The 57,671-nt window shown below is 61.5% G+C and carries 45 protein-coding genes, 2 pseudogenes and 1 riboswitch (2 of these 48 cut by a window edge); of the genes and pseudogenes, 18 read left to right on the top strand and 29 right to left on the bottom strand.

Annotation, left to right across the window (positions count from 1 at the left end):
• A protein-coding gene (locus tag MOP87_RS10825; protein ID WP_027914907.1) for a sigma-54 dependent transcriptional regulator crosses the window boundary here: on the top strand, positions 1-836 show its 3' portion. The gene continues 487 nt to the left of window position 1, outside the view; 836 of the gene's 1,323 nt are visible here — the last part of the coding sequence; its start codon lies off the left edge, out of view; the stop codon is at positions 834-836.
• Positions 837-861: 25 nt separating this feature from the next.
• Here the strand turns inward: MOP87_RS10825 and MOP87_RS10820 are convergent, their stop codons facing one another.
• The gene (locus tag MOP87_RS10820; protein ID WP_028687481.1) at positions 862-2,862 is read right to left on the bottom strand and encodes a U32 family peptidase; all 2,001 of its coding nucleotides are present in this window, start codon (positions 2,860-2,862) and stop codon (positions 862-864) included.
• Positions 2,863-3,070: 208 nt separating this feature from the next.
• Between MOP87_RS10820 and MOP87_RS10815 the strand changes: the two are divergent.
• Positions 3,071-3,304 (top strand): annotated as a pseudogene (locus MOP87_RS10815) (hypothetical protein); the annotation flags it as partial.
• Positions 3,305-3,409: 105 nt separating this feature from the next.
• A complete protein-coding gene (locus tag MOP87_RS10810; protein ID WP_028687480.1) occupies positions 3,410-3,847 on the top strand; it encodes a hypothetical protein in 438 nt (145 codons plus the stop codon).
• 145 nt (positions 3,848-3,992) lie between these two features.
• Here the strand turns inward: MOP87_RS10810 and MOP87_RS10805 are convergent, their stop codons facing one another.
• Positions 3,993-4,373, bottom strand: a complete 381-nt coding sequence (locus tag MOP87_RS10805) for a RidA family protein (RefSeq protein ID WP_027914909.1) — start codon at positions 4,371-4,373, stop codon at positions 3,993-3,995.
• A gap of 126 nt (positions 4,374-4,499) precedes the next feature.
• Here MOP87_RS10805 and MOP87_RS10800 point away from each other — a divergent pair, with 126 nt between their 5' ends.
• Positions 4,500-5,213 carry a class I SAM-dependent methyltransferase gene (locus MOP87_RS10800; RefSeq protein ID WP_028687479.1) on the top strand — a complete coding sequence of 238 codons (714 nt, stop codon included), beginning with the start codon at positions 4,500-4,502 and terminating at the stop codon, positions 5,211-5,213.
• A 5-nt stretch (positions 5,214-5,218) separates the two neighbouring features.
• A complete protein-coding gene (locus MOP87_RS10795; protein WP_242810521.1) occupies positions 5,219-6,151 on the top strand; it encodes a LysR family transcriptional regulator in 933 nt (310 codons plus the stop codon).
• Between the two features lie 49 nt (positions 6,152-6,200).
• Here MOP87_RS10795 and MOP87_RS10790 read toward each other — a convergent pair whose 3' ends face one another.
• Positions 6,201-7,352, bottom strand: a complete 1,152-nt coding sequence (locus MOP87_RS10790) for an acyl-CoA dehydrogenase family protein (protein ID WP_242810520.1) — start codon at positions 7,350-7,352, stop codon at positions 6,201-6,203.
• A 16-nt stretch (positions 7,353-7,368) separates the two neighbouring features.
• Positions 7,369-8,439, bottom strand: a complete 1,071-nt coding sequence (locus MOP87_RS10785) for an enoyl-CoA hydratase/isomerase family protein (protein WP_242810519.1) — start codon at positions 8,437-8,439, stop codon at positions 7,369-7,371.
• 1,034 nt (positions 8,440-9,473) lie between these two features.
• Here MOP87_RS10785 and MOP87_RS10780 point away from each other — a divergent pair.
• A complete protein-coding gene (locus MOP87_RS10780) occupies positions 9,474-9,779 on the top strand; it encodes a DUF3077 domain-containing protein (RefSeq protein ID WP_080992850.1) in 306 nt (101 codons plus the stop codon).
• A 171-nt stretch (positions 9,780-9,950) separates the two neighbouring features.
• Here the strand turns inward: MOP87_RS10780 and mobA are convergent, their stop codons facing one another.
• The 3 genes from mobA to MOP87_RS10765 all read right to left on the bottom strand — a co-directional run bounded on the left by mobA (position 9,951) and on the right by MOP87_RS10765 (position 14,903).
• Positions 9,951-10,526 (bottom strand): molybdenum cofactor guanylyltransferase MobA, encoded by a 576-nt coding sequence (mobA, locus tag MOP87_RS10775; protein ID WP_027914915.1) that lies wholly within the window; start codon positions 10,524-10,526, stop codon positions 9,951-9,953.
• 61 nt (positions 10,527-10,587) lie between these two features.
• Complete coding sequence (locus tag MOP87_RS10770; RefSeq protein ID WP_110606434.1) at positions 10,588-13,716, bottom strand: efflux RND transporter permease subunit; 3,129 nt, start codon at positions 13,714-13,716, stop codon at positions 10,588-10,590.
• A gap of 11 nt (positions 13,717-13,727) precedes the next feature.
• Complete coding sequence (locus MOP87_RS10765; protein WP_242810518.1) at positions 13,728-14,903, bottom strand: efflux RND transporter periplasmic adaptor subunit; 1,176 nt, start codon at positions 14,901-14,903, stop codon at positions 13,728-13,730.
• Positions 14,904-15,111: 208 nt separating this feature from the next.
• Between MOP87_RS10765 and MOP87_RS10760 the strand changes: the two genes are divergently transcribed.
• The 4 genes from MOP87_RS10760 (at position 15,112) to ilvA (ending at position 19,372) form a co-directional block, all read left to right on the top strand.
• Positions 15,112-15,807 carry a response regulator transcription factor gene (locus MOP87_RS10760; RefSeq protein WP_049696125.1) on the top strand — a complete coding sequence of 232 codons (696 nt, stop codon included), beginning with the start codon at positions 15,112-15,114 and terminating at the stop codon, positions 15,805-15,807.
• A gap of 6 nt (positions 15,808-15,813) precedes the next feature.
• Entirely contained in the window at positions 15,814-17,172 is a 1,359-nt protein-coding gene (locus MOP87_RS10755) for an ATP-binding protein (protein ID WP_242810517.1), read from the top strand.
• A gap of 30 nt (positions 17,173-17,202) precedes the next feature.
• Positions 17,203-17,634 (top strand): PACE efflux transporter, encoded by a 432-nt coding sequence (locus MOP87_RS10750; protein ID WP_023535716.1) that lies wholly within the window; start codon positions 17,203-17,205, stop codon positions 17,632-17,634.
• 178 nt (positions 17,635-17,812) lie between these two features.
• Complete coding sequence (ilvA, locus tag MOP87_RS10745) at positions 17,813-19,372, top strand: threonine ammonia-lyase, biosynthetic (RefSeq protein WP_242810516.1); 1,560 nt, start codon at positions 17,813-17,815, stop codon at positions 19,370-19,372.
• 9 nt (positions 19,373-19,381) lie between these two features.
• Here ilvA and MOP87_RS10740 read toward each other — a convergent pair whose 3' ends face one another.
• The 3 genes from MOP87_RS10740 to MOP87_RS10730 form a co-directional block, all read right to left on the bottom strand.
• Positions 19,382-20,563, bottom strand: a complete 1,182-nt coding sequence (locus tag MOP87_RS10740; protein WP_242810515.1) for a hypothetical protein — start codon at positions 20,561-20,563, stop codon at positions 19,382-19,384.
• Positions 20,564-20,621: 58 nt separating this feature from the next.
• A complete protein-coding gene (locus MOP87_RS10735; RefSeq protein WP_028687470.1) occupies positions 20,622-22,241 on the bottom strand; it encodes an NADP-dependent glyceraldehyde-3-phosphate dehydrogenase in 1,620 nt (539 codons plus the stop codon).
• Positions 22,242-22,382: 141 nt separating this feature from the next.
• The gene (locus tag MOP87_RS10730) at positions 22,383-26,192 is read right to left on the bottom strand and encodes a DUF6543 domain-containing protein (RefSeq protein ID WP_236167228.1); all 3,810 of its coding nucleotides are present in this window, start codon (positions 26,190-26,192) and stop codon (positions 22,383-22,385) included.
• Positions 26,193-26,506: 314 nt separating this feature from the next.
• Here MOP87_RS10730 and MOP87_RS10725 point away from each other — a divergent pair, with 314 nt between their 5' ends.
• The 3 genes from MOP87_RS10725 to MOP87_RS10715 all read left to right on the top strand — a co-directional run bounded on the left by MOP87_RS10725 (position 26,507) and on the right by MOP87_RS10715 (position 29,680).
• Positions 26,507-27,658: a hypothetical protein gene (locus MOP87_RS10725; RefSeq protein ID WP_028687468.1), complete on the top strand. Its 1,152-nt coding sequence runs from the start codon at positions 26,507-26,509 to the stop codon at positions 27,656-27,658.
• Between the two features lie 66 nt (positions 27,659-27,724).
• The gene (locus MOP87_RS10720; protein WP_028687467.1) at positions 27,725-28,855 is read left to right on the top strand and encodes a glycosyltransferase family 61 protein; all 1,131 of its coding nucleotides are present in this window, start codon (positions 27,725-27,727) and stop codon (positions 28,853-28,855) included.
• Positions 28,856-28,891: 36 nt separating this feature from the next.
• Positions 28,892-29,680 (top strand): AraC family transcriptional regulator, encoded by a 789-nt coding sequence (locus MOP87_RS10715; protein ID WP_028687466.1) that lies wholly within the window; start codon positions 28,892-28,894, stop codon positions 29,678-29,680.
• Here the strand turns inward: MOP87_RS10715 and MOP87_RS10710 are convergent.
• The gene (locus MOP87_RS10710) at positions 29,673-30,254 is read right to left on the bottom strand and encodes a LysE family translocator (RefSeq protein WP_027914926.1); all 582 of its coding nucleotides are present in this window, start codon (positions 30,252-30,254) and stop codon (positions 29,673-29,675) included. The two genes, MOP87_RS10715 and MOP87_RS10710, sit on opposite strands and share 8 nt — an antisense overlap.
• A 285-nt stretch (positions 30,255-30,539) precedes the next feature.
• Here MOP87_RS10710 and MOP87_RS10705 point away from each other — a divergent pair, with 285 nt between their 5' ends.
• The gene (locus MOP87_RS10705) at positions 30,540-32,111 is read left to right on the top strand and encodes a TerC family protein (RefSeq protein WP_028687465.1); all 1,572 of its coding nucleotides are present in this window, start codon (positions 30,540-30,542) and stop codon (positions 32,109-32,111) included.
• Here the strand turns inward: MOP87_RS10705 and rarD are convergent.
• A complete protein-coding gene (rarD, locus tag MOP87_RS10700) occupies positions 32,074-32,961 on the bottom strand; it encodes an EamA family transporter RarD (protein ID WP_027914928.1) in 888 nt (295 codons plus the stop codon). The two genes, MOP87_RS10705 and rarD, sit on opposite strands and share 38 nt — an antisense overlap.
• 33 nt (positions 32,962-32,994) lie before the next feature.
• Complete coding sequence (locus MOP87_RS10695) at positions 32,995-34,581, bottom strand: EAL domain-containing protein (RefSeq protein ID WP_145280005.1); 1,587 nt, start codon at positions 34,579-34,581, stop codon at positions 32,995-32,997.
• A gap of 295 nt (positions 34,582-34,876) precedes the next feature.
• Between MOP87_RS10695 and hppD the strand changes: the two genes are divergently transcribed.
• A complete protein-coding gene (gene hppD, locus MOP87_RS10690) occupies positions 34,877-35,953 on the top strand; it encodes a 4-hydroxyphenylpyruvate dioxygenase (protein WP_027914930.1) in 1,077 nt (358 codons plus the stop codon).
• 15 nt (positions 35,954-35,968) lie between these two features.
• Here the strand turns inward: hppD and MOP87_RS10685 are convergent, their stop codons facing one another.
• Positions 35,969-36,781: a CSS-motif domain-containing protein gene (locus MOP87_RS10685; RefSeq protein WP_197873829.1), complete on the bottom strand. Its 813-nt coding sequence runs from the start codon at positions 36,779-36,781 to the stop codon at positions 35,969-35,971.
• A 473-nt stretch (positions 36,782-37,254) separates the two neighbouring features.
• On the opposite strand from MOP87_RS10685, the gene MOP87_RS10680 reads away from it, so the two are divergent.
• Entirely contained in the window at positions 37,255-39,147 is a 1,893-nt protein-coding gene (locus MOP87_RS10680) for a response regulator (protein WP_080992871.1), read from the top strand.
• 18 nt (positions 39,148-39,165) lie between these two features.
• Here MOP87_RS10680 and MOP87_RS10675 read toward each other — a convergent pair whose 3' ends face one another.
• From MOP87_RS10675 to MOP87_RS10645, 7 genes and pseudogenes are all read right to left on the bottom strand, one after another.
• Positions 39,166-40,221, bottom strand: coding sequence for a tetratricopeptide repeat protein (locus MOP87_RS10675; RefSeq protein ID WP_197873827.1), 1,056 nt, complete (start codon positions 40,219-40,221; stop codon positions 39,166-39,168).
• Between the two features lie 188 nt (positions 40,222-40,409).
• Positions 40,410-41,825 carry a TolC family protein gene (locus MOP87_RS10670; protein WP_236165913.1) on the bottom strand — a complete coding sequence of 472 codons (1,416 nt, stop codon included), beginning with the start codon at positions 41,823-41,825 and terminating at the stop codon, positions 40,410-40,412.
• Positions 41,822-45,001, bottom strand: coding sequence for an efflux RND transporter permease subunit (locus tag MOP87_RS10665; protein WP_059183975.1), 3,180 nt, complete (start codon positions 44,999-45,001; stop codon positions 41,822-41,824). Before MOP87_RS10665 ends, MOP87_RS10670 begins: the two co-directional genes overlap by 4 nt.
• Before the next feature lie 78 nt (positions 45,002-45,079).
• Positions 45,080-46,255, bottom strand: a pseudogene (mexE, locus tag MOP87_RS10660) (multidrug efflux RND transporter periplasmic adaptor subunit MexE); the annotation flags it as partial.
• A 175-nt stretch (positions 46,256-46,430) separates the two neighbouring features.
• Positions 46,431-46,718, bottom strand: a complete 288-nt coding sequence (locus MOP87_RS10655) for a hypothetical protein (protein ID WP_027914936.1) — start codon at positions 46,716-46,718, stop codon at positions 46,431-46,433.
• Positions 46,719-46,803: 85 nt separating this feature from the next.
• Positions 46,804-48,156, bottom strand: coding sequence for a GntP family permease (locus tag MOP87_RS10650; RefSeq protein ID WP_027914937.1), 1,353 nt, complete (start codon positions 48,154-48,156; stop codon positions 46,804-46,806).
• Positions 48,157-48,265: 109 nt separating this feature from the next.
• Positions 48,266-48,805, bottom strand: a complete 540-nt coding sequence (locus MOP87_RS10645) for a gluconokinase (protein ID WP_028687460.1) — start codon at positions 48,803-48,805, stop codon at positions 48,266-48,268.
• Positions 48,806-49,010: 205 nt separating this feature from the next.
• Between MOP87_RS10645 and MOP87_RS10640 the strand changes: the two genes are divergently transcribed.
• Positions 49,011-50,030 carry a LacI family DNA-binding transcriptional regulator gene (locus MOP87_RS10640; RefSeq protein WP_242810514.1) on the top strand — a complete coding sequence of 340 codons (1,020 nt, stop codon included), beginning with the start codon at positions 49,011-49,013 and terminating at the stop codon, positions 50,028-50,030.
• 28 nt (positions 50,031-50,058) lie between these two features.
• Here the strand turns inward: MOP87_RS10640 and MOP87_RS10635 are convergent, their stop codons facing one another.
• The 8 genes from MOP87_RS10635 to MOP87_RS10600 form a co-directional block, all read right to left on the bottom strand.
• The gene (locus MOP87_RS10635; RefSeq protein ID WP_028687459.1) at positions 50,059-53,340 is read right to left on the bottom strand and encodes a transporter substrate-binding domain-containing protein; all 3,282 of its coding nucleotides are present in this window, start codon (positions 53,338-53,340) and stop codon (positions 50,059-50,061) included.
• Positions 53,341-53,356: 16 nt separating this feature from the next.
• The gene (locus MOP87_RS10630) at positions 53,357-53,971 is read right to left on the bottom strand and encodes a response regulator transcription factor (protein WP_027914941.1); all 615 of its coding nucleotides are present in this window, start codon (positions 53,969-53,971) and stop codon (positions 53,357-53,359) included.
• A gap of 220 nt (positions 53,972-54,191) precedes the next feature.
• A complete protein-coding gene (locus MOP87_RS10625) occupies positions 54,192-54,434 on the bottom strand; it encodes a DUF1272 domain-containing protein (RefSeq protein ID WP_110606443.1) in 243 nt (80 codons plus the stop codon).
• Between the two features lie 63 nt (positions 54,435-54,497).
• The gene (gene cobM / locus MOP87_RS10620) at positions 54,498-55,244 is read right to left on the bottom strand and encodes a precorrin-4 C(11)-methyltransferase (protein ID WP_028687458.1); all 747 of its coding nucleotides are present in this window, start codon (positions 55,242-55,244) and stop codon (positions 54,498-54,500) included.
• Positions 55,245-55,278: 34 nt separating this feature from the next.
• Positions 55,279-55,665, bottom strand: a complete 387-nt coding sequence (locus tag MOP87_RS10615) for a cobalamin biosynthesis protein (protein ID WP_104926243.1) — start codon at positions 55,663-55,665, stop codon at positions 55,279-55,281.
• Entirely contained in the window at positions 55,662-56,348 is a 687-nt protein-coding gene (locus MOP87_RS10610) for a CbtA family protein (protein ID WP_110606444.1), read from the bottom strand. The genes MOP87_RS10615 and MOP87_RS10610 overlap by 4 nt, the downstream gene beginning before the upstream one ends.
• Before the next feature lie 10 nt (positions 56,349-56,358).
• Positions 56,359-56,550 carry a CbtB domain-containing protein gene (locus tag MOP87_RS10605; protein WP_242810513.1) on the bottom strand — a complete coding sequence of 64 codons (192 nt, stop codon included), beginning with the start codon at positions 56,548-56,550 and terminating at the stop codon, positions 56,359-56,361.
• Between the two features lie 87 nt (positions 56,551-56,637).
• A riboswitch (cobalamin riboswitch) is annotated at positions 56,638-56,861 on the bottom strand.
• A 44-nt stretch (positions 56,862-56,905) separates the two neighbouring features.
• On the bottom strand, positions 56,906-57,385 hold the full coding sequence (locus MOP87_RS10600) for a GNAT family N-acetyltransferase (protein WP_128610466.1): 480 nt from the start codon (positions 57,383-57,385) through the stop codon (positions 56,906-56,908).
• A gap of 134 nt (positions 57,386-57,519) precedes the next feature.
• On the opposite strand from MOP87_RS10600, the gene MOP87_RS10595 reads away from it, so the two are divergent.
• Positions 57,520-57,671 carry the beginning of a LysE family translocator gene (locus tag MOP87_RS10595; RefSeq protein WP_033695049.1) on the top strand. It continues 472 nt past the right edge of the window, so the window shows 152 of its 624 coding nt (coding positions 1-152); its start codon is at positions 57,520-57,522; the stop codon falls past the right edge of the window.

Below are 57,671 nucleotides of genomic sequence, written 5' to 3'. Positions count from 1 at the left end.
TGATCCGCGGCGAAAGCGGCACGGGGAAGGAGCTGGTGGCGCGTACGCTACACCGCCAATCGCAGCGTAGTGGCCAGCCGTTCGTGGCGATCAACTGTGGGGCCATCCCCGAGCACTTGATTCAGTCCGAACTGTTCGGGCACGAAAAGGGCGCATTTACAGGTGCCCATCAACGCAAGATCGGTCGCATCGAAGCGGCTAACGGCGGCACGCTGTTTCTCGATGAAATAGGCGACCTGCCGCTGGAGTTGCAGGCCAACCTGCTGCGCTTTCTCCAGGAAAAGCACATTGAGCGGGTGGGGGGCAGTCAGCCAGTACCGGTGGATGTGCGGGTGTTAGCCGCCACCCACGTGGATTTGGAGAGGGCCATCGAGCAGGGCCGCTTCCGGGAAGACCTGTACTACCGCCTGAACGTGCTGCAGGTGGTGACCGCTCCGTTACGCGACCGCCATGGCGATTTGCCGATGCTGGCCAACCATTTTGCCCATTTCTACAGCCTGGAAACCGGCAGGCGGCCTCGCTCCTTCAGTGAGCATGCGCTAACGGCAATGGGGCAGCACGATTGGCCCGGTAACGTGCGTGAATTGGCCAACCGGGTGCGCCGCGGGCTGGTGCTTGCCGAAGGGCGTCAGATCGAGGCCAAGGACCTGGGTTTGCAGCCATTTGCGCAACAGCCGCCGCTGGGCACCCTGGAAGAGTACAAGCACAAGGCCGAGCGCCAGGCGTTGTGCGATGTGCTGGACCGTCACAGCGACAACCTCAGCGTTGCAGCCAAGGTGCTGGGCATCTCACGGCCGACCTTCTACCGTTTGTTGCACAAGCACCAGATTCGCTGAAGACGCAGGCGGCGTACGACGCGCCTCAGTGAGGCGCGCGGACGATGGTCTTGAGCAGATCTTCCGGGCTGATGTGGCCGACGACCTGGGCCACGGCGCTGCCAGGGGTCGGCAAGTCGATGATGTGGTTCTTCATCTTGCCGATCACATGCATCTCGCAGGGTTTACAGTCGAACTTCAGGGTCAGTACTTCATCCCCTTGAACCAGCTGCATCGGCGCCACCTTGGTGCGCACTCCGGTCACCCCTTTGGCCTGTTTGGGGCACAGGTTGAAGGAGAAGCGTAGGCAGTGCTTGGTGATCATCACCGGCACCTCACCATGCTCCTCATGAGCTTCATACGCCGCGTCGATCAACTGCACCCCATGGCGGTGATAGAAATCCCGGGCTTTCTGGTTGTAGACGTTGGCCAGGAACGATAGGTGCGACTCGGGATACACCGGCGGCGGCGAGGTTTCCGGCTTGCGCCGGCCATGGGGGTGCGCCTGGATGCGTTGCTCGGTCAGCGTCTCGATGGCCTGCCGGCGCAGGGCCTTGAGCTGCGAGTTGGGAATGAAGAACGCCTGGGGGGCATCCAACTCGATGCTGTCGGCGTGGTAGAGCGTGGTGCCGAGTTGGCCAAGCAGGTCATGCAGCTGGTCCAGTGCTTGCTCTGGCTTGTTCGCCGGGCCGAATGGGCCATCCAGGGCGACTTGCACATGCACGCCTTCCTCGCTGGTCACGTTCAGGGTCAAGCGCTCCTCGCGTAATACCGCCTGCCAACGTACGCCGATGCGGCGCTCGGCCGAGGTCCGTTGCAGGGCCTGCTGCCAGTTGTGGTCCAGATTGCGCGAAAGCGGATGGTTTGGCCTTAGCTTGTGCAGCCCGGCAGGCATCTCGTTCGGTTCCACTCGGTAGCGCCAGCGTTTTTGACCGTCTTCTTCGAACTCGCCGCGTGCCTCGGCGATGTTGGCCCTGAACCCCATCACTTCGCGCTTGACCAGCACATTGAGGCCATCGCCGTTGGTCAAGGGTACGTCGGTGACGACCTGCAGGTCGCGCTTGCCCACTTTCTCCACCACACCCACCGGCAGGCCGGTGAAAGTAGGGGAGTCGAAGGCGCCGATATCGACCTTGCGGTCAGTCACGAAGTAGTCGGTGCTGCCGCGGTGGAAGGTTTTGTCCGGGTCCGGTACGAAGAAGTGCGCGGTACGACCGCTGGAAGCGCGGGCCAGGGCAGGGCGGTCTTCCAGGATGGCGTCGAGCTCCTTGCGGTAATGGGCCGTGATGTTCTTCACATAGCCCATGTCCTTGTAGCGCCCCTCGATCTTGAACGAGCGCACGCCGGCATCGACCAGGTCGCGCAGGTTGGCGGTCTGGTTGTTGTCCTTCATCGACAGCAGGTGCTTTTCGAACGCCACTACCCGACCTTGGTCGTCCTTGAGCGTGTAGGGCAGTCGGCACGCCTGGGAGCAGTCGCCCCGGTTGGCGCTGCGACCGGTCTGGGCGTGGGAAATGTTGCATTGCCCGGAGAATGCCACGCACAGCGCACCATGGATGAAGAACTCGATGGCGGCGTCGGTTTCGGCGGCGATCGCACGGATTTGCTGCAGGTTCAGCTCGCGTGCAAGTACCAGCTGAGAAAAGCCGGCCTGGTCGAGAAACTTGGCCCGCTCCAGGGTACGAATGTCGGTCTGGGTACTGGCATGCAGCTCGATGGGTGGAATGTCGAGCTCCATGACCCCCAGGTCCTGCACGATCAGCGCATCGACGCCGGCGTCGTACAGCTGGTGAATCAGCGCGCGCGCCGGCTCCAGCTCGTTGTCATGCAAGATGGTATTGATGGTGGTGAACACGCGCGCATGGTAGCGATGGGCGAATTCGACCAACTCGGCGATATCGCCCACCTCGTTGCAGGCGTTATGACGGGCGCCAAAGCTAGGGCCGCCGATATAGATGGCATCGGCGCCATGCAGGATGGCCTCGCGGGCGATGGCCACGTCGCGGGCAGGGCTGAGCAGTTCCAGGTGATGCTTGGGAAGGGACATGTCGTTATGGTTTCGGCTGTCACGGTATAGCCGGGCATTGTACCGACGATTCGGCCGGGCGACACCATCGGGCTGCGCTGGTCGGATGAATGCCTCTTGTCAGGCTGCGCCTGTGTTTCAACGACCTGGTATTTATGGCAGTTGCCTACAGTAGGCTCTCTGGACAGAGTAGGGCTGACAAGTCCATTGATGCAGGGAGGTGTATAACATGCTCAGGCCGGCATCCGCTTCAGGGCGTTGTCGCTTAACCCTTGTCACGCCTACGGCCTATACCCCGTATGGCTATAGCGCCATCGCACGCCTTTCCCAAACGGGTTACGTTGGGGCGGTACAGGAGGGGCTGCGGGGCTGTTATGGGTTTGGCCAGGGCTATAGATACCTCAACAGTGTCATGATGAGATTTGAAACACCCGATTCGTTGAGTCCGTTCGACCAAGGCGGCCTCAACGCCTATGCGTATTGCGCAGGCGATCCAGTCAATCACGTCGACCCAACTGGACACCTATTGGAAAGATTGAAGTTTTGGAAGCGGCCCAGATCTGCTCCCATGACGCCGTTAAAGCCGGAGATCGATTTTGGATTGGCGCAGGCCAGAGCACAACTCAAGCACACGCTCGGTATTTTACTGCGCCCAGAGAAAAGCAATGATTTGCGCAGTAATTTCATGGCTACATTGCGCGATAAACGCTTTAGAGAGCCCGCAGCGCAAGCGCTTGGTACCGACTGGCTCAATCGTCTTGAATCCAATCAGAAGGTTTGGGAATTTTTTGCTTCCGGAGAGTACCTGGACAGGCACTTCACCCGAATTCTGAAGCCTGATGCTGCCATCATCACCCGCTACATTGCAACAGAAGCTACCCTTGCGGCCTCTGGAATCGGACCAGAATCTTTTGCCAAACAGCTGAAATCTTTTCGAGTCGCTTCAATGGCACAGCTCGACCGTTCCGTTTTGCTTGAACTCAAAAAAATCAGACAGCAGCTTTAGCTCATGGTCCTGCACTGATTCTATCGGCCCAGACAAGGGCCGGCGGCGGCGTGGCATGGCTACCCTAGGGCGAGGGTTGAGCACGACCACTGCGAGCCGCCGCCAACGTGCGGCATTGAGACACCTGCCAGCAGGCGGCTAAGCGTCACTTCTTGGCCGCCATTGCCGTTACTTCCACGCGCATGCCCTCGAACGCGAGCGCCGCCACGCCTACGGCAGCGCGCACCGGCCAGGGTTTAGTGAAGAAACGTTGATAGACCCGGTTGAAGGCGGCGCGGTCGGCCATATCGGTCAGGTAGATGGTCAGGTGCAGCACCCGGTCCATGCCGCTGCCGGCTTTCTCCAGGGCATCCTTCAAAGCCTGCAACGTGCATTCGCTCTGCTCGACGATATCTCCCAACGCCAGGCTACCGTCAGGGTGTACCGGGACTTGAGTGGTCACCAGCATCCCGTTGTATTCGGCGACATCGGAGGAAATGGATTCTGGGTCGCTGTCCGGGGTGTAGACGATATCTGCATGTGCCATGAGGTCTGCCTTGCGGGGTAGAAAAGCCTCAAGCCTACGCGAGCGGCCTGCGCCGGTCGAGAGGCCGGTTTTTTGCAAAGCGCGGCATTCGCGGTCAGAATCGCCGCCATTGCAGAGAGGCTTACCGTGAACGAACACACCTTGTCCATGCGCCTGGAGCGCGTGGCCACCCATGTGCCTGAAGGCGCTCGTCTGGCTGATATTGGCTCTGATCATGGCTACCTGCCCGTGGCGTTGATGCTTCGCGAGCGCATTGAGTACGCAGTGGCCGGGGAGGTCGCCAACACCCCCTTCGCGGCCGCTCAACGCAATGTGCGCAAGCAGGGGCTGGAGCGGCGCATTGCCGTGCGCTTAGCCGATGGGCTGACAGTCATCGCGCCTGATGACCGCATCACGGTCGTCAGCCTGTGCGGCATGGGCGGCGAAACCATCTGCGAGATTCTCGAAGCGGGCAGGGCACACCTGGCGGGTGTCGAGCGCCTGGTACTGCAACCCAATGGCGCCGAGCCGCAGGTGCGTCAGTGGCTGATGAGCAATGGCTACCGTATCGTCGCCGAAGATGTTCTGCGCGAGCATCGCTTCGACTACGAAATCATCGTGGCCGAACCCGGTTATGTGGCCTACAACCCTCAGCAGTTGTATTTCGGCCCCCTGTTGATGCAGGACCATGGCCAGGCATTTCACGTAAAGTGGCAACGCATGCTTGGGCAAAAGAAGCAGACCCTTGCCAACTTCGCCCAGGCCCGCGTTGCCGTACCGCCGGCCAAGGTCGCAGACTTCGAACAACAGGTGGACTGGATCACCCGGCTGCTGGCCGAACGCCCCCACACCGAGGACTAGCCTTCATGGACATGTTGCAGGCCATGCGTACCTTCGTGCGGGTGGTGGAGTGCGGTAGCTTTGCCGCGGCGGCCAACGCGCTGGACATCTCCGCTGCTCAAGTCTCGCGCATCGTGGCGGAGCTGGAGAATCAGCTGCAAACCCGATTGCTGCACCGCACCACCCGACGCTTGCGCATGAGCGAGGCCGGGGAGCGGTTTCTTGAGCGCGCACGGCAGATACTGCTATTGACCGACGAGGCAGTGGGAGAGGCGCGGGGTGCTCACCTCACGCCCCGTGGCCGGCTACGCGTGCATTGTCCGCATGGGCTTGGAATGCTGTTGATGCCGCTGGTGGCGGGCTACAACGCGCTTTGTCCCGACGTGGTCATCGAGCTTACGCTTTCCCAGCGCAACCCTGACCCGCTCGCTGAAGGGCACGATGTGGTCATCACCGTGGACCAGGCATTGCCGGACTCACAGTTGATTGCCGTCCCCTTGGGCACGATTTTCAGTATTGCCTGTGCCGCTCCCGGCTACTTGGATGAAAAAGGCGTACCTGCCCGCCCGGACGATCTACACCAGCATCGCTGCCTGCGCATGGCCTACCCGCTGTACGAGGGTGACTGGGTGTTTCCGCAGGCAGGTGGGGATTGCGTCATTGCACCGCAGGACAGCTTCATGACCAACGTGGCGGACGCCATGCTGGTCGCCAGCGAGCTGGGCATGGGTATTGGTCTGCTGCCGTTCTACACTGCCAGCCAAGCCATGGAGCAAGGGCGCCTGTACCGGGTGCTGGCCGACTACCGGCTGCGGGAAAACGCCTTGTATGCGATTTATCCCTCGCGGCATTACCTGGACGCCAAGGTCCGAACCTGGATCGACTACCTCAAGGAGCGACTGCCGCCCATTTTCGCCGCCCACGCCCGCCTGGTCGAAGAGCCCCGTTATTGCCGCTGACGGCAGCGGGGCACAAGCTCACGCCGCCGCAGGCCAGGTAGGCCGGGCCTTACAGCGCGTAGTGTTTCAGCTCACGTGCGATCAACATCCGCTGAATTTCGCTCGACCCTTCATAGATCTGGGTGATTCGCGCATCACGGTAGTGCCGCTCGACCGGATAATCCTCAAGGTAGCCGTAGCCACCGTGGACCTGGATGGCCATCGAACACACCCGCTCAGCCATTTCCGAGGCAAACAGCTTGGCCTGTGACGCCTCGGACAGGCAGGGCCTGCCGGCGCTGCGCAGGCGCGCGGCATGCAGGATCAGCAAGCGAGCCGCATTGATCTGCACCTGCATGTCAGCCAGCAAGTTCGCAATGCTCTGGTGTTCGTGGATCGGCTTGCCGAACTGGACACGTTCCCGGGCATAGCCCAGCGCCGCTTCGAAGGCAGCCCGGGCGATGCCCAGAGCCTGGGCGGCGATGCCGATTCGGCCGCCTTCGAGATTGGACAAAGCGATCGCCAGGCCTTTACCGCGCTCGCCCAGCAAGTTGCCAGCCGGGATACGGCATTGGTCGAGTGTGACGGCGCAGGTATCGGACGCGCGAATCCCCATTTTGTGTTCGGTACGATCGACCTTGAAGCCGGGGTTGTCTGTCGGTACCAGAAACGCCGACAGCCCTTTCTTGCCAAGGTCAGGATCGGTCACGGCGAACACGACGGCCAGCCCGGCGCGACGGGCATTGCTGACGAACTGCTTGCTGCCGTTGATCACCCACTGCCCGTCGATCAACTCGGCGCGGGTGCGCAGGTTATGGGCCTCGGATCCTGCCTGGGGCTCGGTCAGGCAGAAGCAGCCAATCACCTCGCCACTGGCCAGCCGCGGCAGCCAGTATTGCTGCTGTTCGGAGCTTCCATAGGCCAGCAACGGGCCACACCCTACCGAGTTGTGGATGCTCATCAAGGCCCCGGTGGCGCCACACCCGACTGAAATCTCTTCCACCGCCAGCGCATAGGCCACGTAGTCGGTATAGCTGCCGCCGAAGGCCTCGGGGACCACCATGCCCAGCAAGCCAAGCTCACCCATGCTGCGCACGACGGCGTCATCGATCCAGCCGGCCTTTTCCCACGCCTGGGCATGGGGGGCGATCTCGCCGCGGGCGAAGTCGCGGGCCATGTCACGGATCATGATCTGCTCTTCGCTCAGTTCCACGTCTTGCATCTGCTTGCTCCCGGGCTCACAGGCCTTCGAAGAATTGATCGACCCGCTGGCGGTCCAGCCCCTGCAATGTAGGGGGGTTCCAGCGCGGCTGCTTGTCCTTGTCGATGATCAGGGCGCGCACCCCCTCGATGATGTCGCCGTGCTGGAACCACTGGCGATCCAGGTGCAACTCCATGGCGAAGCAGTCTTCCAGGCTCAACTGTCGGCCGCGTCGTAACATCTGCAACGTCACGGCCATGGCCAGTGGGGATCGGGTTTCCAACAGCTCTGCAGTGGCAACGGCCCAGGCATGGCTGTCGCCGATGCTGACGGCACGCAACTGCTCGACGATAGCTGCCATATCGGGCAGGGCGAAGAAGTGATCGATCGCTGGGCGCAGCGCAGCCAGTGGTGGCGCTTCCAGCGCCTGTGTGCCCAGGCGCGCCAACAGGTTCTGCAAATCCTTGAGCGGATTGTCATTGAGGGATAACTGGTCCAGCTCGCGATCAAGGGTTTCGATCTTGTCGCTCGTCACATACCAGTTGGCCAGGCCGCAATACAGGGCATCGGCCGCCTGGACCTGTGTGCCGGTGACGCCGAGGTAGGTCCCCAGCTCGCCCGGCAGGCGGGACAGGAAGTAGCTGCCCCCCACGTCGGGGAAATAGCCGATGCCCACCTCTGGCATGCCCAAGCGGCTGCGCTCGGTGACCACCCGCAGCTCGCAGCCCTGCGCCAAGCCCATGCCCCCGCCGAGGGTAAAGCCGTCCATGAGCACCAGGATAGGCTTGCGGTAGCGGTGTATCAGCAAGTCCAGGGCATACTCTTCGGCGAAGAAAACCGCGTGCAGGTCGTCACCGGCTTTGTAGCTGTCATGCAGCGAGCGGATGTCACCACCGGCGCAGAAGCCCTTCGGCCCTTCGCCGCGCAGTACGACGGCGCGGATGTTCGGATCACCGGCCCACGCGTCCAGGTGCTTGCGCAAGCTGCGCACCATGTCCAAGGTCAGGGCGTTCAACCCAGCGGGGCGGTTGAGACGCAGGTGGCCGATCTGGTTGCGAACCTCGCTCAGAATGTGTTCGGTAACCGGCGTCTGAATAAGCGCTGTCATTGCGGTCTCCCTGCTTGTTATTGATTTTCCATGTGAAATCTGGAGTTCGCTGGAGGATCGCTGGATCCTGGCATGCGAATTTGCCTAGTACAATCGACAATTGTGCAGGGGCATCGTGCATTTTTGCGCCGATGCCCGTTGCGTTGCCAGTCAGCGTGAATGGGAACTGCACGCTGATGGGTCACAGGCGTTCACTGTAGCGCGAACCAGGCGCCAGTAGGCGTTATCGGCGCCCTGCTAAGACACTTACAAGTGTTTCAAGCGGGGCTTTTGGCTTGAAAGCACCGTGGGAGAGGGTTAGTCTTCGCGGGCTGCTGTCAATCCAGCAGTCGGGTTTGGTCACCCGCAATCATCAAGGCGCATCAGCGCCGCTCAGCGAATCAGTCGGCGTTTTTTTGTGCCCGGCTGTCTCGTGTCATGGCGGCTGTGCGTGGGGCGCCTCCGTGCGCGCCGGTTTCCTTGATTCCCGGTTGACCAACCCGCGACAGTCGCCACCCATTCGTTTGGTCACGTTGCGTGGCGGCTCCTGATGAATCAAGGAGAACACGAAGACGGCGGGGTGCGTCCAAGCCGTCGCGCTGGCAATTGCACGGCTGCGCCGCTGAGCGTCAGCGAGTTCCCAGGGTTACCGCTTAAAGAGCGCCCTTGCCGGGGCGCCCAGCAGCCTCACCCGCTACCGTAGCCGCGAACCAGGCGCCAGGGGGCTTAATCGGCACCCTGCTAAGCCTCTTACAAGTGTTTCAAGCGGGGCTTTTGGCTTGAAAGCACCGTGGGAGAGGGTTAGTCTTCGCGGGCTGCTGTCAATCCAGCAGTCGGGTTTGGTAGCCCGAATTGATCAAGGCGCACAAAGCGCCCGCTTTCGCTATGGTTGGCGCATTTTTTGTGCTCGGTTGTAGCGTTTTATGGCGGCTGTGCGTAGGGCGCCTCTGTGCGCGCCGGTTTCCTTGATTCCCGGTCTACCAACCTGCGCATAGCCGTCACCATTTCGTTTGGTAGCGATTGATGGCGGCTCCTGATGAATCAAGGAGCACACCATGACAAAAGGGTTACCTGATCCTCCTGCCAGTCTCACAACCGCGCCCACATCCTTCTCTACCTGCGAAAGCAGCCATCCGCCTTTGTTTTCGGTACGTCCGGGCGTCGATCTCGAAGACGCGCTGGTGCACTTGTCCACGCTGTTGCGTGGCGCCTATGCCGCTAATCTGAAGGCCATGGAGTTGGCCAATGGGACCTGTTTCGACCTGTTGCTGGGCAATGACCATGGACTGGAATCGGCGACCGCAGTGGTGGAGGCTTTGTTGAATGGGTTGGAGGCTCGGCGGCTGGTAGCTGACCGCTAGTCGGAGACGGCGGGGTGCGCCTAGGCAGTGGCGGAGTCAACTGCCTGGCTCCGCCCTGGGTGGTTAGCGAACTCCCAGGCTCAACGCGGTATCGCCGGGTCTGCGCTGCGAAGCTAGATTCCTAAGGCCCTGGCGCGCCTTTAGTATCGAAAAAAATCGACAGCCCCCTTGTCAGCCCTCAAGCCACTGCGGGCTGTTGAAATTATTCAGCCGGCAATCCTCTTCAGCGCAATCAACTGCTGCCACGGGCGCGCCGAGCAAGGCTCTCTGCAAACTGCGCTCCCCAGCATTCCAGGCCTGTTCAAGCAGCGGCAGGATGGCGCGGGGCAGCACGCTGAACATCGGTTGCCAATACCCACCCTGGCGGACCATCGCGGCACTGTTCGCCGCCAAGGCGGCGCGCCGCAGGTCGTTGACCAGCACCTGATCGACCCGCGGCGCATCACAGGCGAGCACCACCACCCAATCGTGCCGCGCTATCGCCAACCCGGCAAGCACGCCAGCCAGTGGGCCAGGGAAGCCGGTCTCGGCATCACACACGCAGTGCTCGGCGTACCGCTGGTATATCTGCTGATTGCGATTGCACGAAACGATCAGGTCATCACTGAGGCCCCGAACCACCGCATGCACGTGGGCAATCAGAGGGCGGCCTTGCCAGTCGATCAGCCCTTTATCGCGCCCGCCCATGCGTTGGCCACGGCCGCCGGCGAGCATGAGGACAGAGCAAAGGGGCAGGGTAGCAGGCATGAAAAAGGGTTCCTGGCAGTCAGTGCCAGAAACCCTCCCATTTCACGTTCCGCTTGTCCAGTCAGTGACTGCGCGGGGCTGGCTCGTCGCCAGGTTCCTGTGGCCGCCGGCGCCGGGACAAACGCATCACCACGACGAAGAATACCGGCACGAACACCACCGCCAGCGTGGCGCTCAACATGCCGCCAATGACCCCTGTACCGATGGCCTGCTGGCTTGCCGAACTGGCACCGGTGGCGATGGCCAGTGGCACCACCCCAAGGATGAACGCCAGGGACGTCATCACGATGGGCCGCAGGCGCAAGCGGGCAGCCTCGATGGCAGCCTGGGTGGCATCCATGCCCTGGTCCATCAGGCTTTTGGCAAACTCGATGATCAGAATGGCATTCTTTGCCGACAGCCCGATCAAGGTGATCAGCCCAACCTTGAAGAACACGTCGTTGGGCATGCCACGCAGCGTGACTGCCAGGACCGCGCCCAGAATCCCCAGGGGTACCACCAGCAGCACCGCCGTGGGGATCGACCAGCTTTCATACAACGCCGCCAGGCAGAGGAACACCACCAGCAGCGACAGGGCCATCAGCACCGGCGCTTGACTGCCCGAGAGCCTTTCCTGCAGCGACAACCCAGTCCATTCCAGCCCAACACCAGCCGGCAGCTGCGCCACGATTCGCTCGATCTCGGCCATGGCTTGCCCCGAGCTTTGCCCGGCCGTCGGCTCACCAGAAATGGACACCGCCGGGTAACCGTTGTAGCGCGTCAACTGGACCGGGCCGCTAACCCATCTGGGCTGGACGAAGGCGCCAAGCGGCACCATCTTGCCGGCGCTGTTGCGCACATGAATCTTCAGCAAGTCCTCCACCTGGCTGCGCTGATCGCCCTCGGCCTGCACCACCACCCGCTGCATGCGGCCCTGGTTGGGAAAGTCATTGACGTAGCTCGAACCCACCGCCACGTCCAGCACTGAGCCGATATCGGCGAACGAGACGCCCAACGCATTGGCCTGACGGCGATCGATCTCCAGCTCCACTTGTGGGCTTTCGGCCAACGATGCCTCGCGCACGTTTGTCAGTACCGCGCTCTTGCTCGCCTTGGCCAGCAGTTCATCACGGGCAGCCATGAGTTGGGCGTGACCAAGCCCGCCCCGGTCCTGCAGGCGGAATTCGAAGCCAGTGGACTCGCCAAGCCCGTCAATCGGTGGTGGCAGTACGGCGAAGGCGATGGCGTCCTTGAGTTGCGTGAATGCCATGTTCGCGCGATCGGCAATGGACTGGGCACTGTCCTCAGCGTCACGCTCGGACCAGTCCTTGAGGGTCGTGAAGGCTAGCGCCGCATTCTGGCCACTGCCGGAGAAGCTGAAACCCAGAATCACCGTGGTATTGCCCACGCCAGGCTCATCGCCGTTGTGCGCCTCGATGTGAGCCGCCACCTGCTCGGTGCGCATGCGGCTGGCGCCAGGCGGCAGCTGGATATCGGTGATGGTGTAACCCTGGTCCTCGGTCGGCAGGAAGGCCGTGGGCAGCTGACTGAAGCCGTAGCCCAGCACGCCCAGCAGCACGGCGTACACCAACAGGTAGAGCCCGCTGCGACGCAGTGCCTGCGACACCCAGCCCTCATAGCCCTTGCTCATGCCCTCGAAGCGCCGATTGAACCAACCGAAGAAACCGCCGCGCTGATGGTGCGCACCTGGGTTCACAGGCTTGAGCAAGGTGGCGCACAACGCCGGCGTCAGGCTCAGGGCAAGGAAGGCCGAGAACAGGATGGAAACGGCCATGGACACCGAGAACTGCTGGTAGATCACGCCGACCGAGCCCTTCATGAAGGCCATGGGCAGGAAGACGGCCACCAGCACCAGCGTGATACCGATGATCGCCCCGCTGATCTGGCCCATGGCCTTGCGTGTGGCCTCACGCGGCGCCAGACCCTCTTCGGCCATGATTCGCTCGACGTTCTCGACCACCACGATGGCATCGTCCACCAAAATACCAATGGCCAGGACCATGCCGAACAGGGTCAGCACATTGACCGAGAAGCCCAGCATCAGCATCACGCCGAAGGTGCCCATCAGCGCCACGGGCACCACGAGTGTGGGAATCAACGTGTAACGCAGGTTCTGCAGGAACAGAAACATCACCGCGAACACCAGCACCATTGCCTCGAACAGCGTGCTGATGACCTGCTGTATGGAGACTTTGACGAACGGCGAGGTGTCGTAGGGAATGTCGTACTTCACGCCTTCCGGGAAATAGCGCGCCAAGTCCTTCATCTTGGCGCGCACCAGCGTGGCCGTTTCCATGGCGTTGGCACCCGGGGCCAGCTGCACACTGAATGCGGTGGCCGGCTTGCCGTTCAAGCGCGTGCCGTACTGGTACTCCTGCGCACCGATTTCTACCCGGGCCACATCACCGATGGTCACCACCGAACCGTCGGTATTGGCTCGCAGCACGATCGCCGCAAACGCTTCTGGTGTGGTCAGCTGGCCCTTGACCACCACATTGGCGGTGATCTCCTGGGTAGCGGGGCTAGGCTGGTCGCCGATGCTGCCGGGCGCCACCTGCGCGTTCTGTGCGGTGATGGCTTCGGCCACGTCGTTGGGGGTGAGATTGAGGCCGACCAGCTTGGCCGGGTCGATCCAGATGCGCATGGCGCGCTCGGAGCCATACAGCTGGGCTTTGCCGACCCCTTTGATGCGCCGGATCTCGTTCATCACGTTGCGCGCCAGAATGTCGGACAACGCGGTCTCGTCGAACTTGCCATCCTCGGAGGTGAGCGTGCCCAGCAGCAGGAAACCAGTGGACACCTTTTCAACCTGCAAGCCTTGTTGGGTGACCGGGCGTGGCAGGCGCGACTCGACCACTTTCAAGCGGTTCTGCACGTCAACCTGTGCCAGGTCTGGCACGGTGCCCGGCTCGAAGGTGGCGGTGATGGTGGCGCTGCCCAGGCTGCTTTGCGACTCGAAGTACAGCAAGTTGTCGGCGCCGTTGAGTTCCTGCTCGATGAGGCTGACCACACTTTCATCCATGGTAGCCGCCGAGGCGCCAGGGTATACGGCGTAAATTTCCACCTGCGGCGGCGCCACGTTGGGGTACTGCGCCACGGGCAGTTGAGGAATGGCCAAGGCGCCAGCCAGCAGGATGAACAGCGCCACTACCCAAGCGAAAATGGGGCGGTCAATGAAAAATTGCGGCATCGATCAGGCCCTCACTGGCCGGTGTGCTGGGTGGCGGAGGTGGCCTCGGGGGCGGGGTCGATCTGCACGCGTTCGCCTGCCTTGGCATGTTGCAGGCCTTCGACCACCACCTGGTCACCGGCAGCGAGGCCTTCGCGTACTACCCAGCGGTCGCCCTGTACGCTGCCCAGAACCACTTGCCGTTCGCTGACCTGCGATTGGCCATCCACGATCAGTACCTTCGGCACGCCTGCGCTGTCACGCAGGATCGCCCGTTGCGGCACACTCAGCCCTTGCGGTTGCACGGCCTGGGCCAGGCGCACGCGCACATAGCTGCCCGGCAGCAAGTCGAGGTTCGGGTTGGGGAACTCGCTGCGCAGGGTGATCTGGTTGGTAGAGGGGTCGACCTGGATGTCGGAGAACAACAGCTTGCCGGGCAGCGGGTAGGCACTGCCGTCGTCCTCGATCAAGGTGACACTGGCCTGGTCTGCGTCGACCCGTTGCAGCTGGCCAGCACGCAAAGCCTTGCGCAGCGCCGTGATCTCACGGGTCGACTGGGTGACGTCGACATGAATGGGGTCCAGTTGCTCGATGGTCGCCAGTGGCGTGGCTTCGTTCTGCCCGACCAATGCGCCTTCTGTCACCTGGGCACGGCCAATGCGCCCGGCGATGGGAGCGGTCACAGTGGCGTATCCCAGGTTCAGACGGGACCGTTGCACAGCCGCCTTGGCCTCGGCCACTGCTGCGTTGGCTTGCAGCAGGCTGGCCTTGGCATTGTCGTATTCCTGGCCGCTGACGGCTTTGTCATTGACCAGCTCGCGGTAGCGCTGCTCCTGCAGGCGAGCTTGATAACGGGTAGCGTCGGCTCTGGCCAGTGCCGCCTGGGCGCTGTCCAGGTCGGCCTTGAAGGGTGCGGGGTCGATCTGAAACAACACATCGCCCTGCTTGACGTCGCTACCCTCGCGGTACACCCGTTTGAGCACTACGCCGGCCACCCGAGCCCGCACCTGGGCGGTACGCGGCGCCAGAATGCGGCCGTTGAGCTCGCTGGTGATGGCCAGCGGTTGCAGTTGCAGCGTTTCGATCCGCACTTGCGGGGCCGGGGCTTGCTGCTCGGGTTCGTCGCTAGCGCTGCAGCCGCCCAGGCCAAAGCCTACAAGCGCCAGAAGCGCCATGCGGCGCAGGGTAACAGTGAGTGTGTCGGACATTGGGATCTTCCGCTGATGATCTGCGCTATGCTACGGCACCCGGGTCATGGTTGGCTGTTAACAGCTGTACGGGGAGTGTGAAAAAGTGTGAAGCGATGGGTTGTGCACCACGATGTTTCTATAAGCTTGCGTCACTAGAACGCAGCGCTTACGAGGCCACACCGAGCCGGTGCGCTGCAAGTCCCTCCACCTGCCTGCCAAGCCACCCATGCCCACTATACTTCTGGTCGAAGACGACAGCGCCCTGGCCGAGCTGATCGCCAGTTACCTGCAACGCAACGAATTCGTCGTCCGGGTCATCGCCCGGGGTGACCATGTGCTGGACGAGTATTGCCGCGACAAACCCGACTTGGTGATTCTTGACCTGATGCTCCCAGGGCTGGACGGCCTGCAGGTGTGTCGCCAATTGCGTCAGCAGTCCCAATGCCTGCCGATCCTGATGCTCACCGCCCGCGATGACAGCCATGACCAGGTGCTGGGGCTGGAAATGGGGGCCGACGACTACGTCACCAAACCGTGCGAGCCACGGGTGTTGCTGGCCCGGGTGCGCACCTTGCTGCGCCGCAGCGCTAACGAACCCAGGCTGGACCATGACCTGATCGTGGTAGGTGGGTTATGCATCGACCTGGCCGAACGCACCGTCACCTGGCGCGGCGAGCCTGTCGAACTGTCGGGCGGGGAATTCAACCTGTTGGTCGTGCTGGCGCGCAATGCCGGGGTCGTGCTCAATCGCGATCGCATTCTTCAACAGTTGCGCGGTATCGAGTTCAACGGCACCGACCGCTCGGTGGACGTGGCCATTTCCAAGCTGCGCCGCAAGTTCGACGACAACGCAGGCGAAGCACGCAAGATCAAGACGGTCTGGGGCAAAGGTTATCTGTTCAGCCGTGTCGAGTGGGAGTGAGCTGCGATGTTCAAGATCCTGGTGCGGCTGTATCTGCTGATCATCGTGGCGTATGCCGGTGCCTTGCTGTTCATCCCCGACACCATCGTGGGGCTGTTTCAGGAACGCTTCATGGCCTACAACCTCAGCCAGACCAAAGGCGTGCAGTCGCTGATCGTACGTCAGTTCCATCAGGCGCCTCAGGCCCAGTGGCCTGCCGTGGCGAAAGCGCTGGCCGACGACTTTGCACCCTTGCAGGTCCAGCTGCTGCCCATCGACCAGGCCCACTTGAATGAAACGGAGCGCGCGCGGCTGGCGCAAGGGGAGTCGGCAGTGCGCCTGGCCCAATGGGGCTACTACGAAACCCTGCTGGCGCCGTTGGACAGCCACTGGCTGGTACGCTTGGATTCGCCGCCTGATCCCTTGGACATCAACGTCCTGTCATGGGGCGTGACGGTGTTGATCGGGGCCGCGATGCTGGGTTGCCTGTTGCTTTGGGTATGGCCGCACTGGCGTGACCTGGAGCGCCTGAAGGAAACCGCTCGGCGTCTGGGGCAGGGGCAGATGTCCGAGCGCACGCATATCTCGGTGCATTCGAACATCGGCGAACTGGCCAGGGTATTCGACACCATGGCTAGCGACCTTGAGCGCCATGTCAATCAGCAGCGCGAGCTGCTCAATGCCGTATCTCACGAGCTGCGCACGCCCCTGACGCGCCTGGATTTCGGCTTGGTGCTGCTCTTCGACGAAGTGCCTGCGGCCAGCCGCAAGCGCTTGCTGGAGCTGGTCGGGCATGTGCGAGAGCTGGATGAATTGGTGTTGGAGTTGTTGTCCTACAGCCGGTTGTACAATGCCGACCAGGCGCGCGAACGAGTGGAGGTGTCGTTGCTCGAGCTGGTGGACAGCGTGCTAGGCGGCTTTGCCGAGGAGTTGGACGGGCGGGGCATCCAGTGGGAGGTGCATGCCGACGCCGAGTTGCCGCGCTTCGTGCTCGATCCGCGCCTGACGGCCCGAGCGGTGCAGAACCTGGTGCGCAACGCCATGCGCTACTGTGAGCAGCGCCTGGTACTGCGCTTGCGCCTGGAGCCCGACGGGGCTTGCTCGCTGACGGTGGAGGATGATGGCATTGGTATCCCTGTCGAGGAGCGTGAGCGAATCTTCCAGCCGTTCTATCGCCTGGATCGCAGCCGGGACCGCAGCACGGGTGGATTCGGCTTGGGGCTGGCGATCAGCCGGCGGGCCATTGAGGGGCAGGGCGGGACCCTGACGGTCGCCCAGTCCCCATTGGGCGGTGCGCAATTTCGTATCCGCTTGCCCGCCGGGCAGGTGACCTCAAGGCTGATGCCTGGTAGTAAGCCTCTTCTTTTAACCGGCGGGATCTTGTAGCGTGTCGGGTCGTCATTCAGGGAGCTGAACATGCAAGGCAAGGCCCGCAAGATCGTCCAGGCCATTCTCTACGAGGCCATCGCCGTGGCGTGTGTTGCCCCCGCCCTGGAACTTGCGTTCGGGGCGGGGATGGCGCAGTCCACGGTGCTGTCGGTATTGATGTCAGGCGTCGCGATGAGCTGGAACATGCTCTACAACTGGGTGTTCGAGCGCTGGGAGGCGCGCCAGCCTCAGCGCAAGCGCACGCTGTTGCGCCGCTTGCTGCATGCGCTTGGCTTCGAGGGTGGCCTGGTGGTGATCCTGCTGCCGCTGGTGGCCTATTGGTTGCAAGTCAGCCTGCTGGCAGCGCTCTTGACCAATCTGGCCCTGTTCGCTTTTTTCTTCGTCTACGCCTTCGTGTTCCAGTGGGGCTTCGACAAGGTATTCGACGTGCCGTTGTCGGCGCAGCAGGCCAAGTGTTGACGCGCGGCCAAGCCTCGGGCTAACGTTCGGCACATGAACCGCTATCAGCCTGCCTTCGCCAGCATTATTACCGCCATCATCAGATTGGCGGGCTAGCGCGAGCATGCACCGAACCCGCCCTGGAGGCGGGTTTTTCCATCTGACTCCTGGGCACCGTTAACCGGCCAAGGAGTCGATGATGTCCAACCTGTGTTGCGCCCCGCGAGCAATCACCCCTGAGCAACTGCTGTCCGAGCAGGTTCGGCGAATTTTGGCAGCGCCCGTGTATGACCTGGCCATCGAAACGCCGTTACAAGAGGCCGGTGGGTTGTCCGATAGGCTGGGTAATCGGGTACTGCTTAAACGCGAAGACCTGCAACCCACATTCTCGTTCAAGATCCGTGGGGCGTACACGCGACTGTCGAGGTTGACCACCCGTCAGCGTCAGGCCGGTGTAGTGACCGCTTCGGCGGGCAACCATGCCCAGGGCGTGGCCATGGCCGCCGCGCATCTGGGCATGACGGCCACGATCGTCATGCCGTCCACGACGCCTTCGCTCAAGGTCCAGGGCGTGCGCGCCCGCGGTGGCCAGGTGGTGCTGCACGGTGACAGCTTCCCTCATGCCCTGGCACATGCCTTGAAGCTGGCCGAGCTGGAAGGAGCCACCTTCGTGCCACCCTTCGATGACCCGGATGTGATTGCCGGTCAAGGTACGGTCGGCATGGAGATCCTCAGGCAGTGTCCTGGGCCGCTACAGGCTGTCTTCGTTCCGGTAGGCGGAGGTGGCTTGATTGCCGGAATCGCGGCCTACATCAAGTACCTGCGCCCCGAGGTCAGGGTGATCGGTGTGGAGCCTGAGGATGCCAACTGCCTGCAGGCCGCCCTGCAGGCTGGCGAGCGGGTGGTGCTCCCGCATGTCGGCACCTTCGCCGACGGGGTGGCCGTGGCCCAGGTGGGCGCCCACTGCTTCGAGCTATGCCGGCATTTTGTGGACGAGGTGCTGACTGTAAGCAGCGACGCGTTGTGTGCCGCGATCAAGGACATCTACGATGACACCCGCTCGATCACCGAGCCCTCGGGGGCCCTGGCGGTCGCGGGCATGAAGCAGTATGTGGACCGCGAGGGCGTTCGCGGGAAGACGCTGGTGGCCATCGATTCTGGGGCCAATATCAACTTCGATCGGCTGCGCCATGTGGCAGAGCGCGCCGAACTGGGTGAACAGCGCGAAGCGGTGATCGCGGTGACCATCCCCGACCAGCCTGGGAGCTTCCGGGCGTTCTGCCAAGCGTTGGGCAAGCGCCAGGTCACGGAATTCAACTACCGCTGCCAGCCGGGCAAACCTGCAAGGCTGTTCGTGGGTGTGCAAACGCACCCATTGCAGGATCCACGCGATCAGCTGTTGAACGGTTTGCAGGCTCAAGGCTATGAGGTTGTGGACCTGACCGACAATGAGCTGGCCAAGCTGCATGTGCGCCATACCGTGGGTGGGCCTTTGACGCCTGGAAGTAACGAGCAGGTGCTGCGTTTCGAGTTTCCAGAGCGCCCCGGGGCACTGCCGGCGTTTCTGGAGCGCCTGGGCCAGCGCTGGAACATCAGCCTGTTCCATTACCGCAACCACGGTGCAGCCCATGCGCGGGTGTTCGCTGGGCTGCAGGTGCCTGCCGATGAGCGTGCCGGGTTATCTTCGGCGCTTGACCAGATGGGTTATCGCTACTGGGACGAAACGGATAACCCGGCTTATCGCCTGTTCCTCGGCTGAGGCGGCGGATCACCGCTCGCGCATGAAGAAACCGGCCACGAACTTGCGGAAGGTTTCAGGGCTCTTGAAGTCGGCATACCGTTTGAAGTTCTCGGTATCCGGCTCGGGCCCGATGGGTTGTTCGAGCAGCGAAATGGACAGTACACGGTCTTGGTCGGACGTCATCACCAGTTCATCCATGAGCTGCCCGCCGACCACCGGGCGGCGCATCTGCACCTTGACGCCCTTGCTGGCCATCCAGTCCACCAGCGATACCAATGCCTTGAGCGGTTCGCGCTCTTCATCGCGATAGACCGGAAACAGATGGCCGCGCGACAGCACCGGTACGCTGGCCACGTGGATCAGTTCATAGAAGTGACTGCCGGGAGTCGTAGGCGAATAGAGTGCCAGCGTCAGCAACGGGCCGCAGGTGCGCTGACCACCCCAGTACAGATGATGGCCCTGGAAATCGAAACCCTCTTCACTGCGGTAGTGAAAGACCTTGCGGCCCTTGATCTGGTCGATGCAGTCGAGCAGTAGTCCATTACGACGATGGTTGCCAAAGATCGTTGCTTCACGCAGACGGGCCTTGAGCATCATCATGTGCTTCATGTCCAGGCGCGTTTCCAGGTAGTTGCTGGCCGGCACCCGTTCCACCAGCGGATAGCGACTGGCCACGGCGCGCAGTTGAGCGAATTGCCCGGTCAGGTCTTGCTTCAAATGCGTGGCGTAGAGGTTGAGGCCGCTGGTCTCGATCCACGTCAACAACAAGGCCAGCAAACGCTGTTGTTCGCGGCGCTCGCCTGGCTCGTTGGTGCTTGCGCTTGCCCCCGTGCGGAAGTCGCCGATCAGCCGCAGCGGTGTGTCGGGAGGCAGCCAGGCCACCGGCTGAACAGGTGCCTGAGCACGCTCGGCCGCTTCCTGATCATCCTTGGTGAAGGGGCAGCCCGGCGCATGTTCGGCCGTGCCTGGGTTGTTCTTGAGAAACAACGTACCGGTGTTGCCATTGAGGGTGACATTGAGCACAGGCAGGGCGTCGGTGCGGCAGTCGCAGGCCAGCCATTGATTGGCGTTGCGCACCTTCATCAGCATCTGGTTGGCCTGCAGCAGGCGGGGCCCGGTCAAGCCGCCGGTGGCAAATTCCACCAGCAGCGCGTCTTCGGCGGGCGTCAGGCTGCGCACCTGGGCGGCGGTCTTGTCGATGATACGCATTGAGCGGCTCCGTGCTATGAGCTTCAAGCTTCCAGCAAAGCGGTGCCGCTTTCAACCGTCAGAAGATGTAGTCGGTAGTCAGGAAACTCGACCGTCGATTACGGATGATGTCACTGAACAAGGCCTTGTTGTCGTCCTGGAAGCGCGTGGCCACCAGGGTGCGTATGGAAAAGACCCGCAGGGCATCGTGCACCGACAGGGTGCCCTCGGCGCTGTTTTTGCGGCCATTGAACGGATAGGTGTCCGGGCCTCGCTGGCATTGGGTGTTGATGTTGATGCGACCGACCTGGTTGGCGAAGATGTCGATCAGGCTGCCGACGGTGGCAGGGTCGCTGCCGAACAGGCTCAACTGCTGGCCATAGTCCGAGTCCAGGACGTAGTCGATGACCGTCTGCAGATCGCGGTAGGGGACGATCGGCACGACTGGCCCGAACTGTTCTTCCTGGTACACGCGCATCTGCGCCGACACCGGATACAACAGGGCGGGGTAGAAGAACGAACCCCGGCTGCGGCCCCCGTGCTCGTTGATCACCCGTGCTCCCTTGGCGGTCGCATCGTGCACCAGGCCGTCGAGGTAATCGATCTTCCCGGGTTCGGGCAGCGGTGTCAGGGCGACGCCTGGCTCCCAGGGCATGCCCGGCTTGAGGGTGGCGAGCTTGCGCGTGAACTTGTCCAGAAATGCATCGGCCACATCTTCATGGACGAACAGAATCTTGAGCGCCGTGCAACGCTGGCCGTTGAACGACAGGGCGCCCGTCAGAGCCTGGTCGACGGCGTTGTCCAAGTCGACCTGAGGCAACACAATGCCGGGGTTCTTCGCGTCCAGGCCCAGTGCCGCGCGCAGCCGATGTGGTCGTGGGTGCAGCTTTTTGAGGTCGCTGGCAGCCTTGTGGGTGCCGATGAAGGCGAAGACGTCGATCTTGCCGCTGGCCATCACTGCGCTGACGGTCTCACGCCCCTTGCCGTAGATGACATTGATGACACCGGGCGGGAAGCTGTCGCGGAAGGCTTCGAGCAGCGGGCGGATCAGCAAAACGCCGAACTTGGCGGGCTTGAACACCACGGTGTTGCCCATGATCAAGGCCGGTATCAGGGTGGTGAAGGTTTCGTTGAGAGGGTAGTTGTACGGGCCCATGCACAGCGCCACGCCCAACGGCGCGCGGCGTATCTGGCCCAGGGTGCCCTGTTCGAGTTCGAAGCGGCTGGAGCGTCTGTCCAGGTCCTTGAGGGCATTGATGGTTTCAGTGATGTAGTCGCAGGTGCGGTCGAATTCCTTTTCCGAATCCGCGAGGTTCTTGCCGATTTCCCACATCAGGAGCTTGACCACGGCCTGGCGCTGCTCGCGCATGCGCGCCAGGAAGGCCTCCACATGGCCGATGCGCTCTGCCACGCGCATGTTCGGCCATGCACCGCGCCCCTTGTCATAAGCTTGAACCGCAGCATCCAGTGCGGTCATGGCCGTGTCGGCGTCCAGCAGCGGTGCGTGGCCCAGCACCACCTGTTGCTCCTGGCCGTTGTCCTTTAGCCAAATGGGGCTACGGACTGTGGCCAACGGCCCGTCCCAATGGCGCAGTTCACCGCCCACGAGGTAGTCACGTTGTTCAAGGGGAGCCCCCAGTTGCCACGCTGGAGGTACGTCGGCGGCGTTGGGGTAAAGGTTGTCGAGCAAGGATTCCATGAAACTGCACCTCACAGTGGCCGGGAAGGGTTTAGCACAGTGAAACGGTTCAGCGACGAGCATGCGCCTGAGGCGACCAGAATACCAGCGCACAGCAAGCGCTTGAGCAGTGCGCCGGTCGCCCGGCGCCTGATCAGGGTGTCACAGGTCGAGCTCGAACAATCTCTCTGCTGGTTGTTCCAACAGGGCCTGCCGGTCTGGCCCTGCGTTATCGATCACAGACAGCCGACGCCAGAACTCCCGGCGCGCTCGTTCGGGGTAGGTGAGGAAAGGATCGTCGTCCAGCAGCGCCCTGAGGTCGCGCCGATATTGCAATGGCAAGCGGCGCCACAGGCTGTATTCATGCGGGCCTGCAAGTTCGAAGAATTCAGTGTAGTCGCCCTCGTTCACTAACAGATCCACGTCATGAATCTCATTGTACGTTTCGATCTGACTCAGTATCGGCTCTGCCAGCCAACTGCTTTCCATGGACAGGGTGTCAGCTACGGGAATGGGCAAAGTGAAGTCCTCGGGTAACTGCACGAACTGGTTGTTCGTCAGGTCAACGGCGAGCGGCTCCGTTAATTGCGCCAACCCCTGTGGCAACTCGGTCAGCGAGCATCCCGACAGGAACAGCGATCTGATGTCGGGATGCAGGCGCAGATCGGGCGCGACCAGCAGCGGGTTTTCACTCAGATCAAGTACGGCCAGGCCGGGGTATCGTTGCAGGGTAATTTGATCCGTAGGGTCCCAGGTAATCCGGTTGCGGTCCACATCCAGCCAGCGCAGGCGCTGACCGAAGGCCAGGCGAGGCAGGTGGTCGAAGCGGCAATCGCTGAGCAGTAACCGCGTGAGGTTCGGGAGTCGCTGGTGGAAGACCGCAGGCAGTTGGCTGAGTGCGGGGTTGCCGCACAACGTCAGGTGCTCGATGTGATGGAAGTCATCCCTCAGTGGCAAGCTGGCCAAGTCATCATGAGTCAGGCCCAGCCCGGAGAGATCGAGGCTGTACAGACAACCGCCGCCATCGAGTACCGTGCACGAAACCCGTCGCCAGGCATTGATGATCGGCTGCACGGCAAGGTGGCGTTGATGTGGGCGCTGGGGGTTGGGGGCGGCCCACTGGGCCAGATCACGACGCAAGTTCTCTAGGCGCGCTTGTAGGTCGCGCAAGCGTTGGGTGGGTGAGCGCATGTCATGCAGGTTGTCCTCGTCTTCCCCTTCATTGAGCCAGTCGGCAAATTCTGCGTCGGTCGCAGTGGGGTAGAGACGCCGATAGGCCGCGCTCAACGAGGTGGTCTGGCGTGGCGCTGCCGGCAGTGGTTCGAGCGGCTTTCCACCCCGCAACCAACCCCGTGTTACCAGGCGTTGGCTGCGTTGCCCATAGAGCCTGGGGGCGAGCGTGGCGCGGTTTGCCCTGACCCAGGTCATCACCCGACGGCGAAGGTGGACGCCGTCAGGGTGCTCGATACCCAGCAGGTCGCGACGGGCGCGGGGCAGTGCCTGTTCGATGGCGCGGCAAAGATCGATACTCACCACGCCGGGCGCAGGACGCTCTCCCAAGAAAGCTTCATAGCCTTGGCTTGATTTGATCACACGAATGAGCTGACCTGTGCCGGTATGAGCGAGGGTGGGACCGTCAGGGTTGCCGGCACGCAGTTCCAGACGTATGTCGGCTTGCCAGTCCGACATGGCCTCCAGTGCGCTGAATAGCAGGCGCTCGGTCTCAGTGTTGGCGAGCGCCGGCTGCACCAGGCCCTCCAGCGCCCGAACCAGAGGTAATTCGCTATGCACCTGTTCTACCGATTGTCGAATCCTGGCAGGCAGTGTTCCTTCTTGCTCCCAGGTCAACGCTTGGGCGGCCTCCAGCCGGCCCAGCAGTTGCTTGGCCAAAGGCGGCGTGAGACGCGGGTAGGTGGTAAGCAAGCGGTCCACGCCGGGATCGTGCGGCATGCTTGGGCTGTAGCGCTGCTCGAACCACTGCGACGCGCCTTGTACATCCATCGAAGGGCGTTCGGCGATTATGCGCAGACGCTGTAGAACGTCCAACAGCAGCGGCGGCGCCGGTTGCCCGCGAAGGTGCAGGTCTCGCAGGTTGTCGGCGTCGATGCCAGTCACATCGCACGCTTGCTGGATTTGCTCAGCTGTAAAGGCCTCGAACGGCTCACCCAGGCGCTCTACCAGCGTTACCAGCGGCCACTCGCCTAGCGGCTCGTGCTGGGCGCGCCAAGCGCCTTGACCGTTGTGCTCAAGGGGGGGCTGCCAGGCATCTGGCCGCTCGGGGTGAACAATTTGCCAGCGCGACAGTGAAGGGTCCAGCCGTTGCTCATAGAGGTGTCCGTCCATCTTGATGAAGTATCGGCCATCATGCAGATACTGGCCCTGCGCATTGGGCCGCAACTGCGTTGGCAGCACTTCCTTGGAACGGTAAGGGGCCAAGTCCTGGTTCCAGAGCCTGAATGTGCCGTCGCTGACGCGTACCTCTTGCAGCGTCGTACCGGACAGTTTGCCGAACAATCGTGGCAACGCGTGTCCGGCTGCGGCGAAACCGCCCAGCAAAGCAAGGTTTATCCCAACCGATTCGATGTGCTCGAGCGCCAGGTGACGATCCCCGGCTTCCCAGGCTTCATACCCTTCGAAAGCTTCGCCCAGGAGCTGGCAGGCAGTGACGGCCAACATGAAAGTGCCCACCCCAGGTACGAAAAAGCTGGCGATATTGAGCAGGTCCCAGCCGCGACTTTCCCACGTCGCCAGACGTTGGGCTCTGGCGCTGGCGTCGAACTGTGCAGTAGGAACGGCGAGCAAACTGGCTTCGTGCTGCAAACGTGCCCAGTGCCGGACGTAGCAGTCGCTGAACGGGTCTCCCTCGATGGGCTGACGAGCCGGGCGCAGGTCTGCGTCCAAGGCGCGCTCCCAGGGTTTGTCGGCCGGAGTGTTGCCAGCCGCGTCGAGGTTTTGCTGCAACAGATCGAAGAAATGTTCGCGTTGGTCTTGGGCTACATACCCTGTGAACGCTTCACGTGCTGCAGGCTCGAGCAACAGGATGGCCAGCGCTTCATGCACGGCTGCCAGGTCCTTGCAGCTGCGCAATGCAGGCTCGTGGTTGGGCAGGTACACGCCTAGGCCGTTCTGCCCCAGGTCGATCAGCATGACTTCGTAAAGATCGGTCCCGAACAAGCTCAGCCGCCAGCACGTCAAAGGCTCTCCCTGCAGCAGGCGGTCAAGGTCATCGCGAGCGCTGCCGCTGATCAAGTGCCTGAGCACAGCTAAGTCTGCCGCCATCTGCAGACGCGCTTTGAACACCTGCAACATGTGCGCTTTTACGGCCGGGCTGTCGAAATAGCCTTGAAGATGACCATGGTAGGCACTTCCCAAATCAAGCGCTCGCGTCAGGGTGGCGAAAGCGGCCGGCGTGAGGGGCAAGGGTGTTACTTGGTAACGCTCCGAGTCGATGGGAAATTGTGCAGCCGGCTCTTGCATGCCAATCGGCGCCGTGCCCGTCACCGTGATGGGCGTTATGTGAATATCCTTGCTCAGGGCGATTGCACTCTGGGAAGAGAACACTTCATCCTCCGCAAAGTTCTGCAATGCAGCCCTTACGATGTTTTCCCGTTGGTGGCTAAACACATAGCGCAGGCCGACCCATCGCCAAGTTTGCTCGACGCGCAGCAACTCGCAGGCGTTGACGTCCACATCTAACCCCTGACGCTGCAAGCACTGCTGTAGTGCACGTTCGGCGAGTTCTGCCACTTGCTCAAGGCCGCGCATCGCCCGACCTAGCGCTGCCTGCGCGCTGATCAATCTTCGATGACTGGCGGCAACGGTTTCCCTCAGATCCGGAGGGGCATTGCAGAACCAGTCTTGCGTTTGCCAAGTGGGGTGTTGAGTGTGCTTGAGGGCCTGCCATTGGTGCGCGGTGGCCCGTGCAGCCCAATGAGGCAAAGTCACAGGTGAAACTGAGTTGCTTTCAGACATGTGGTGCGAGCTCCTTGTATTGAGGCGCTATCACACGTCATGGGTGACTGATGCGGTGGTGCTGGGTTATTACCCAGGCGCTATGACTCATAGCCTGGCCCAATCGAGGCCAGGCGGCGCCGTGGATTATTGGCGCCATAAAACATATGGCCTTTATATCGGCTCGCTACTTGCCAAACACTTTGGCAGCACCTTAAATTGTTACTGAATATGAATCTTAAAGTAATGCAATGCTCAATTAATCAATAGGTTAGTCGTGCCTGGCATTTTATATGTCTGCAAGAACGCAAAACTTTCAGTGGACGTTGAACCTGATGAAACAGACGCTCTCGGCAGTGGCTCGTCGCTCACTGTCACCTTCTCAGCGCTATCGGTTAAGGCATTTGGCAAGCCAGGCGCGTGAGCTTGCCGCCCGTGCTTGTGTATGGCGTTGGGAAATCAGTCGGTTTCGCCTGCAACACGAAAGTGCCCATGACATCCTTTACGTGGGCCGCAAACAGCAACGCGACATGGCGAAGTTGCTGATGACCGGACTGGCCAGCCCCCCCTCTGCAATGATCAGCCCTGCTGAACCCACCACGCGACGACCTGTGGTGATGGTCAGCGAAGTGCCCACAGCAGGCGCGCTGACGGTGCCTCACTATGTGAGTGCCGTCGTGCCATTGGGGCGCCCCCTTGAGGACATCACCGCGCGCTATGACAGCGAGTTGCGCCGCAGCATTCGCAAACACCGGCCCCTTTATCACATGCGCCAGGCGCTGTCTGACGAAGACATCGAGTCCGCGGACCGGGAGTTTCTGCGCCCTTATGCCACAGCCCGCAAGGGTCTTCTTGCGTCGCAGATACCGACCGATGAAGTCTTCAGAATCGCCAGGCAGGTCGGCAGGCTCGACCTCATCGTCCAGGATGATCAAGTGATCGGTTGTCACCTGGGTTGTGAAGTGGTTCGCGCCGGCAAGCGCTACTGGAGCACGGTGCGTTTCGGCTATTGCGAAGCCGTGTTCTCCGATGCCAAGCGCCTGCGTGAAGTCAACTCGATTACAACTTACATGGCGATGGAGTGGGCGCTTGGGCAGGGCTTCGATTACTACGACATCGGCCTGTGTCTGGCGCGGCCTGACGACGGGCTGTTGAAATGGAAGCGCCGCAGAGGCGGCGACATCGACTCGCTGGGCAACCACGCCCACCTCTTCGTACGCCTGCCTAAATCCGGTATCGCTCATTTTCTCTGGGAGACACCCCTGTTCGCCGTCGAAGGTGACAAGCTGACGCTGCACCTCGGCGTGCCTGACGGTGCGAGCGAACAGGCGCTGGCCAGTCGTTATCACGAAATGGTCTTCGGCGGGCTCAGCAAGATCTACTTGTACGGGGCCACGGGAGCGGGCGATCAGCTGATCGCGGCGCTCAGGCAGCGTTATGCAGGCCTGCCATCAGCGCCGGCGATGGAGATCATCACCTGTACCTGAGTGCGGTCCAGGCAACGCATGGGCCAGGCGGCCACCTTAATCGACAGTTTTGCGGGGAGACGTTCAATGGCAGGTGATAGCTTGCAGCCCAGCACTTTGCCCGCGGCCCTGTCGTCGCGCTCATGGACCCTGGCCGCTTATCAGTACATGGTGCGCAAGCGCCTGCTCAGGCAGCCCTCGCCAGACATCAGGAGCATTGCCGAGCGTTCGTGGGACATTGCGCCGGGCGAGATGTCCATAACCCCGCCCGCGATATTCTTGCCAGGCCAGCTCGAACGCGTCACAGGCTGGGAAGGCAAGCGGTTCTATCCCTTCGTGCACCCGCGCTCGACCATGGAGGGCGGCATCCGCACCGCGCATGGGTCGACCCGCGGCTACCTGTGCAGGGACGTGTGGTTGATCGACGGCGCGTTGTACAAGGGCAGGGCAGCGCAGTGGCTGTCGCACAGGCACAGCGCGTTCCCCCCCCTGAGCGTTGAGCATGAAATCGACCGCGGGGCCATCTACTGCACCCATAACGGCAATGCATGGTTTGGCACCTGGTTGATGGAGGACTGCCCGACCTATGCACTGGCCTGCAACGAGGGCATGCCCGTCACTACCGCGCCCTCTGCAAAGTACCCAATCTTCACCCAGGCCCCTGCCTATGAAGCATGGCTTGGCATGCAGCCGCATCGCCTGCGCACGGCGTTCTTTCGCGAACTGGTGCTGTTCGACGACCAGAGCAACAACCGCGACCGCCACGCCCGCTATCGGGCCATGGGGGACAAGCTTCGGGCGCATGTGGCCCATTGTTCGCACCCGGGTGTATTTCTGCTGCGCGGAGGCGACGGTGATCTGCGCTTGCTGCGCAACGAACTGGCACTGGCTGAGCACTTGCGCGTCACCCGTGGGTTCCGCGTGGTCGATCCGTTGAAAAGCGACGTGCCTTCGATCGTCGCAGCCTGCGCCGGGGCGCATGTAGTCATAGGGGTGGAAGGTAGCCAACTGGTTCACGGTGTGAACGTGCTGGAGGCGGGCGGGTGTCTGCTGACCCTCCAGCCCCCGAACCGCTTCGTCAGCTACTACAAATACCTCACCGACCGCGACCATCAGCATTTCGGGTTCGTGGTTGGCGTGCCCGACGGGGACGGCTTTCGTATCGACATCCAGGAGGTAGAGCGAACGCTGGACCTGTTTCCCTCTCCGGCGGTGTAGTATCGGCCGATTGCATGGGAAGGGGATAAGGCGGCGATGCTTGAGGTATCTCGGTTCTGGCGTGATTCGGCACTGCCTTTCGTCGAGGCGCGAGTGGTCGGAGACGGGCGTCAGGTATGCCATGCCGCTCATTCCCACGAGAGTTTTTCACTCGGGGTAATCACCGGCGGGCGCAGTACTTACGTCAGCGGTCATGACCAGTTCGAGGTGGCGGCCGGCAGCACGGTGTTGATCAACCCGGGTGTGATTCACGCGTGCAATCCTGTCTCGGGTCTGCCGTGGTCGTACATTATGCTGTTCATCGACACGCCATGGTTGGCATCGGTGGGCTTAACCTTGCCGAGGCAACGTTACAGCGCAGCCCCGGGCCTGTACCAGCAAGTGCTATCGGTGTGCGCTGCGCTGTTTGACCCTGATGCGGCTGATCGCGAGCAACGACTTAGAGCGATGCTGTGCGACCTGCCCAGGTTCCTTGGTCAAGAACCGGCGTCAGAGGATGGAATCAACCCACGCCTTGAAGCGGCCGCAGCGTTTATCCGCGCCCATCGAAGCGACCCGCTGACGCTTGGGGACATCGCCACGGCCTGCGGCTTGTCGCGTGCCTACCTGATCCGCGCCTTTGGCAAGCGCTTCGGCTTGACGCCCCACGGTTACCTGCTTGATCAGCGTGTGCAATTGGCCCGCGCGCACTTGCGCCACGGGCAATCGATCGCCGAGGCTGCCCAGTCCGCAGGCTTTGCCGACCAGTCGCACTTGCAGCGGGCATTCAAGCGTCATCTGGCGGCCACCCCCGGGCATTATCGGCAAACCACAGCGTTTAGATGACCAGCCCCAACGCGCTGGCGACCAACAAAGCGGCAAGCGTACGATTCAACAGGCGCAGCGGCCGCGGGCTCTGCAGGTGCTGGCCCGCAACGCTGCCTGCCCAAGCCCAGCAGGCCACGGACACGAAGCATATTGGTGCGTATATCCAGGTAAAGATCCACAGCGCCTGTTGCTCGCCAGCCGTGTAGGCGCCCACCCCGGCCACGGCGGCAAGCCACGCCTTGGGGTTCAACCACTGCATGGTTGCGCCGCACCAGGCTGAAGGGGGTGCGCAGGCATGACCGGCCCCCAGTGCGCCGTCGTCACTGGCGAGTCGCAAGGCCATGTAAAGCAGAAACAGCACCCCACCTGCCTGGAGTACACCCTGTAGCGGCCCCCAATGTCCCAGCAACTGGTGCAGGCCGTTGCCCACCAGGAGCAGGAGCACACAAAAACCGAATGTCGCGCCTGCTGCGTGGCCAAGGCTTGCGCGCAGGCCGTGTCGAACGCCGCTGGCCAGGGCCACCACATTGACTGGCCCAGGCGAAATGGAGGCCGCCAGTGCGAAGGCAGCCATGGACAATGCTAGATTCATGGGAACGTACTCGTGGGTCATTTACCGCACATCATCCAGGCGCAACGTCAGTCAGGTATTGAACAAAAGTGCCTACCTGGTGCTGGGGGAGCGCACCGGCCGTGCACGGGCATAGCTGCTAACGGTTTGTAATAGTTTTGCGCTTACCGAAAAACCTGCTGTGCTTGTAGGATCATCTTCCCTAATTGTTATTCAGGTCACTATGAGCACCTTCGCGGAGCCTCCCAGTCCCCGGCCTTGCTGGCCACATCGTTCAACCCCTTCAATTTTGACGAGTACTCGCTGATGGAATGGCTGGCTGATCCGACGGCCTGGCTAGGCCTGCTCACGCTTATCGTCCTGGAATTGGTGCTGGGTATCGACAACCTGGTATTCATCGCCATCCTGGCAGACAAGCTTCCCCCCCATCAGCGCGACCGCGCGCGCATCATTGGCCTGAGCCTGGCGCTGATCATGCGCCTGGGCCTACTGGCGAGCATCTCCTGGATGGTCACCCTTACGGCGCCGCTGTTCGAGGTGTTCGACAAGAGTTTCTCCGGGCGCGACTTGATCATGCTGTTTGGTGGTGTGTTCCTGCTCTTCAAGGCGACCATGGAATTGCATGAGCGGCTCGAGGGCCATGTTGCCCAGGCCAGCGGGCCCGTTCGTCACGCCGCCTTCTGGCCAATCGTGGCGCAGATTGTGGTACTCGATGCGGTCTTCTCCCTGGATGCGGTGATCACCGCAGTCGGCATGGTCGAACACCTGTCCATCATGATGATCGCGGTGATTTTCTCCATCGGTATCATGATTGTGGCCAGCAAGCCGCTGACCCGGTTCGTCAATGCCCACCCGACGGTCATCATGCTGTGCCTGGGCTTTTTGATGATGATCGGTTTCAGCCTGACCGCAGAAGGCCTGGGCTTCCACATCCCCAAAGGCTATCTGTACGCAGCGATCGGTTTCTCGATTCTGATCGAGCTGTTCAACCAGCTGGCCAGGGCGCGGCGCAAGCGCAGCCTGCAGCAGCATCGACCTTTGCGTGAGCGTACGGCGCATGCGGTGTTGCGCCTGCTGGGCGGTCGTCGCGTCGAAGCTGACGAAGTTGGGGAAGAAATCGCCGACATGCTAGAGGGCAATGGCGAACAGGTGCTGTTCGATCGTCGTGAGCGGATCATGATCAGCGGCGTGCTGAACCTGGCCGAACGCCCGATCCGGACAGTCATGACCGTGCGCTCGGAAGTCGACGTGATCGATCTGGCCCAACCGGCCGACGCCATCACGCGAGCCTTGATCAATTCGCCTTACTCGCGGCTGCCGCTGATCCGTGAGGGTCGGGTGGACGAGCCACTGGGCTTCGTGCACAAGAAGGAGCTGTTCAAGGAGCTGCTGTCGGGCAATCAGCCTGACCTGGAAGGCATGGCCCGGGCACCGTTGAACCTGCTGGACAGTTTCAGCATCCTCAATGCACTCGAACAGATGCGCAGCCAATCCACCCACATTGCTTTCGTGGTCAACGAGTTCGGTGATTTCACGGGTGTGCTGACCATGACCGACATTCTTGAATCCATCGCCGGTGAGCTACCTGACGCCAGTGAAGTGGAGGGGCCTGGGATCATCCAGGATGGGGAGGGCTTCGTCGTCAGCGGCGCAGTGAACCTGGCTCAGGTGCAGGCTCGAACGGGCTTTGCTGCCCGTGCGACCGAGGACTACCAGACCTTGGCGGGCCTGGTGATGAGCTTGCTCGATCGCCTTCCGGTAGTAGGCGATCGTCTTGCCTGGAATGACTGGACGCTGATCGTCGAGGCGGTAGAAGAGCGTCGGGTGCGTCAGGTGCGCCTCAAACAGAACGCCGACGGTGACGCAGCATGTGCTTGAATCCTTCGATGACCAGCACCACCACGGCCCCCCAGATGGGCAGGTAGGTCAGCCATTGGTCTGCACCGATGGTTTCGCCCAACAGCAAGGCTACGCCGACCAGCAAGACAGGCTCGACGTAGCTGAGCAACCCGAACAGGCTGAACGGCAATAGCCTGCTGGCCATGACGTAGGCGATCAACGCAGACGCGCTGATCGCTCCCAGCACGGGAATGAGTACGTAAAGGCCGGGATGGGCCTGCATGTCGGCGCTGGAAAGCGGCCCTTGCACCACGAAGTAGAGGGCCCAAGGCAACAGCAGGCACATGTCGCACCACAGCCCGCCCAGATGATCCGTGCCGCAGCGGCGCCGGAGCACGAAATAAATGGGGTAGCCGACCACCACTACCAAGGTTTCCCAGGCGAAACTGCCATGCTGATACAGTTCATGGCCCACACCAAGCGCCGCACAGCCCACTGCAATTTTCTGCAAGTGCGACAATTGCTCGCCGTAGACCAACCGGCCCGTGAGCACCATGGCCAGGGGCAACATGAAGTACCCCATCGACACTTCCAGACTGCGTCCGTGCAGCGGCGCCCACAGGAACAGCCACAGTTGCACGCCCATCAGCCAGGACGTACCCACCATACCCAGCAGCAGCTGTGGTGTACGCCGGACCCTGCGCAGCAGTTCGCCCACCCTTGCCCAGTCCTTGGACACCAGCATGAACAGGGTCAGGCATGGCAGCGTGAGCAGGGTGCGCCAGCCGAAGATTTCCTCGCCGTCCAGTGGCTTGAGCAGCGATGTATAGAAGTACATCACGGCGAACAGGCAGGACGCCGTGACCGATGTAACAATCCCTTTTGACACAAGTGCCTCGTATGCAGGAGATGAGCGTTGAGATCAGCCGCGCATGATCTCAGGGGGCGTGCTCTGCGGCAACCGCGAAGCGGCGGGCTGCGCCGCCAGCGCCTGCAGAAACTGAGCGGCAGGCATGGGTTTGGCGTATAGATAACCCTGCTGGAAGTGAACCCCATGTTGTTCGAGGTAATCACGCTGAACCGCCGTTTCGACGCCTTCGGCTACGATGCCAAGACCCAACTTGACCGACAGCTCGATGATGGTTTCGAGAATGGCAACGGACAACGCGTCCCCGCCGATCAAGGCGACGAAGCTCTGGTCGATCTTCAGGTAATCCACCTTGAACTGCCTGAGGTAGTTGAGGCTCGACTGGCCCGTGCCGAAATCGTCGAGGGCGATCATTACGCCGATCTCATGCAACTGCTCGAACAGCTCCAGCGTCGTGGGCGAGGGTTCGAGCAACTTGCGTTCGGTCAACTCCAGGGTGAGGATGACCCGACCGGGTGGGAAGTGGGCCAGGAAAGCGCGGCAGTCATCCAGAAGCTCAAGGCTGCGGCAGTGGTCGGCCGTGATGTTGATGCCGATGTGGAACCCGTCCTCCATCAGGGCGACATAGGGCGCCAGGCTGCTCGCCGTATGCTTCATCAGCGAACGGGTCATCGCCACGATCTGACCGCTGTGCTCGGCATAGGGAATGAACAGGTCGGGCCTAACCAGACCTTCACTCGGGTGATTCCAGCGCATAAGCACTTCTGCACCGGCCCAGCGGTAATCCCCTCGACGAACCACAGGCTGGAAGTAGGGCATGAACTCGTCGGCCTCCAATGCCCTGCGCAGCTCGGCACGCGGCGAGGTGGCCCGCCTGATCTGCCAGCGACAGGCAACGCCGGCAACAACGCCCAGCACCGCCAGTAAGCCCAGAAGCGCCAGATAGTGGCTGCGCCAAAGCCGGCTCGACTGGTGCGCCATATAGCCGCCTTCAACGCTGAACGGATAATGTGCAGACGCCATGAACACGGGGGCGCTAACCGCAACCGGTGCCGGCCCCCGGTGAACGATGCCGTCTCGGCCCATCCAGGCGTTTCCCACGCGCAGGTACAGTGCGTGGCCTGCACCCAGCAGACGCAGCGCCATCAGCAGATGATCGCCATCGACCGTGGTGATTGCCGCGCGGTCTTTGTCACTGGCGCGATAGACCAGCAGCGGGTGCCCAGGTGTGACGGAATTGCCGTCCATCAACCACAAGTGCCCATCGACATAGTCGCTGGCTGTTACCGGTTCATCGAACGCCCCGAACAACGAACTGCAGTACAACCGATCCTGCTTGACCAGGTTGGTCGAGCGAATGAAGGCGTTGCGGGTCACTTCGCCACGTAACAGCAGCTGCGCCTCGGTACACGGCGTACCCGCCGAGGGTAGCAACGCGATCGCCGTACGCGAGGCGCCGTCGAGGATGCGCTCGACATGCTCGATGACTTGCTCGGCAGTCGCTCGGCTGCCGGCTTGCAGATCACGCTCAATCTGCCAGTTCATAACGGTCAGGCCGCATGCGATAGGGAATGCGCCGACCATCCAGGGCAGCAGGGTTCGCCAGCCGAAGCCTGAGCGCGATTTTCTAGAAAGGGGCATAGTGGCAACTGATCGAAGGAGACGTTACAAAGCATAGCCGTGTGCCCAGGGGTGAGGAACTAATGCGGGACAAAACAAATTACGCTGTGTAGAATCGGTTTACGAAAAAAACAATAAGGCGCCTTTGTTCCGAAGGCGTCACACCTGCTGAGTACGGGTCCTATGACATACCCTGGCTTCAGATTGATCATTGGTGACTTCCTCGCGCGCAGTGTGCGGGGCATTCCGTGCTCCCCGCCGGCGCTGTTCGACATCCCAGGCAAACATTGAATTCGCTGCAGATGAGGACACGCACATGGCTGATATTTTCGACAATCCTATGGGTTTGATGGGCTTTGAGTTCATCGAGCTGGCTTCGCCTACTCCCGGGGTTCTGGAGCCTGTATTCCAGATGCTGGGCTTCACCAAGGTGGCCACCCACCGCTCCAAGGATGTGCACCTGTATCGACAGGGCGACATCAACCTGATCTTGAACAATGAACCCAGAAGCGTAGCTTCGTATTTCGCCGCTGAGCATGGCCCGTCCATTTGCGGCATGGCGTTTCGTGTGCGCAACGCTCACGATGCTTACGCCCGCGCCCTGGAGCTGGGCGCACAGCCCGTCGAGATCGAGACGGGCCCGATGGAACTGCGTCTTCCGGCGATCAAGGGCATCGGCGGTGCCCCGCTTTACCTTATCGACCGTTTTGAAGAAGGTAGCTCGATCTATGACATCGACTTCAACTTCATCGACGGCGTGGATCGCCACCCGACCGGTGCAGGCCTGAAGGTCATCGACCACCTGACCCATAACGTCTATCGCGGGCGCATGGCCTATTGGGCTGGGTTCTACGAGAAGTTGTTCAACTTCCGCGAAATACGCTACTTCGATATCAAGGGGGAATACACAGGTCTGACCTCCAAGGCGATGACTGCGCCCGATGGCATGATCCGGATTCCGCTCAACGAAGAATCGTCCAAGGGTGCGGGGCAGATCGAAGAGTTCCTGATGCAGTTCAATGGCGAAGGCATTCAGCATGTCGCGTTCTCGACCGACGACCTGGTCAAGACCTGGGATGCGCTCAAAGGTCTGGGCATGCGCTTCATGACCCCGCCGCCGCAGACTTACTACGAGATGCTTCCCGAACGCCTGCCTGACCATGGTGAGCCGGTGGATCAGCTTCAGGCACGTGGCATTTTGCTGGACGGTGCAGCACAAGCCGGGGACAAACGACTGTTGTTGCAGATATTCTCCGAAACGCTGCTGGGGCCGGTATTCTTCGAGTTCATCCAGCGCAAGGGTGACGACGGATTCGGAGAAGGCAACTTCAAGGCGCTGTTCGAATCCATCGAGCGTGACCAGGTTCGCCGCGGCGTGCTCAGCGTCGAGTAAATACCGGCGGTGCCGTCATGGTCCTGGGCGATCGACGGCACTGTTTCGCTGCCTGCCGCGCATTTTGCTCAACACCATGTAGATCACCGAGCCCGTCATGAGCCCCACCAGCATCAATGAAGGGAGCATCTTGAACACGGCAGTGCGCAGTTCCTGGGCGGCGTAACCCGCGGGATAGCCAGCGACCACCCGGTAAGGGTACTGGGTGGACCCCAGTTCATGGGTGAATTCCGCGACGGAAGGCCTTGTACCGTTCAGGCTATCGCCATCCTTCCAGACAGAGTGCTTGTCAAACTCCAACACCAGCGCGAGTCCGTCCTTGAAAGCGTCAAGTTCAGTGCGCAATTGCACTGGAAAGCTTGTTGCGATCACGCCTTTTTTCTCACCTTGCACGTACATGTTCATCAGCAAGTAACCCTTCGCATCCAGCATCAGGTGGTTGAACGTCAACAGTTGCCCGGTCGAGGCAATTTCAGTCAGCAGCTCATGCGAGTCCGAGGCGGAGCTGCAATAGGCCTTGCCGTCATCAATCACAGCCAGCGACCTGAGCATCGAACGGCTGGTCACCTGGTCGACAAGGGCGCGTCTGATGCTACTGCAAGGCTGACCAGCCAGTGGCAGCGTGCTCATGGCCACCTCTTGTACGCGGTCCAAGGCTTGATCGACGCTGAAAACCGCCTCCCGAACCGACACTTCAGCGTTGTCCGCAAGCTTGGCCTCCTGCTGATAGTTGATGACCAGTAGTCCTGAAAAGACAGGTACCAGACCTACAGCCATCAGCAGTACCAACTCAAGCAGGCTCCGCCCCGCATGCATGAACTTGTCCATCGATCATCGTTCCTCAAGCCTCGCGCTGCCCAGGGTGGGCAGCTGGCTCAAGCCTAGGGCGTTGTCGAAAGCACCACTGTAGGGGGATAGCCGAGAAGGTGTGGGATTTGGTTAGGCTGAACGTAGCTGCCATCCGTTTTCATAAGCGGTGCAGCAACAGATGAATGGGCTTGCGCCGGCACATCCGGGGCAGGAGGGTCTGCGTGTCGCGCTGGCCTATGCTAACGTGGCACGGCGCATGGAGCTTGCGTGCAGGCCCATCACTAAGGCCACCGGCTTTCGCTTAACGACGGAGAACCACATTGGTCGGCAAAGAAGGACCTGGAGTCTCAACGAGATCGGTCGCAACTAGACTCTCCAAACGGACACGCCCAAGCGATTTCAAGGAACAAGTAATCCGCTTCGATTGGTCGCATACGCCTCTGGGGGCCTTGCCCCACTGGCCTGCCTGCTTGCGCATCGCGGTCGACACCATGTCTCGCTCGCCGTTTGCGTGTGCTGTGGTGTGGGGCAGTCAACTGACGGTCATACCCAACGACGCCTATGTGGCGCTCAAGGGATCGCCAATCACGTTAGGTGCGCGTTTCGATACGCTGTGGCACGACGACTGGGAAAGTCTGGGCCCGTCTGTGTTCGACGCGCTAGCGGGCCGTTCCAGTTTCATCGAACATCCGCCAGTCCACATCGCTCGCTGCGATCACGCTGACGGCATCTGGTGCGCCTTGGGTTATACCCCCCTGAACGATGAGTTAGGGGAGGTCGCAGGGTTTGTCCATACGATCATCGAAACCACGGCGACCAAGGGGGGCCGTGAGCATTGGCGAAGCCAGGCCATGTCGTTGGAGAGGCAGATTGCATCTCATGCCAGCGAGCTGGAAAGAATCTGGCAGCTGTCAAACGACGCCATGATGACGGTCACCTCCGACCTCAAGCTGCACAATGCCAATCCCACCTGGCTAAGCATTCTCGGATGGGAGCTGGAGCAGGTGCGGCACTTGCCCATCTTGTCCCTGGTCCACCCTGCAGACCTTGCACAGGTCCAGCTAGCGATTGAATCGCTGCTGCGTCGCAACGATACCCATCAGATCGAGACGCGCCTGCGGCACCGTGAAGGCCACTACCACTGGTTTAGATGGCGTGCGCGAGTGGGTGCGAGATTGGTGACCATCGTAGGGCGAGACATCACCGGAACACGCGAAGAGGCCATGCGCCAATCCCGCATGTTGATGCGTAACACCGAGCGCATGGAGGCGGTGGGACAATTGGCCGGCGGCATGGGCAACGAGATGAACAACCTGCTGTCGGGTATTGGGGGTGGGCTTGAGCTACTGCAGCTGCGACTCCAGGAAGGGCGCCTGGAACGTATCGAGGAGTATGTGAAGCTTTCTCGTGATTCGGTACTACGCGCCATGGAACTGACCCATCGCCTGCTCGCCTTTTCTCGTGATCGGCCTTCGGCGCCGAGACCGTTTCACCTCAATCGCCAACTGCGCCTGAGCGAGCCGCTGCTGCTGAGCGCTCTGGGCCCCGAGATGCACATCGACTGGCAACTGGACGTCGCATCCTGGGTCGTAGCCTTGGACATTGCGGCGTTCGAAAACGCATTGCTGTGCCTGTGCGCCAATGCGCGCGAGGCAAGCCTAGGCAAGGGCACCGTGAGGGTTCGCAGCGTCAACGAACGGCTGAGCGTGCCCTTTCCGGATGAAACAGGGTTGCCTGCCGGCGACTATGTGGCCCTGCATATAGCCGATGAAGGTCATGGCATGCCGGCCAGCGACGTGGCCAGGGCTTTCGAACCCTTCTTCACCAGCAAGCCTCCAGGTCGGGGGGCTGGGCTGGGGCTATCAATGGTCTACGGTTTCGTTCGTCAATCGGGTGGCTATGCGTGGATCGAGTCTACGGTGGGCGAGGGGACCAAGGTAAGCATGCTGTTCCCACGCTGCTTTGAGGCCGTTCACGAAACGCTCGCCGGTCGCAAGAGCTCAAGCCGGGTAGGGAGCGGCGAGCGCGTACTGCTGGTCGATGATGAATCGAACCTGCGTACGGTGATGCGCGAATACTTGATTGAATCTGGCTTCGATGTAACCGATGTCGCGGATGCCAACAGTGCTCTGCAGCGCTTTCGCCAGGATGAACCTTTCGAGCTGGTGATTACTGACATCGGGTTGCCCGGCAGCTTCAGTGGCAGGCAAGTGGCCAAGGCCATGCGCATGCTCAAGCCAGACCAGAAGATCCTGTTCATCACGGGCTATGCCTTGCAGGAAATCGACTCCGACGCCACTGAGCAACCCGGAACGGCGCTTCTGCGCAAGCCATTCCAGCTGGCGCAGTTGGCGGAGCAGGCATTGGAGATGATCGACAGCTGACGCAGGGTGGCCGCGAGTCTAAAGGTCTTTCTGCAGGAATGGATCATCAGGGTTCTGGCGCTCGAGTTCGGCGAGCAGCACCTGGACATTCTGCAACTGTCCGGACGCTTTCCAGTACTCGATCAACAGGACTCTGGCTTGCCGATTGGCTGGCGCTCTGCTCAAGATGGCTTCCAGCTGTCTCTGAGCCGCATCCAGCTGTTCAAGGTCATGCAAGGTCGTGGCAAGGGTCAGACGATACTCGGCATTGTCCGGCTCCAGTTCGACCGCCCGCGACAGCGCCAATAGCGCGTATTCCTGCTGGTCGTGACGAATCAGCCAACGGCCGAGCTCATGCTGCAAGAACGCCGAATCGGGTGTCACTGCCAACGCATCGGCCAGCACCTGACGTGCAGCATCGTGCGCCCCTTGGCGCTCGAGCACGGTCACCTTCAACGCCACGGCATCGAGGTTGCTGTTATCGCCCGCCAATGCCCGCTCGATGGCAGCGGCCGCCTTGGCATACTCGTCCTCGTGTAGGTACAGGCGAGCCAGCTGGACCTGTGCATCGACGTCCTGGGGCTGGGCGAGCAGAACCTGCTCCTGCGCCCCAATGGCTTCGTGCAAGGCACGCAGATACAGGCCCATGCTGTCAGCGTCCACGTCCAACAGCGCCCCTACGGCCGCAAAACGAACGCTCTGATCGCTGTCTTCAAGCAGGGGGCCAAGTATCAGGCTCCGCTGAGGCCCAGGCAGCAGGCGGCTGATCGCGGACACGGCGGCGCGACGAACGATGGCATCGGCATGGTCCAGATCTGCCTGGGCCAGCTTGAAGGCTAGCGCAGACGGGTAATTGGGCAGCTCGGCATACAGGGCCGCTCGGCGGATGGCCGGTAGGTCATGGCGCTGAAGCTGTTGGTACAAGACCCGTGCAGCGCCGGGGTGACCGTCATGGGCCTGGCGCAGTGCCTTCACGTAGCTATGCGGGGGCAGTGCTGGCTGATCAGGCTCCACGTCGCGCCACAGATAACCGAACAGCGCTGACAGCATCATCAACGCCAGCAGTACAATCAGGTAGCGGGTACGTCTTGGCATCGGACGGTCCGTGTGTCAGGAGAGGCAAAGCTTGGGCCAGCCTTCGGTTAAATGCAACCGGGCTGGGTACGCCTGTGGCAGGCTTTGCCTGAAACCCGCAGGCCCGAGCAAAAAAAGCCCCGCAGAACTCGATCTGCGGGGCAAACGGCCGGTCCGGGACCAACCAAAGGAGCTTGTTGAGCTGCGGTTCAGTGCGAGCTGGCTACCGTGTCAGGTTGCCAGCCGCCACCGAGTGCCTTGTAAATTGAAACGATTCCCCGATAGAGGTCGACCTCGCCAAGGGCCTGTGCATCCTCCGCACTCAGGCGCTCGCGCTCGGCATCGAGCAGCACCAGGTAATCGACTGACCCCTCGCGGTAGCGGATCGACGCCAGGTCGGCCGCTTTGCGGCTGGCCTCGCTCTGGCGCATCAGCGACAGCAGCCGCTGCTGGATCTTGTCGTAGTCGCTGAACGCATTGGCCGACTCTTCCAACGCCAACAATACCTGCTGCTCATAATTGGCCAGCGCGCCTTGCGCGTCGGCTTTGGCGCCGCGCAGGCGTGCCCTCACGCTGCCCAAGTCAAAGGCCGCCCAAGTAATGCTGGGCCCCAACCCCCAGGCGCCCGCTGCCGAGGAGCCGAGCTGGGAGCCGCGCGCTGCGGTGAAGCCCAGGAAACCACTCAGGCTCACCCGGGGAAACAGATCTGCCGTCGCCACCCCGACGTTTGCGGTGGCCGCAGCGAGCTGGCGTTCGGCGCTGCGTATGTCGGGGCGTCGGCGCAGCAGTTCACCAGGGTCACCGACAGGCAAGGCCTTGGCGATGGCTGGCAGTGCTTTGGGGGACAGGTCAACGCCGATTGCCTCAGGTCGACGGCCCAGCAAGGTGGCGATGCGATGCCGTGATCTGGCCTGTTGGGCCTGCAACTGCGGCACACTGGCTTCGACCCCTGCCAAGCGCGCGTCGGCCCGTACCACGTCCAGTTCATTACCCACCCCGGCATCGCGCAGCGTTTCAGTGATGGTGCGCGATTGTTGCTGGGTCTTGAGGTTCGCCAAGGCTATGTGTTCACGCAGTTGCGCGCCGCGCAGCTGACCGTAGGCGTCGACCAGCTCGGCGATTAGGCTGACCTGAAGTTGCTGAAGGTCAGCCGCCGCTGCTGCTTCCTGAGCCTGGCTGGCTTCGATCTGGCGCGTAATCCGCCCGAACAGGTCGACTTCCCACGCCATGTCCAGGCCCAGGTCGTAGCGCTCGGCATTGACCCGATGGTCAGTCTGGCCAGGCACCTGGCCTTTGCCCACTTCACTGCTGGCACGGCTGGTCACGACCGGGAACAGATCGTTTTCGGCATCGTCCCGAATCGCCCTGGCCGACTTGAGTCGTGCGAAAGCGACCCGTAGATCTCGGTTACCTTCCAACGAGGCCTGCACCAGTTGGTTCAGGGTCGGGTCGTCGAACTGTTTCCACCAAAGGCTCTCGAAACGGGTGGGGTCATAGGCCTTGGCCTGGGCATCGACGTCCAGCTGAGCTGGGGCAGTAGCCGGCGCGTGGTAATCAGGCCCTACCGCGCAGGCCGCCAGGGCCAGGCTGAGCAGGCTCGGTGTCAGGTGTTTGAACAGGTTCATGCAGGGTTCTCCAGCGGATGGATGCGCTCGGCCTTGCGGGCCTGACGTCGCTCGACAAAACGGCGGATCAGGAAGAAGAACACCGGGGTCAGGAACAGGCCGAACACCGTGACGCCGATCATCCCGGAGAACACCGCCACGCCCATGGCATGACGCATCTCCGAGCCTGCTCCCGAGCTGAACACCAGCGGTACGACACCCATGATGAACGCGATGGACGTCATCAGGATGGGGCGCAAACGCAGACGGCAGGCTTCCAGCACCGCAGCCAGAGGATCGAGGCCTTTGGCCTGCTCGTCCTTGGCGAACTCCACGATCAGGATGGCGTTCTTGCAGGCAAGCCCGACCAGAACGATGAGCCCGATCTGGGTGAAGATGTTGTTGTCACCACCGGAGACAATGACGCCAGTAATGGCCGAGAGCAGCGTCATCGGCACGATCAGGATCACCGCCAAGGGCAGGCTCCAGCTCTCGTACTGGGCGGCCAGTACCAGGAACGCCAACAACACGCACAACGGGAACACGAACAGCGCAGTGTTGCCCGAGAGGATCTGCTGGTAGGTCAGGTCCGTCCACTCGAAGGTCATGCCGTTGGGCAATTCCTGCTTCAGGAGTTTCTCGATGGCTGCTTCTGCCTGGCCTGAGCTGTACCCAGGCGCCGCTGCGCCATTGATTTCTGCAGTGATGAAGCCGTTGTAGTGCATCACGCGATCGGGCCCGGAGGTGTCGGTGACCTTGAGGAACGTGGCCAATGGGATCATCTCGCCCCGGTTGTTGCGCACCTTCAATTGGCCAATCTGCTCGGCGTCGAGTCGGAACTGCTGCTCGGCCTGCACGTTGACCTGGTAGGTACGTCCGAATCGGTTGAAGTCATTGGTATACAGCGACCCCAGGTACACTTGCAGAGTGTCGAAGATATCGTTGATGGCCACGCCGTGGGTCTTGGCTTTCTCACGATCGATGGCCGCATCGACCTGCGGCACGTTGACCTGGTAGCTGGTGAACAGTCCCGCAAGCTCAGGCACCTCATGGCTCTTGGCAATGATGTTCTGGGTTTCCTTGTACAGCGCTTCGTAACCCAGGTTGCCACGGTCCTCGATCTGCAGGCGGAAGCCACCGATGGTGCCGAGCCCTTGCACGGGCGGCGGTGGGAAGATCGCGATGTAGGCGTCCTGAATGTCGGCGAACTGGGCGTTCAAGGCTGCGGCGATGGCAGCGGCCGACTGGCTGGGGTCCTTGCGCTCGTCGAAGGGCTTGAGAGGCGTGAACACGATGCCGCTGTTGGGGCTGTTGGTGAAGCCATTGATGGACAGGCCCGGGAACGCGACAGAGTCCGCCACGCCCGGTTGCTTGAGGGCAATCTCGCTCATGCGCTTGATCACCGCTTCGGTGCGATCAAGGCTGGCGGCATCCGGCAATTGGGCAAACGCCACCAAGTACTGCTTGTCCTGGGCAGGCACGAAACCGGTCGGCGTGGAGGAGAAACCCAGATAGGTCAGGCCCATCAAACCGGCATAGACGAACAGGGCAATGCCACTGGAACGGATCACTCGGCGGACACCGCCCACGTAGCGATGGCTGGCGCGGTCGAAGAAGCGGTTGAAGGGCGCAAAAAGCCAGCTACCCAGCAACCTGTCCAACAGCCGCGAGAATTTGTCCCTGGGCGCATGGTGGTCCTTGAGCAGTACCGCCGCCAAGGCAGGGGACAGGGTCAGCGAGTTGAACGCCGAGATCACCGTGGAGATCGCAATGGTCAGGGCAAACTGCTTGTAGAACTGTCCAGTCAGCCCCGAGATGAACGCTGCGGGTACGAACACCGCGCACAGCACCAAGGCGGTGGCGATGATCGGGCCTGTCACCTCGCTCATGGCTTTTTGCGTGGCTTCGAGCGGTTTGAGACCCAGCCCGATGTTGCGCTCGACGTTCTCCACTACCACGATGGCGTCATCGACCACGATGCCGATTGCCAGCACCAACCCGAACAAGGAAAGGGCATTGAGCGAGAAGCCGAACAGGTGCATCACGGCGAAGGTGCCGATCAGCGATACCGGTACGGCAAGTAGCGGAATGATCGATGCACGCCAGGTCTGCAGGAACAGGATGACCACCAGCACCACCAGTACCAATGCTTCGAACAGCGTGTGCACCACCGCCTCGATCGAGCCGCGCACGAACACGGTAGGGTCGTAGACGATGCTGTAGTCCATGCCCTCGGGGAAGTCTTTCTTCAATTCCGCCATCTTGGCGCGTACTTCATCGGAGATGTCGATGGCGTTCGAGCCCGGGCGCTGGAAGATCGGGATGGCCACGGCAGGCTGGTTGTTGAGCAGCGAGCGCAGCGCGTACTGGCTAGAGCCCAGTTCGACACGAGCGATGTCCTTCAGGCGCGTGATCTCACCGTCCGCACCGGCACGGATGATGATGTTCTCGAATTCTTCCTCATTGACCAGGCGGCCCTGGGTGTTGATCGAGAGCTGGAAGCTGGTGGAGCCCGGCGCCGGCGGAGCACCCAGCTGACCCGCGGCCACCTGGCGGTTCTGCTCGCGAATTGCAGTGACCACATCGGTGGCCGTCAGGTTGCGCGAGGCGGTCTTGTTCGGGTCCAGCCAGACGCGCAGGGAGTAGTCGCCCATGCCAAACAGCTGCACATCACCCACACCACCCAACCGTGCCAGCTCGTCCTTGATGTTCAGGATGGCGTAGTTGGACAGGTAGAGCATGTCATAGCGGTTGTCCGGTGAAGTCAGGTGCACGACCATGGTCAGGTCGGGCGACGCCTTGTCCACCGTGATACCGATACGTGTCACTTCCTCGGGCAGCTTGGGCTGCGTGCGGGTCACACGGTTCTGCACCTGCACCTGGGCATTGTCCAGGTCGGTCCCCAGGGCGAAGGTGATGGTCAAGGTCAGCTTGCCATCGGCGGTGGATTGCGAGGACATGTAGAGCATGTTCTCGACCCCGGTAATGGCTTGCTCCAGGGGCGCGGCAACGGTTTCGCCGATGACCTTGGGGTTGGCACCCGGGAAGTTGGCGCGTACCACAACCGTAGGCGGTACGACCTCGGGGTATTCACTGATGGGCAACTGGAACAGCGAAATGGAGCCTGCGATCAGCAGCACCAGTGACAGCACCGCCGCGAAGATGGGCCGTGTGATGAAGAATTTGGAGAAGTTCATCGGTGGGGTTCCTCAACCGCGCGGCGCAGGCGCGCTGGCGCCCTGATTGGTGTTGCCGGCCACTTTGGCCGTGCGGGTGCTCGCCTCCAGAGCCTGACGTTGCTCGGCGAGCGCGGCCAGTGTCTGCTCGCTGGCCATTGGCGCTTCTTCAGGGGTGACCTGGGAGCCTGGACGCACTCGCTGCAGGCCCCTGACCACAATGCGGTCGTCCTTGCCCAGCCCGCTGCGCACGATGCGCAAACCCTCAAGCTTTGGCCCCAACTCGACAGCGCGATAGGCCGCCTTGTTGTCTTTGTCCATGACCAGCACGAACTTCTTGCCAAGGTCGGTGCCCACCGCTTCGTCGTTGATCAGCACCGCATCGTATTGAGCGCTGCCGACCAGCTTCAGGCGTGCATACAGGCCAGGGGTGAATTCACCGCGTTTGTTGTCGAACACGGCCCGGCCACGAATGGTGCCGGTGCGCGGGTTGACCTGGTTGTCGACGAAGTTCATCTGCCCCAGGTGCGGGTTGCCAGTCTCGTTGGTCAGGCCCAGGTAGACCGGGGTGCTTTGCCCGCGCTGGCCTTGGCGGGCCAGCTGTGTGTACTTGAGGTAGACGCGTTCGTCAGCATCGAAATAGGCGTACACCTTGTCAGTGGAGACCACGCTGGTCAGGGGCGTGACATCGGCAGTGACGATGTTGCCGGCGGTGAACTGCGCGCGGCTCACGCGGCCGTTGATAGGGGAGGTGACACGGGTGAAGCTCAGGTTCAAACGTGCCAGGTCAAGTTGGGCCTGGATGGCATCTACGCCGGCGCGTGCTTCGGCCGCAGCACTGTTGCGTGACTCAGCCAGTTCGGCGGAGATGGCGTTACTGTCTCGTAGACGCTCGCCCCGGCGAGCTTCATTGGCGCTTCGGATGGCGCTGGCCTTGGCTTGCTGCAGCTGGGCCTCAAGGCGGCGGACTTCAGCCTGGAAGGGCCGAGGGTCGATCTGGAACAACAGGTCACCCTTGCGTACCTGGGCGCCTTCGGTGAACGCCACTTGGTCGATCTGGCCCGACACACGGGGGCGCACCTCGACGGTTTCCGGCGCTTCCAGGCGCCCGGTGAACTCGTCCCATTCGTTGATCGGCTGTTCGATCACCTTGGCCACGGTGACCTTCGGAGCTGCCGGGGCCTGCGCGGCATCGGGGGTTTTGCTGCAAGCGCCGAGCGCTACCACTGCGAGGGCTGCAAGTGGAACACCGAAAGGTTTGAGTGACTGCTCCATGGAGAACTCCGCCAATATATTAGGAATGGGCGGAGTGTGAGTGTGTTGCGTGCGGGGAACGAATCGAATGGGCTGAAGGTTATTATCATGGTGAATGATATGAACCCATCGGCTATCGCCACCTGGTGATGAAGGAGCCGCTCAGCGGTGGGGCGCCCCCGGCGCCCCCAATGAGTCAGGGCTGGCTTGCACCCTTGCTTGATGCGCCTTCCGAGCCAGTGCCGTCCATGCCCGGTAAATCCTGGTTGTCGTTCTGCTGCGCCGGCGGGCTGTCTGGATCATTGCCCTGTAGCCTTGGATCGGTATCACGGGGCATGGGCTTCTCGATCGGGTTGAGCGTGCTGTCTGCACCCGGCTTGGGTGCCTGGTTGTGCGGGTCATCCGGGTAGGTAGGCCCGGTGCCGGCCGCCAGGGCCAGGGGCGAGGCAAGCAGGGCAAGCAACAGGAAGCTGGGACGATTCATGGCAATCTCCTTTGCAACGGGCAGGGCAGGTTCGTAACCTTTGGCCTTGCCCGGCCGTTCAAAGTGCCAGCACTCCGATCAACGGTCACACCACCAGCGACAGCGCCATGATGAATACAATGCCGACCACCGACAGCAGGGTCTCCATCATGCTCCAAGTCTTGAAGGTCTCGGCCACAGTCATGTTGAAGTACTGCTTGACCAGCCAGAAACCGGCATCGTTGACATGGGACAGGATCAGCGACCCGGCACCGGTCGCCAGCACCAGCAGTTCACGGTTGACCCCAGGCACCAGGTCGATCACAGGTGCCACGATTCCCGCACCGGTAATGGTCGCCACGGTGGCAGAGCCCGTGGCAATTCGAATCACTGCGGCGACCAGCCAGGCCAGCAGAATCGGTGATATCTCGGCCTGTACAGCCATTTGCCCGATCACGTTACCGACACCGGTATCGACCAGCATTTGCTTGAAACCGCCGCCGGCGCCAACGATCAGGACGATGGCAGCCGTGGGCGCGAGGCTGTGATCGAGCATCTTCATGATCTGTTGGCGGTTGAAGCCGCGCGCCGAGCCAAAGGTGTAGAACGCCAGCAGCAAGGCGGCGAGCAGCGCAGTGATGGGGTGCCCGATCAGGTCCATCCATTGGCGCACGATGTGCTCAGCAGGCAATACCACATCGGCGAAGGTCTTGAGCAGCATCAGCACCACCGGCAGCAAGACGGTGATCAAGGTGACGCTGAAGCTCGGCAGGTTGGCCTGGTCCGATTCCTTGGCGATCTGGTCCATCAGCTCCTGTGAAGGGTGCCCAGGGATATAGCGCGAGATGAAGTTGCCGAACAGTGGGCCGGCGATAATGGCCGTGGGCAGGGCCACGATCAGGCCGTAGAAGATGGTCTTGCCGATGTCGGCATGGAAGATGCCGATGGCCAGCAACGGCCCCGGGTGCGGCGGTACCAGGCCGTGCACGACGGACAGACCTGCCAGCAAGGGGATGCCGATCTTGATCAGCGACACTCCGGAGCGCCGCGCGACGATGAAGACCAGTGGGATGAGCAGGACGAAGCCAATCTCGAAGAACAGCGGGATGCCCACCAGAAAGGCAGCAAACATCATGGCCCAGTGCACGTTCTTCTTGCCAAAGGCCCGAATGAGGGTCTGAGCGATCTGATCGGCCCCGCCGGAATCGGCCATCAGCTTGCCCAGCATCGTACCCAGTGCGAGCACGATGCCGACGAACCCGAGCACGCCTCCGAAACCGTCCTGGAACGACTTCATGACCTTGGCTACCGGCATACCAGAGGTCAGGCCGAGGAAGCCGGCAGCCAGGGTGAGGGCAACGAAGGGGTGCACCTTGAAATGAGTGATAAGCAGGATCAGCCCGACGATGGTAACCAGCGCGTCGAGGAGCAGGAAAGTATCAGTAGCCAGTCCGAACATGGTGTATAGGCCTCGGTCTTATCGTTGTTTTTGGCGTAGCTTGTTGGGTAAGTCATTGCATGAATGGGCTAAGACAGCGCTGTCTTGACGGTCCGAAATGCGAGCAGACTCAGGCAGTCTGCGCAACACTGTGCTCGGCGCAGCGCTTGAGCCAGCCGTCGACCGCCTCGGCAAGCGCAACGATTGGCTGAGTGGCGTCCAGCGTCAGGGTGAGCGGTTCATCGTAGGGCGGCTCAAGGGCGGCGAACTGGCTCTGGATGAGGCTGGCCGGCATGAAATGCCCTGGTCGCGCCAGAACCCGTTGCTCAGCTTGGGCAGGGGTGAGCTCAAGAAAGACGAACATCAGCCCAGGCATCGCGCAGCGCAATGTGTCGCGGTAGCTGCGCTTGAGTGCGGAACAGGTAAGAATCGGCCGCATGCCGGCCTCACTCGTCGCTTGCATCTCCTGGCCCAGGCGTACCAGCCAACCGGCACGGTCATCGTCATCCAAGGGAATACCGGCGCTCATCTTGTCGATATTGGCCTGCGGGTGGAACGCGTCACCTTCGATCAGGTGTCCGCCGCTGTAGGCGGCGATGGCAGACGCAATGCAGCTCTTGCCGCACCCGGCCACACCCATGACCACGATGGCGGGCAGTGGAGAATTCATCTGTACCTCCTGCTGGGTGGGACAGCGCTGTCTTAGGCTCGGGCAGCGCGGTCTCCCCAATGTTTATTGATCTTGTGCTTACGCAGTATGGACGCCGTGCGGCAATCACCTGAGAGCAACCGGCAAACAGCCGTTGCCTACGTCCTGAGACAGCGCTACCTTAGAGGCCGTTCCCAGTCCTTGCAAGTAGTAAAATTACAACATTATGGCCCGCATTGGTTCGCGCACAACTGGTCGTCCCACCCTGGCTGAAGTCGCCAGACTGTCCGGGGTTTCCCCCATCACTGCATCCCGGGCCTTGCGCGGCGTCAGTACCGTGGCCCCTGAACTCGCGGCCAAGGTTGTGGCTGCGGCCACCGCCCTTGGCTATGTGGCCAATCCCGCCGCCCGCGCGTTGGCATCTGCCCGCAGCCACTCGGTCGTGGTGCTCATACCGTCGCTGTCCAATCAGTTGTTCATCGACACACTGGAAGCCATCCATGATGTGATGCGCCCACGAGGGCTGGAGGTGCTGATCGGCAACTACCACTACGATACCGCCGAGGAAGAAAACCTCATTCGCAATTACCTGGCCTATCAGCCTTGTGGCATGCTGCTGACCGGTTTCGAACGCACCGACGCTTCGCGTCAGATGCTCGCGGCCAGTGGCGTACCCTGCGTGCACATGATGGAACTGGACGGGGAGGCCGACGCGTTGGCGGTAGGCTTTTCCCAACACCAGGCTGGCCGGGCCGCAGCCCAACACCTGATCGAACGCGGTTGCACCCGGCCTGGATTTATTGCAGCACAGCTGGATCCCCGGGTCATGCAGCGGGCTGAGGGCTTTCGGCTAGCGCTGGCCGAAGCTGGATTGCACGCGCCCGAGCGGGAGGTCCTGACCCCGGCCCCGTCCTCGATCGCACTGGGAGGGGAGTTGTTCAGCCGCCTGATCAGGCAAGCCCCCGAGGTGGATGGCATCTTCTTTTGCAACGATGACCTTGCCCAAGGCGCGGTGCTTCAAGCGCTGCGCCAGGGCATCCGTGTCCCGCAGCAGGTGGCCATGGTCGGCTTCAACGATCTGCCGGCTTCGGCGCACATGGTGCCCAGGCTTACTTCCATTCGCACGCCAAGGGCTGCGGTGGGACGTGTCGCCGCCCAGGCGTTGTTGACGCTGCTCGATGGCAAAGCCGTGACGCCAGCCCGGCAGGACCTGGGGTTTGAGCTGATGGTGCGAGAAAGCTCCTGAGGTTTCACGCGCACCTGGTGCGAGTGACTCAATTCGGCTCTGATGGTCTGGGCATGGCTTCCAAGGTAGCGATCAGGTCTTTGTGCAGTGTTTGCAGGGTGTCCTGGAGTACCCGACACAAGTTGTCTACAGGATCACCTGCTACAAGCGCCTGCTCGAGTGCTTCGCAGTCGGCGACCAAGTGACGTACCTTAAGCATCTTGGCCCCACCCTTGATGCGGTGAACCAATGCCTTGAGCGTCCCGTCCGGAGGCTGCCCATCCAGGGTGCGCAGCGTTGAAAGGTCTTCGGCCACGCTTTGCGACAATTGCTCGATCAGATGCCTGATCAAATCGTCGTCGTCGCGGGTCAAGTGACGCAGCTCGGCCAGGTTCAAGCCGCCGGGCCGGGCAGGTGCAGGGGCTGCTGGTGGCTTGCGAGCCGCCTGCGGCAGGTGTGCCTTGAGGCCATGCAGGCCGATAGGCTTGAACAGGCAGTCATCCATCCCGCTCGCCAGGCATCGCTCCCGCTCTTCGGCCTGGGCATTGGCGGTTACCCCCAGAATCGTCGCGGGCGACAGTCCTTGCTGGCGCTCTTGAGCACGGATACAGCAGGCCAGCTCATGACCGTCCATCACAGGCATGCTGCAGTCGGTGATCACCACGTCAAAGCGCGTTTCTCGCCACAGCTGCAACGCGATTTCGCCGTTCTGCGCCTGGGTCACCTGATGGCCCAAGGCGCGCAACTGACGTTCAAGCAACAGCAGATTGGCCGGGTAGTCGTCCACGACCAGGATGTGCAACGGGCAAGCATCAAGGCCCGTGGTTGGGTCCTGCCCGTCAGAAATGATCTGGGGCGTACACTGGGGCAGGGCCATGAGGATCTGGACCCTGGTACCCACTCCCTCCACACTCTGCAGTGTCAGCGTACCGCCCATGAGCTCGGCCAGGGCACGGCTGATGACCAGGCCCAGCCCAGTGCCCTGGCGCGCACGGGGCCCGTCGACCTGTACGAATGCATTGAACAGGCGTGCCTGGTCCGCAGGGCTTATGCCGATACCCGAATCGCGCACACAGAGCTCGACGCGCTGGAGTTCGCCCTGTACCGAGGTGCGCATCGCGGTGTGGACTTCACCACGGTCGGTGAACTTGATCGCATTGCTGATCAGGTTCGACAGCACCTGCTTCAGGCGCGCAGCATCTACCTGGACCCAGACCGGTTCGGTGGGTAGGTCACAGGCGAGCTCAAGGCCCTTGAACCTCGCATTGCCTTCGAACACGCGAAGGGTAGCGCGCACCAGGTCCACCAGGTCGGTGGGGATCGGCTGCAAACTGATGTGGCCTGACTCGATCCTGGAAATATCGAGAATATCGCCTATCAACCCTAGCAGCCCCAGTGCCGACTCATGGGCTGTCTCGAGCATGTGGGTATCGCATCGACCGGCGCGACTGTCCTCGAGCGCCAGTTCCAACAAGCCGAGCACGGCGTTCATGGGGGTGCGTATCTCATGGCTCATGGTGGCCAGGAACGTGCTTTTCATGAGGCTGGCCTGCTCGGCTTCATCCTTGGCATGGCGAAGTTGCTCCAGCAAGCCTCGGCTCAGCGCCAGTTGTGTCTGCAGGGCGCGCTCGGCTTCGACCCGCTTCTGGATCAGTTTGCGCAGGTAGCTGTTCCAGAAGACGACACCTGCGATCAGCAACGCGGCAATCACCAGCACCTGGAGCGCCAGTTCTCGGTAGTTGCGCCATGGGCTGTCGCTGACCACGGTGCTCGTCCTCCAGCGATTGATCAGTTGCTCAAGTTCTTCGGGCGCTATACTCAGCAATGCTTTGTCCAGGATCGATTGCAGTTGGGGTTGATCGGCCGCGACGGCAAACGCCGCAACGGCTGGGTCTTCGTCAAGGATGCTCGCGATCTGAAGGCGGTTCTTGAAGACGTGACTGATGTAATAGGCCGCGTTGATATGGCTACTCAACGCGGCATCAGCGCTGCGATTGACAACCGCCTCCATCAGGTCCAGCGGGTTGTCGACTTCGACAAGCCGCGCCCGGGGGTAGCGCTGCTGGAGCATGGCGCGTTGCGGAGAATTGCGAATAAATGCGATTCGTTGCGGTTCAAAGCGCTTGATGCCGGCTTGCGAAGGGTTATCGACGCGGGTAACGAGCACGCGCGGGCTGATCAGGTAGGGCCGTGTGTAGCGCACTTGTTTGGACCGTTCAGCGCCGTAACCCAATGCGCCGATCATCAGTGCGTCGCGCTGGCCCAGACGGTCGATCATGGACTGGGCAGACTCGGCTTGCCTGGTATGAAAATGCAGCCCGGTCCTTAGGGTAATTTGTTTAAGCAGGTCCAGGGTTATGCCACTGGGTCGCTGCTGATCATCGTAGAACGTCAAGGGTGCCAAGGCCGGATTGATCAACACGTCTACCACCGGGTGAGCCTTGATCCAGGCTTGCTCCTCATCTGTCAGTACACTCAGGTGGCGCTGCAACAAAAGACTGGTATTGCTGTTGCTCCAGCGCTTGAGGATGGCCAGGCGCTCGCTTTCCCCAATCCGGCGCAGTGCCTTGTCGAGCAGTTGACGCAGCGCATCGTTATCGCGTGCCACTGCAAAGGCAAACGCTTCTGGGACGATGGGTGAGAAGTGATCGATCCGCAGGGCACCTCTGAAGGTCTTGCCGATCAGATAGTCTGTGCTGATTGCATCGCCCAGGTAGGCATCGGCTTCGCCCATAGCCACAGCGGCAAGGCCAGCCTGGGTGGAGCGATACAAAACCAGCTGCGCTGCCGGGTAAAGGGCGCGGGCACGATTGGCGGGTAGATAATGGTCAACCATGGCCAGACGCAGCCCTGCAAGATCGTGGGCCGGTGCAAGACGCTGGCCTTCGCGCGTGACGATCACTGGCAGGTCATCGGCATACGATGTACTCAGGCTCAACCCAGCGTCTGCAGCCTCAAAGCTGTTGGAGCTGCCCAGTACGTCCACACGTCCTTCATGCAGCGCCTCAATGGCCTGATAACGGCTATCGAAACGCTTTACTTCGACGGCTATACCCAACAACTCAGCGATGATGCCGACGTAATCCGCTGTTAGACCTTCGTAGTCACTGGGACTTACGTTGATATCAAATGGTGGATAGTCCGGCCGTGAGGTGCCCAGCACCAGGCGCTTGCGAGCGTCCAGCCACTGGCGCTCGGCCGTTTGCAGATTCAAGGGCTGCGTGGCGCTCACCGAACGGGCCAGCAAACTGCGCGTCTCGCTCGCCAGCGACTGCGCGACAGGCCCTGCCAGTACCATCAGCAGGAGGGTACTGGCCAGCAAACGTTTAATCGTCATGCACCGCTCATCAGTAGACGTGGTTGCGCTTGGCCAGGTCCACCATTTCCACCAGCGACTCGGTCTTGAGCTTATCCATGATCCGGCCACGGTAGGTGCTGATGGTCTTGGCGCTGAGGTTCATGCTACTGCCGATGTTCTTGTTGCTTTCTCCACGGGCCAGACGCCTGAGAACCTCCATTTCGCGGTTGGAAAGGCTCGCCAGGCGCATGGGCTCGCTTTCGAGCGAATTGCTGTTGACCGACATCTGCGGGAACGTCGAATAGCCTTTTACCAGGGCCTTGAGCGCGAACAGCAAGGCGTCGTGATCTTCATCCTTGGTCACGAATGCGCCGATGCCTGCGTCCAGACAGCGGCGTACATACAAGTCGGTCGCCTGGCCAGTGAGCACCATGATCTTGGGCACCTGATCGAGTGATTGTAGGCGCTTGATAACTTCCATTCCGTCCAGCCCAGGCAAACCGATGTCGAGAATCACCACGTCCGGTTTGAGCTCGCGTGCCATTTGCGCGACTTCACTGCCATTGCCCACTTCTGCAACGACATTGAAACGTTCATGTTCGAGCAGCATGCGCAGGGACATACGGACGACGGGGTGGTCATCCACGATCAGCACATTGGTCATTGGGAAAACTCCTGTTCAGATATGGTCCGCTTCCTGGGACACTCAGGAATACTTCTGTAAGCGGGTTAGTCAGAAGCGCAGCAAGATACGACCATTACCGAACTTTGATAATGCCGAGTATAGAAGTGTTGAATAACCTTGAAGGAGCCGATGAAAAATCCTACAAAAAGGCGGGCGGTTCAGCAGCTTGTGGCCTCGCGTTGGCTGCCGAACCGTATCATCAGGTACAGGCAGTGTGTACTTTGTTTACGCGCAGTGAAGATGCAGGGTGTTCAGCCAACGATTTGCCCACGCGCGCGGGACGAATCGAAAGAACGCCCTGGCAGTTGGGGCATCGACCATTCAAGCGTCCCTGCGCACACCCTCGGCAAAACGTGCATTCGAAGGAGCAGATGAAGGCATCGAGGCTGTCACCGGGCAGGTCGGCATCGCAACACTCGCAGTTGGGGCGTAATTCCAGCATAGGCGTGGTTCCTGTCGGGAGGGTCTGGAGGCAGTGTGCTCCGGGCTGGAACTGGCTCGCAAGCTAGGCGCGGTACAGGTGCGCATGTCCGGCACGGTAAAGGGCCGATTCGGCGAACGGCGTGTCACCCAGCACTCGGCCCACCACAATCAACGCGGTGCGGCGATAACCTTTGAGGGCGGCGCGCTCGACGATGTCGTCCAGTGTGCCTCGCACCCAGTCCTGGTCCGGCCAGGTGGCGCGGTAAACCACGGCAATGGGGCAGTCGCCACCGTAGTGAGGCCGCAGCTGCTCAACGATGCGTGCCAGGTGCTTGACCCCCAGGTGAATGGCTAGCGTCGTGGCATGACGCGCAAGCGCCTCCAGCTGCTCGCCGGCTGGCATGGGCGAGCTGTCTGCGAAGCGGGTAAGGATCACGCTCTGAGCGACGTCGGGCAAGGTCAGTTCGCACCCCAGCAACGCGGCGCTCGCAGCCACGGCGGTGACGCCCGGCACAATCTGATAATCGATGCCAAGACGCTGTAGGTGGCGGATCTGCTCACCGATAGCGCCATAAAGACTCGGATCACCGCTGTGCACGCGTGCGACATCCTTGCCCTGGGCATGGGCGCACGCAATGGCGTCGATGATCTGCTCAAGATGCAGTTCTGCGCTGTTGATCAGGGTGTCGGCGCAGTGACCTTCCAGAACGGCAAGAGGGACCAGGGAACCGGCATAAATGATGACAGGGCAGGTGCGAATCAGGCGCTGCCCCTTGACCGTGATCAGCTCGGGGTCGCCGGGGCCGGCGCCGATGAAATAAACCGTCATGGTATTCCTGAATGATTGACAAGGGTGAGCGGGATCAATGAGCGATGGCGAGGGTCGCAGGGCCCAGGGTTTGACGCGTGATCAGAAGCTTCGTTTCGCCATTGTACTGGTCGGCCATTGCCAGTGCTGCACTCTCTGCCACGCCCCAGCACCCGCTGTGCGCAAAAGCGACGGCTGAGCGGTGGCTCAGATGCGCTTCGAAGCGATTCAAGTGCGGTGCAGGGTAGAACAACAGAGGCAGCGCCAGATGGCTTGCCAATGCATGCAGCCCCGGCTCGTGCGCCTTGAGATCGATGCTGGCGATACCGTGGAGGTACGCAGCGTCCAGGCCCCGCTGAGCGAGGCCTTGTTCGAGCAAGGTCAACAACCTGTCCATCGGGCAACCACCACGGCAGCCAAACCCTGCATAGAACGGCTTCACACCGAGCGGCTGAAGCGACGATACAGGCCTGCGCTGATCAGGCCAAGGGCGAGCCAGAATGCTGCATTGGTAAGCCAGGACGCCACCTGGAACTGGGTCTCCAGGGCTGCTGGAGCCAAACTCTGGTGCACTTCAGGCTGAGGGGCGCCTATGACGTGCGGCAACACCAGGACAATGACGCCCAACACCTTCAATGCCCAATGGCGGGCGAACACCAGCAGTGCGAGGCCTACGGCCGTGGCACCCGCAGCGCCAGCCCACCAAACCTGTCGCTGCGCCAGGTCCGCCGCCGCGGTTCCCGGGAGCTCCGGCGGCAATCCGAGCGTGGGCGCCAGACAGAACACGGCGAAACCAGCAAGGCCCCAGGCAGCACCGCTGGCCGTGGTGCGCGGTTGGCGCAGGCTGTACAAGCCAGCCAGTATCAAGGCGAACCCCACTGCCACCACCAGGTTGCCGCCGGTGGTCGAGAGCGTGCGCTGCCAGCCCTCTTCAGGCGACCAGGCCTCGTCACTGTGCTCATGGGCGGCCTCGGTACCTTGGGCATGCGAATGTGCCGTCGCCGACGCCTCGTATGTCTCCGCTTGCAGGATCAACGGGCTGACCCACAAACTTTGCAGTACGGTCAGCAACAGTGCCGCCAGCAGTCCGCTAAAGCCCGCCGTACGGGCGATGTGCGTGATCATGGGCGGCAACTCAGTGACAGGGGAAGGCGGCGCTGTGACGGGTGTCATGCGCAGCATTATGAACGGCTTCGATGTGCGAGAAGCCGGCAAAGTAAACCAGGCACAGGCCCAGCAGGCCGGCGCTTGCAGCCAAGACAATGCGTTGACTGAGGGATACGGATGCAACGATGCTGCTAACGTGCGGGCGGGTAGTGACGGGCATTGGCGCCTTCCTCTGCGTGTAGGCGACGGGCAGGCGCGGCAGCTGCGGGCGATACCCGCAGGAATGCGACAGCGCCCGCCCACCGCGGGGTGTTGATGAACGTCAGGCCGGTCTCCGGGCTTGCGAGGAGGAGGGTATCTCCTGGGCAGCGTCACCTTCCCATGCCGTATCTGCTGGCACAGTGGTAAAGACGCCTCACTCGCTTACCGTTGCGGGGGCAGCACCGGAATAGTCCAGGCCTATAAGGCAAGCCTGCGACGCACCGATTTCCCGTTTCACCCTCTAGGGGCACCTGACGCAATGCGATAGAAAAGCACGCGGCCCGCGTTGCGTCAAATGCACAGGCTACGCTCGATCATTGCTGGGCGAAGGCAATCAGCCGCTCGCCATCGAGCCGATAACGCAGCCACTCCGTTTGCGGTTGCGCCCCCAGTGCGTCATAGAACCCGATGGCCGGCTCGTTCCAATCCAGCACACTCCATTCAAGGCGACCGCAGCCTTTGGCAACCGCCTGCTTGGCAATGTACCTGAGCAACTGGCGCCCGGCGCCATCGCCACGGTCGTTGGGCGAGATGTAAAGGTCTTCCAGGTAGATGCCATTGCGCCCGAGCCAGGTCGAGTAATTGTAGAAGTAGATGGCAAAACCAATCGCACGGCCTTCACGTTCGGCCATCAGGCAATGAACGGTGCTGTCGGCGTCGAACAGGCTGCGCTCGATGTCCTGGGTAGTGGCCAGTACCTCTTCTCGGGCGCGTTCGTACTCGGCCAATTCGGTAATGAAGTCCAGAATTTGTTGGGCATCGGTGCGTAGGGCAGGGCGAATTACAAGACTCATCGAGCGCTTATCCTTTGTCGGCTGCGAGTGATACAGCTATGTGTATCTGCAAAATTCTCTATATCTGTACTGCTAGGGGGCAAAGGGCTATGGGCTAGTGTGAACCCTTTCCTGAACCCAGTGGAATACCCGTCATGTTCGCCTCGCTCGACCTCTTGATCGCCTTCGTGCTGTTCGCTTTCGTTTCTTCCATCACCCCCGGGCCCAACAACACCATGCTGTTGGCTTCGGGCGTGAATTTCGGTGTGCGCCGCTCGGTGCCACACGCGCTGGGCGTCAGCGTCGG

The sequence above is a fragment of the Pseudomonas sp. I3-I5 genome, assembly GCF_022699445.1.
GTDB classification, from domain to species: domain Bacteria; phylum Pseudomonadota; class Gammaproteobacteria; order Pseudomonadales; family Pseudomonadaceae; genus Aquipseudomonas; species Aquipseudomonas fulva.
This window is presented reverse-complemented; position numbering and strand designations above follow the sequence as displayed.

Excerpts from the sequence above, each read along its gene's own strand:
- MOP87_RS10740 (WP_242810515.1), bottom strand. The coding sequence starts at position 20,563 with ATGCGTATCATCGACAAGACCGCCGCCCAGGTGCGCAGCCTGACGCCC.
- hppD (WP_027914930.1), top strand. The coding sequence starts at position 34,877 with ATGGCTGATATTTTCGACAATCCTATGGGTTTGATGGGCTTTGAGTTC.
- MOP87_RS10645 (WP_028687460.1), bottom strand. The coding sequence starts at position 48,805 with ATGAATTCTCCACTGCCCGCCATCGTGGTCATGGGTGTGGCCGGGTGC.
- MOP87_RS10805 (WP_027914909.1), bottom strand. The coding sequence starts at position 4,373 with ATGGCACATGCAGATATCGTCTACACCCCGGACAGCGACCCAGAATCC.
- cobM (WP_028687458.1), bottom strand. The coding sequence starts at position 55,244 with ATGACGGTTTATTTCATCGGCGCCGGCCCCGGCGACCCCGAGCTGATC.
- MOP87_RS10710 (WP_027914926.1), bottom strand. The coding sequence starts at position 30,254 with ATGAATCTAGCATTGTCCATGGCTGCCTTCGCACTGGCGGCCTCCATT.
- MOP87_RS10685 (WP_197873829.1), bottom strand. The coding sequence starts at position 36,781 with ATGGACAAGTTCATGCATGCGGGGCGGAGCCTGCTTGAGTTGGTACTG.
- MOP87_RS10675 (WP_197873827.1), bottom strand. The coding sequence starts at position 40,221 with ATGCCAAGACGTACCCGCTACCTGATTGTACTGCTGGCGTTGATGATG.
- ilvA (WP_242810516.1), top strand. The coding sequence starts at position 17,813 with ATGTCCAACCTGTGTTGCGCCCCGCGAGCAATCACCCCTGAGCAACTG.
- MOP87_RS10680 (WP_080992871.1), top strand. The coding sequence starts at position 37,255 with ATGTCTCGCTCGCCGTTTGCGTGTGCTGTGGTGTGGGGCAGTCAACTG.
- mobA (WP_027914915.1), bottom strand. The coding sequence starts at position 10,526 with ATGCCTGCTACCCTGCCCCTTTGCTCTGTCCTCATGCTCGCCGGCGGC.
- MOP87_RS10760 (WP_049696125.1), top strand. The coding sequence starts at position 15,112 with ATGCCCACTATACTTCTGGTCGAAGACGACAGCGCCCTGGCCGAGCTG.
- MOP87_RS10630 (WP_027914941.1), bottom strand. The coding sequence starts at position 53,971 with ATGACCAATGTGCTGATCGTGGATGACCACCCCGTCGTCCGTATGTCC.
- MOP87_RS10655 (WP_027914936.1), bottom strand. The coding sequence starts at position 46,718 with ATGAATCGTCCCAGCTTCCTGTTGCTTGCCCTGCTTGCCTCGCCCCTG.
- MOP87_RS10725 (WP_028687468.1), top strand. The coding sequence starts at position 26,507 with ATGAAACAGACGCTCTCGGCAGTGGCTCGTCGCTCACTGTCACCTTCT.
- MOP87_RS10600 (WP_128610466.1), bottom strand. The coding sequence starts at position 57,385 with ATGAGTCTTGTAATTCGCCCTGCCCTACGCACCGATGCCCAACAAATT.
- MOP87_RS10730 (WP_236167228.1), bottom strand. The coding sequence starts at position 26,192 with ATGTCTGAAAGCAACTCAGTTTCACCTGTGACTTTGCCTCATTGGGCT.
- MOP87_RS10625 (WP_110606443.1), bottom strand. The coding sequence starts at position 54,434 with ATGCTGGAATTACGCCCCAACTGCGAGTGTTGCGATGCCGACCTGCCC.
- MOP87_RS10695 (WP_145280005.1), bottom strand. The coding sequence starts at position 34,581 with ATGCCCCTTTCTAGAAAATCGCGCTCAGGCTTCGGCTGGCGAACCCTG.
- MOP87_RS10755 (WP_242810517.1), top strand. The coding sequence starts at position 15,814 with ATGTTCAAGATCCTGGTGCGGCTGTATCTGCTGATCATCGTGGCGTAT.
- MOP87_RS10650 (WP_027914937.1), bottom strand. The coding sequence starts at position 48,156 with ATGTTCGGACTGGCTACTGATACTTTCCTGCTCCTCGACGCGCTGGTT.
- MOP87_RS10770 (WP_110606434.1), bottom strand. The coding sequence starts at position 13,716 with ATGCCGCAATTTTTCATTGACCGCCCCATTTTCGCTTGGGTAGTGGCG.
- MOP87_RS10705 (WP_028687465.1), top strand. The coding sequence starts at position 30,540 with ATGGAATGGCTGGCTGATCCGACGGCCTGGCTAGGCCTGCTCACGCTT.
- MOP87_RS10665 (WP_059183975.1), bottom strand. The coding sequence starts at position 45,001 with ATGAACTTCTCCAAATTCTTCATCACACGGCCCATCTTCGCGGCGGTG.
- MOP87_RS10820 (WP_028687481.1), bottom strand. The coding sequence starts at position 2,862 with ATGTCCCTTCCCAAGCATCACCTGGAACTGCTCAGCCCTGCCCGCGAC.
- MOP87_RS10610 (WP_110606444.1), bottom strand. The coding sequence starts at position 56,348 with ATGATCACGCACATCGCCCGTACGGCGGGCTTTAGCGGACTGCTGGCG.
- MOP87_RS10810 (WP_028687480.1), top strand. The coding sequence starts at position 3,410 with ATGACGCCGTTAAAGCCGGAGATCGATTTTGGATTGGCGCAGGCCAGA.
- MOP87_RS10790 (WP_242810520.1), bottom strand. The coding sequence starts at position 7,352 with ATGCAAGACGTGGAACTGAGCGAAGAGCAGATCATGATCCGTGACATG.
- MOP87_RS10720 (WP_028687467.1), top strand. The coding sequence starts at position 27,725 with ATGGCAGGTGATAGCTTGCAGCCCAGCACTTTGCCCGCGGCCCTGTCG.
- MOP87_RS10670 (WP_236165913.1), bottom strand. The coding sequence starts at position 41,825 with ATGAACCTGTTCAAACACCTGACACCGAGCCTGCTCAGCCTGGCCCTG.
- MOP87_RS10735 (WP_028687470.1), bottom strand. The coding sequence starts at position 22,241 with ATGGAATCCTTGCTCGACAACCTTTACCCCAACGCCGCCGACGTACCT.
- MOP87_RS10765 (WP_242810518.1), bottom strand. The coding sequence starts at position 14,903 with ATGTCCGACACACTCACTGTTACCCTGCGCCGCATGGCGCTTCTGGCG.
- MOP87_RS10780 (WP_080992850.1), top strand. The coding sequence starts at position 9,474 with ATGACAAAAGGGTTACCTGATCCTCCTGCCAGTCTCACAACCGCGCCC.
- MOP87_RS10785 (WP_242810519.1), bottom strand. The coding sequence starts at position 8,439 with ATGACAGCGCTTATTCAGACGCCGGTTACCGAACACATTCTGAGCGAG.
- MOP87_RS10640 (WP_242810514.1), top strand. The coding sequence starts at position 49,011 with ATGGCCCGCATTGGTTCGCGCACAACTGGTCGTCCCACCCTGGCTGAA.
- MOP87_RS10715 (WP_028687466.1), top strand. The coding sequence starts at position 28,892 with ATGCTTGAGGTATCTCGGTTCTGGCGTGATTCGGCACTGCCTTTCGTC.
- MOP87_RS10750 (WP_023535716.1), top strand. The coding sequence starts at position 17,203 with ATGCAAGGCAAGGCCCGCAAGATCGTCCAGGCCATTCTCTACGAGGCC.
- MOP87_RS10795 (WP_242810521.1), top strand. The coding sequence starts at position 5,219 with ATGGACATGTTGCAGGCCATGCGTACCTTCGTGCGGGTGGTGGAGTGC.
- MOP87_RS10605 (WP_242810513.1), bottom strand. The coding sequence starts at position 56,550 with ATGCCCGTCACTACCCGCCCGCACGTTAGCAGCATCGTTGCATCCGTA.